The sequence below is a fragment of the Pseudomonas sp. TH34 genome, assembly GCF_016650865.1.
GTDB lineage: Bacteria > Pseudomonadota > Gammaproteobacteria > Pseudomonadales > Pseudomonadaceae > Aquipseudomonas > Aquipseudomonas yamanorum.
The window spans coordinates 1-56,009 of the sequence record NZ_JAEKFB010000035.1 but is presented as its reverse complement, the minus strand read 5'-3'; the positions used below and the strand labels follow the sequence as shown (position 1 = coordinate 56,009).

Annotated in this window: 50 protein-coding genes, 2 tRNA genes, 3 rRNA genes and 2 pseudogenes (1 of these 57 running past the window's edge); 26 read left to right on the top strand and 31 right to left on the bottom strand. The window is 60.4% G+C overall.

The features are described from left to right. Nucleotides 1-493, top strand: partial view of an alpha/beta hydrolase gene (locus JFU58_RS29645; RefSeq protein WP_201142978.1) — the 3' portion only. It extends 371 nt beyond the left edge of the window; only the last 493 of its 864 coding nucleotides appear in the window; its start codon lies off the left edge, out of view; the stop codon is at nt 491-493. Here JFU58_RS29645 and JFU58_RS29640 read toward each other — a convergent pair. The 3 genes from JFU58_RS29640 to JFU58_RS29630 form a co-directional block, all read right to left on the bottom strand. Further along, nucleotides 477-1,823 (bottom strand): MATE family efflux transporter, encoded by a 1,347-nt coding sequence (locus JFU58_RS29640; RefSeq protein ID WP_177025948.1) that lies wholly within the window; start codon nt 1,821-1,823, stop codon nt 477-479. The two genes, JFU58_RS29645 and JFU58_RS29640, sit on opposite strands and share 17 nt — an antisense overlap. A 164-nt stretch (nt 1,824-1,987) precedes the next feature. Further along, the gene (locus JFU58_RS29635; protein ID WP_201142977.1) at nt 1,988-2,290 is read right to left on the bottom strand and encodes a DUF6124 family protein; all 303 of its coding nucleotides are present in this window, start codon (nt 2,288-2,290) and stop codon (nt 1,988-1,990) included. Nucleotides 2,291-2,584: 294 nt separating this feature from the next. After that, nucleotides 2,585-2,875 carry a hypothetical protein gene (locus JFU58_RS29630; RefSeq protein WP_003212934.1) on the bottom strand — a complete coding sequence of 97 codons (291 nt, stop codon included), beginning with the start codon at nt 2,873-2,875 and terminating at the stop codon, nt 2,585-2,587. 162 nt (nt 2,876-3,037) lie between these two features. Between JFU58_RS29630 and JFU58_RS29625 the strand changes: the two genes are divergently transcribed. The 5 genes from JFU58_RS29625 (at nt 3,038) to JFU58_RS29605 (ending at nt 7,461) form a co-directional block, all read left to right on the top strand. Next, nucleotides 3,038-3,343: a MazG-like family protein gene (locus JFU58_RS29625; RefSeq protein WP_177025949.1), complete on the top strand. Its 306-nt coding sequence runs from the start codon at nt 3,038-3,040 to the stop codon at nt 3,341-3,343. Further along, nucleotides 3,340-4,089 carry a methyltransferase domain-containing protein gene (locus JFU58_RS29620; RefSeq protein ID WP_003212930.1) on the top strand — a complete coding sequence of 250 codons (750 nt, stop codon included), beginning with the start codon at nt 3,340-3,342 and terminating at the stop codon, nt 4,087-4,089. The genes JFU58_RS29625 and JFU58_RS29620 overlap by 4 nt, the downstream gene beginning before the upstream one ends. A gap of 24 nt (nt 4,090-4,113) precedes the next feature. Further along, a complete protein-coding gene (locus tag JFU58_RS29615) occupies nt 4,114-4,719 on the top strand; it encodes a DUF4136 domain-containing protein (RefSeq protein WP_063033315.1) in 606 nt (201 codons plus the stop codon). Nucleotides 4,720-4,764: 45 nt separating this feature from the next. Continuing rightward, nucleotides 4,765-5,322: a DUF4136 domain-containing protein gene (locus JFU58_RS29610; RefSeq protein ID WP_063033314.1), complete on the top strand. Its 558-nt coding sequence runs from the start codon at nt 4,765-4,767 to the stop codon at nt 5,320-5,322. A gap of 129 nt (nt 5,323-5,451) precedes the next feature. Next, the gene (locus tag JFU58_RS29605) at nt 5,452-7,461 is read left to right on the top strand and encodes a pilus assembly protein TadG-related protein (protein WP_172834533.1); all 2,010 of its coding nucleotides are present in this window, start codon (nt 5,452-5,454) and stop codon (nt 7,459-7,461) included. Here the strand turns inward: JFU58_RS29605 and JFU58_RS29600 are convergent. Continuing rightward, complete coding sequence (locus tag JFU58_RS29600; RefSeq protein WP_201142976.1) at nt 7,458-10,208, bottom strand: PAS domain-containing sensor histidine kinase; 2,751 nt, start codon at nt 10,206-10,208, stop codon at nt 7,458-7,460. The genes JFU58_RS29605 and JFU58_RS29600 overlap by 4 nt on opposite strands. Next, nucleotides 10,205-10,645 (bottom strand): TadE/TadG family type IV pilus assembly protein, encoded by a 441-nt coding sequence (locus tag JFU58_RS29595; RefSeq protein WP_201142975.1) that lies wholly within the window; start codon nt 10,643-10,645, stop codon nt 10,205-10,207. Before JFU58_RS29595 ends, JFU58_RS29600 begins: the two co-directional genes overlap by 4 nt. A 71-nt stretch (nt 10,646-10,716) precedes the next feature. On the opposite strand from JFU58_RS29595, the gene JFU58_RS29590 reads away from it, so the two are divergent. Together JFU58_RS29590 and JFU58_RS29585 are read left to right on the top strand one after the other, a co-directional pair. Then, nucleotides 10,717-11,202 (top strand): prepilin peptidase, encoded by a 486-nt coding sequence (locus JFU58_RS29590; protein WP_026078099.1) that lies wholly within the window; start codon nt 10,717-10,719, stop codon nt 11,200-11,202. 113 nt (nt 11,203-11,315) lie between these two features. Next, nucleotides 11,316-12,104, top strand: coding sequence for a response regulator transcription factor (locus JFU58_RS29585; RefSeq protein ID WP_063033310.1), 789 nt, complete (start codon nt 11,316-11,318; stop codon nt 12,102-12,104). Here the strand turns inward: JFU58_RS29585 and JFU58_RS29580 are convergent. Genes JFU58_RS29580 through cpaB form a run of 8 tightly spaced genes read right to left on the bottom strand, consistent with a single transcriptional unit; the run spans nt 12,101 to nt 19,547 of the window. After that, on the bottom strand, nt 12,101-12,379 hold the full coding sequence (locus JFU58_RS29580) for a DUF3613 domain-containing protein (RefSeq protein ID WP_063033309.1): 279 nt from the start codon (nt 12,377-12,379) through the stop codon (nt 12,101-12,103). The two genes, JFU58_RS29585 and JFU58_RS29580, sit on opposite strands and share 4 nt — an antisense overlap. 20 nt (nt 12,380-12,399) lie before the next feature. Further along, entirely contained in the window at nt 12,400-13,122 is a 723-nt protein-coding gene (locus JFU58_RS29575; RefSeq protein WP_063033308.1) for a tetratricopeptide repeat protein, read from the bottom strand. Between the two features lie 11 nt (nt 13,123-13,133). After that, nucleotides 13,134-14,018: a type II secretion system F family protein gene (locus JFU58_RS29570; protein WP_063033307.1), complete on the bottom strand. Its 885-nt coding sequence runs from the start codon at nt 14,016-14,018 to the stop codon at nt 13,134-13,136. Between the two features lies 1 nt (nt 14,019). Further along, nucleotides 14,020-14,904 (bottom strand): type II secretion system F family protein, encoded by an 885-nt coding sequence (locus tag JFU58_RS29565; RefSeq protein ID WP_063033306.1) that lies wholly within the window; start codon nt 14,902-14,904, stop codon nt 14,020-14,022. Between the two features lie 11 nt (nt 14,905-14,915). Next, complete coding sequence (locus tag JFU58_RS29560; protein ID WP_063033305.1) at nt 14,916-16,187, bottom strand: CpaF family protein; 1,272 nt, start codon at nt 16,185-16,187, stop codon at nt 14,916-14,918. Continuing rightward, nucleotides 16,184-17,374 (bottom strand): pilus assembly protein, encoded by a 1,191-nt coding sequence (locus JFU58_RS29555; protein WP_177025954.1) that lies wholly within the window; start codon nt 17,372-17,374, stop codon nt 16,184-16,186. Before JFU58_RS29555 ends, JFU58_RS29560 begins: the two co-directional genes overlap by 4 nt. Next, nucleotides 17,371-18,594 carry a type II and III secretion system protein family protein gene (locus JFU58_RS29550; protein WP_201142974.1) on the bottom strand — a complete coding sequence of 408 codons (1,224 nt, stop codon included), beginning with the start codon at nt 18,592-18,594 and terminating at the stop codon, nt 17,371-17,373. The genes JFU58_RS29555 and JFU58_RS29550 overlap by 4 nt, the downstream gene beginning before the upstream one ends. Before the next feature lie 20 nt (nt 18,595-18,614). Further along, nucleotides 18,615-19,547, bottom strand: coding sequence for a Flp pilus assembly protein CpaB (gene cpaB, locus JFU58_RS29545; RefSeq protein WP_063033302.1), 933 nt, complete (start codon nt 19,545-19,547; stop codon nt 18,615-18,617). A gap of 315 nt (nt 19,548-19,862) precedes the next feature. Here cpaB and JFU58_RS29540 point away from each other — a divergent pair, with 315 nt between their 5' ends. Together JFU58_RS29540 and JFU58_RS29535 are read left to right on the top strand one after the other, a co-directional pair. After that, the gene (locus tag JFU58_RS29540; RefSeq protein WP_063033301.1) at nt 19,863-20,054 is read left to right on the top strand and encodes a Flp family type IVb pilin; all 192 of its coding nucleotides are present in this window, start codon (nt 19,863-19,865) and stop codon (nt 20,052-20,054) included. Nucleotides 20,055-20,121: 67 nt separating this feature from the next. Further along, nucleotides 20,122-20,529 (top strand): response regulator, encoded by a 408-nt coding sequence (locus tag JFU58_RS29535; RefSeq protein WP_017478453.1) that lies wholly within the window; start codon nt 20,122-20,124, stop codon nt 20,527-20,529. Between the two features lie 99 nt (nt 20,530-20,628). Here JFU58_RS29535 and JFU58_RS29530 read toward each other — a convergent pair whose 3' ends face one another. The 4 genes from JFU58_RS29530 to JFU58_RS29510 all read right to left on the bottom strand — a co-directional run bounded on the left by JFU58_RS29530 (nt 20,629) and on the right by JFU58_RS29510 (nt 26,716). Beyond that, nucleotides 20,629-22,314: a ShlB/FhaC/HecB family hemolysin secretion/activation protein gene (locus JFU58_RS29530; protein ID WP_063033300.1), complete on the bottom strand. Its 1,686-nt coding sequence runs from the start codon at nt 22,312-22,314 to the stop codon at nt 20,629-20,631. Between the two features lie 175 nt (nt 22,315-22,489). Next, nucleotides 22,490-24,220, bottom strand: a complete 1,731-nt coding sequence (locus JFU58_RS29525; RefSeq protein ID WP_242488352.1) for a collagen-like triple helix repeat-containing protein — start codon at nt 24,218-24,220, stop codon at nt 22,490-22,492. Nucleotides 24,221-24,512: 292 nt separating this feature from the next. Next, on the bottom strand, nt 24,513-25,361 hold the full coding sequence (locus JFU58_RS29515) for a MaoC family dehydratase (RefSeq protein WP_063033297.1): 849 nt from the start codon (nt 25,359-25,361) through the stop codon (nt 24,513-24,515). A 2-nt stretch (nt 25,362-25,363) separates the two neighbouring features. After that, nucleotides 25,364-26,716: a 3-oxoacyl-ACP reductase gene (locus JFU58_RS29510; RefSeq protein WP_201142971.1), complete on the bottom strand. Its 1,353-nt coding sequence runs from the start codon at nt 26,714-26,716 to the stop codon at nt 25,364-25,366. Between the two features lie 114 nt (nt 26,717-26,830). Here JFU58_RS29510 and JFU58_RS29505 point away from each other — a divergent pair, with 114 nt between their 5' ends. Both JFU58_RS29505 and JFU58_RS29500 read left to right on the top strand, forming a co-directional pair. Next, nucleotides 26,831-28,108 carry an acetyl-CoA C-acetyltransferase gene (locus tag JFU58_RS29505; RefSeq protein ID WP_063033295.1) on the top strand — a complete coding sequence of 426 codons (1,278 nt, stop codon included), beginning with the start codon at nt 26,831-26,833 and terminating at the stop codon, nt 28,106-28,108. A gap of 151 nt (nt 28,109-28,259) precedes the next feature. Continuing rightward, nucleotides 28,260-29,159, top strand: coding sequence for a PA4780 family RIO1-like protein kinase (locus JFU58_RS29500; protein ID WP_017478460.1), 900 nt, complete (start codon nt 28,260-28,262; stop codon nt 29,157-29,159). Between the two features lie 143 nt (nt 29,160-29,302). On the opposite strand, the gene cueR is transcribed toward JFU58_RS29500, so the two are convergent. Next, the gene (gene cueR / locus JFU58_RS29495; RefSeq protein WP_093202183.1) at nt 29,303-29,704 is read right to left on the bottom strand and encodes a Cu(I)-responsive transcriptional regulator; all 402 of its coding nucleotides are present in this window, start codon (nt 29,702-29,704) and stop codon (nt 29,303-29,305) included. Then, complete coding sequence (locus JFU58_RS29490; RefSeq protein WP_093202179.1) at nt 29,701-31,902, bottom strand: heavy metal translocating P-type ATPase; 2,202 nt, start codon at nt 31,900-31,902, stop codon at nt 29,701-29,703. The genes cueR and JFU58_RS29490 overlap by 4 nt, the downstream gene beginning before the upstream one ends. 98 nt (nt 31,903-32,000) lie before the next feature. Between JFU58_RS29490 and JFU58_RS32385 the strand changes: the two are divergent. After that, nucleotides 32,001-32,093: pseudogene (locus JFU58_RS32385) on the top strand (outer membrane lipoprotein carrier protein LolA); the annotation flags it as partial. Nucleotides 32,094-32,099: 6 nt separating this feature from the next. On the opposite strand, the gene JFU58_RS29485 reads toward JFU58_RS32385, so the two are convergent. After that, nucleotides 32,100-32,480 carry a hypothetical protein gene (locus JFU58_RS29485; RefSeq protein WP_063033292.1) on the bottom strand — a complete coding sequence of 127 codons (381 nt, stop codon included), beginning with the start codon at nt 32,478-32,480 and terminating at the stop codon, nt 32,100-32,102. 147 nt (nt 32,481-32,627) lie between these two features. Here JFU58_RS29485 and JFU58_RS29480 point away from each other — a divergent pair, with 147 nt between their 5' ends. Together JFU58_RS29480 and JFU58_RS29475 are read left to right on the top strand one after the other, a co-directional pair. Further along, complete coding sequence (locus JFU58_RS29480; RefSeq protein WP_063033291.1) at nt 32,628-32,828, top strand: heavy-metal-associated domain-containing protein; 201 nt, start codon at nt 32,628-32,630, stop codon at nt 32,826-32,828. An 86-nt stretch (nt 32,829-32,914) separates the two neighbouring features. After that, nucleotides 32,915-34,108 carry a multidrug effflux MFS transporter gene (locus JFU58_RS29475; protein ID WP_063033290.1) on the top strand — a complete coding sequence of 398 codons (1,194 nt, stop codon included), beginning with the start codon at nt 32,915-32,917 and terminating at the stop codon, nt 34,106-34,108. 5 nt (nt 34,109-34,113) lie between these two features. Here JFU58_RS29475 and JFU58_RS29470 read toward each other — a convergent pair whose 3' ends face one another. The 3 genes from JFU58_RS29470 to JFU58_RS29460 form a co-directional block, all read right to left on the bottom strand. Continuing rightward, nucleotides 34,114-34,293, bottom strand: a complete 180-nt coding sequence (locus JFU58_RS29470; RefSeq protein ID WP_063033289.1) for a hypothetical protein — start codon at nt 34,291-34,293, stop codon at nt 34,114-34,116. A 145-nt stretch (nt 34,294-34,438) separates the two neighbouring features. Next, nucleotides 34,439-35,452 (bottom strand): zinc-binding alcohol dehydrogenase family protein, encoded by a 1,014-nt coding sequence (locus JFU58_RS29465; RefSeq protein ID WP_063033288.1) that lies wholly within the window; start codon nt 35,450-35,452, stop codon nt 34,439-34,441. 27 nt (nt 35,453-35,479) lie between these two features. Continuing rightward, on the bottom strand, nt 35,480-35,773 hold the full coding sequence (locus JFU58_RS29460; protein ID WP_063033287.1) for a putative quinol monooxygenase: 294 nt from the start codon (nt 35,771-35,773) through the stop codon (nt 35,480-35,482). A gap of 117 nt (nt 35,774-35,890) precedes the next feature. Here JFU58_RS29460 and JFU58_RS29455 point away from each other — a divergent pair, with 117 nt between their 5' ends. Then, on the top strand, nt 35,891-36,820 hold the full coding sequence (locus tag JFU58_RS29455) for a LysR family transcriptional regulator (protein ID WP_063033286.1): 930 nt from the start codon (nt 35,891-35,893) through the stop codon (nt 36,818-36,820). Between the two features lie 138 nt (nt 36,821-36,958). Continuing rightward, a pseudogene (locus JFU58_RS29450) lies at nt 36,959-37,650 on the top strand (ArsR/SmtB family transcription factor). Here the strand turns inward: JFU58_RS29450 and JFU58_RS29445 are convergent. Continuing rightward, nucleotides 37,647-38,600 (bottom strand): adenosine deaminase, encoded by a 954-nt coding sequence (locus JFU58_RS29445; protein ID WP_008430770.1) that lies wholly within the window; start codon nt 38,598-38,600, stop codon nt 37,647-37,649. The pseudogene JFU58_RS29450 and the gene JFU58_RS29445 overlap by 4 nt on opposite strands. 194 nt (nt 38,601-38,794) lie before the next feature. Between JFU58_RS29445 and JFU58_RS29440 the strand changes: the two genes are divergently transcribed. After that, nucleotides 38,795-39,883 (top strand): calcium:proton antiporter, encoded by a 1,089-nt coding sequence (locus JFU58_RS29440; RefSeq protein WP_063033284.1) that lies wholly within the window; start codon nt 38,795-38,797, stop codon nt 39,881-39,883. A gap of 155 nt (nt 39,884-40,038) precedes the next feature. Here the strand turns inward: JFU58_RS29440 and JFU58_RS29435 are convergent, their stop codons facing one another. From JFU58_RS29435 to JFU58_RS29425, 3 genes are all read right to left on the bottom strand, one after another. Next, nucleotides 40,039-41,397 carry an 8-oxoguanine deaminase gene (locus JFU58_RS29435; RefSeq protein ID WP_093202173.1) on the bottom strand — a complete coding sequence of 453 codons (1,359 nt, stop codon included), beginning with the start codon at nt 41,395-41,397 and terminating at the stop codon, nt 40,039-40,041. 146 nt (nt 41,398-41,543) lie between these two features. Beyond that, the gene (locus JFU58_RS29430) at nt 41,544-42,230 is read right to left on the bottom strand and encodes an SDR family oxidoreductase (RefSeq protein WP_063033282.1); all 687 of its coding nucleotides are present in this window, start codon (nt 42,228-42,230) and stop codon (nt 41,544-41,546) included. Between the two features lie 26 nt (nt 42,231-42,256). Next, the gene (locus JFU58_RS29425) at nt 42,257-42,607 is read right to left on the bottom strand and encodes a MerR family transcriptional regulator (RefSeq protein WP_003211171.1); all 351 of its coding nucleotides are present in this window, start codon (nt 42,605-42,607) and stop codon (nt 42,257-42,259) included. Nucleotides 42,608-42,690: 83 nt separating this feature from the next. Here JFU58_RS29425 and JFU58_RS29420 point away from each other — a divergent pair, with 83 nt between their 5' ends. Continuing rightward, entirely contained in the window at nt 42,691-43,083 is a 393-nt protein-coding gene (locus tag JFU58_RS29420; RefSeq protein WP_063033281.1) for a hypothetical protein, read from the top strand. 302 nt (nt 43,084-43,385) lie between these two features. On the opposite strand, the gene JFU58_RS29415 is transcribed toward JFU58_RS29420, so the two are convergent. From JFU58_RS29415 to JFU58_RS29400, 4 genes are all read right to left on the bottom strand, one after another. Next, nucleotides 43,386-43,967, bottom strand: a complete 582-nt coding sequence (locus tag JFU58_RS29415; RefSeq protein ID WP_017478475.1) for an IMPACT family protein — start codon at nt 43,965-43,967, stop codon at nt 43,386-43,388. Between the two features lie 12 nt (nt 43,968-43,979). Next, nucleotides 43,980-44,639: a TetR/AcrR family transcriptional regulator gene (locus JFU58_RS29410; RefSeq protein WP_201142970.1), complete on the bottom strand. Its 660-nt coding sequence runs from the start codon at nt 44,637-44,639 to the stop codon at nt 43,980-43,982. A gap of 87 nt (nt 44,640-44,726) precedes the next feature. Beyond that, nucleotides 44,727-46,121, bottom strand: a complete 1,395-nt coding sequence (locus JFU58_RS29405) for a uracil-xanthine permease family protein (RefSeq protein ID WP_201142969.1) — start codon at nt 46,119-46,121, stop codon at nt 44,727-44,729. Between the two features lie 86 nt (nt 46,122-46,207). Next, nucleotides 46,208-47,128, bottom strand: a complete 921-nt coding sequence (locus tag JFU58_RS29400; RefSeq protein WP_010174131.1) for a LysR family transcriptional regulator — start codon at nt 47,126-47,128, stop codon at nt 46,208-46,210. 126 nt (nt 47,129-47,254) lie between these two features. On the opposite strand from JFU58_RS29400, the gene JFU58_RS29395 reads away from it, so the two are divergent. The 7 genes from JFU58_RS29395 to rrf all read left to right on the top strand — a co-directional run bounded on the left by JFU58_RS29395 (nt 47,255) and on the right by rrf (nt 55,962). After that, entirely contained in the window at nt 47,255-48,604 is a 1,350-nt protein-coding gene (locus JFU58_RS29395; RefSeq protein ID WP_063033278.1) for an aspartate aminotransferase family protein, read from the top strand. Between the two features lie 39 nt (nt 48,605-48,643). Beyond that, entirely contained in the window at nt 48,644-50,137 is a 1,494-nt protein-coding gene (locus tag JFU58_RS29390; protein WP_201142968.1) for a CoA-acylating methylmalonate-semialdehyde dehydrogenase, read from the top strand. A 626-nt stretch (nt 50,138-50,763) separates the two neighbouring features. Next, nucleotides 50,764-52,300: ribosomal RNA gene (locus JFU58_RS29385) — 16S ribosomal RNA — on the top strand. An 82-nt stretch (nt 52,301-52,382) separates the two neighbouring features. Next, nucleotides 52,383-52,459: transfer RNA gene (locus tag JFU58_RS29380), tRNA-Ile, on the top strand. A 30-nt stretch (nt 52,460-52,489) separates the two neighbouring features. After that, nucleotides 52,490-52,565: transfer RNA gene (locus JFU58_RS29375), tRNA-Ala, on the top strand. Between the two features lie 234 nt (nt 52,566-52,799). Beyond that, nucleotides 52,800-55,693, top strand: a 23S ribosomal RNA gene (locus JFU58_RS29370). Nucleotides 55,694-55,846: 153 nt separating this feature from the next. Then, a 5S ribosomal RNA gene (gene rrf / locus JFU58_RS29365) occupies nt 55,847-55,962 on the top strand. Together the 16S, 23S and 5S rRNA genes with 2 tRNA genes alongside form the textbook arrangement of a ribosomal RNA operon. Nucleotides 55,963-56,009 lie beyond the last annotated feature (47 nt).

The window sequence follows — 56,009 nt, the reverse complement described above, 5'->3', positions numbered from 1 at the left end:
TCAGCACAGTGCCGAGTACGGCGGCGATCCCCGCAAGCTGTATGTGATGGGCCACAGTTCCGGTGCCTATAACGCGGCAATGCTGGCGCTGGACCCGCAGTGGCTGGCCGGGGTCGGCCTGTCGCCGTCAGTCTTCAAGGGATGGATCGGCCTCGCCGGGCCGTACGACTTCCTGCCGATTGAAAACCGCGAGGTGCGCCCGGTGTTCTTCTTCCCGGATTCGCCACCCGATTCCCAACCCATCAACCACGTCAGCCATGACGCGCCGCCGAGCCTGTTGATTGCTTCGGTGGACGACAACCTGGTCAACCCCAAGCGTAATACCGGCGGGTTGGCGAACAAGCTGCGGGCGGCGGGTGTGCCAGTGGAAGAGTTCTACTTCACCAAAACCAGCCACGCCACATTGGTGGCGTCCATGTCCCGGCCACTGCGCTGGCTGGCGCCCGTGTTGGACCGGGTCGCGGCGTTTATCAAGTTCACGCCGGGCCAGTGAGCCAGCGGTCCTGTTTGTTCAGGCGCCAGGCAATTGCCCACAGCGTGAGGCTGCGCAGGGCCATGAACAGCAGGAAGGTTATCCACAAACCGTGGTTGCCAAGGCCCTGCAAGGCCCAGGCGAAGGGCAGCACAATTACCACCGTCAGCAGCATGCCATTGCGCATTTCCCGGGCGCGGGTGGCGCCGATGAACAGGCCGTCCAGCAGGTAGCTCCACACGGCGATCAACGGCAGCACGGCGAGGTAGGGCAGGTAGATGTCGGCGGTTTCGCGCACGCTTGGGATGTCGGTTTGCATGGCGATAAACAGGTGGCCGAACACGGCGAACAGGATTGCGAAGCCGATACTAGCCAGCAACGACCAACCACAGGCCACCACCAGCGAGCGGCGCAAGGCCTGGCGGTCGTGGGCGCCGATGGCGTGGCCGCACAAGGCTTCCACGGCGTGGGCCAGTCCGTCCAGGGCGTGAGCCGTCAGCAACAGACCATTCAGCAGCAGCGCGTTCGCCGCCACCGTCGCATCACCCAATCTGGCGCCTTGCACGGTGATCATGAAAAACACTGATTGCAGGGCCAGGCTGCGAATGAAGATATCGCGGTTCACTGCCAGCAGCGGGCGCCAGCTTTGCCACAGCTTGAGCGCGGCCCAGGCGATATGGCCGGGGTAGGCGCGCAGGGCTTTTTGGGTGAGGGCCAGTCCGAGGAGGGCGCCGGTCCATTCGGCGATCACCGAGGCGCGGGCGGAGCCGACCACGCCCCAATCCAGACCCAGGACGAACCACAGGTTGAGGGCGATGTTCACCAGGTTGGTGGTCAGCAGAATCGCCAGCGGCGCGCGGGCGTTCTGGGTGCCGAGGAACCAGCCTACCAGCGCGTAGCTGGCCAGCGCTGCGGGCAGGCCGAAGAGGCGGGTGTGGAAGAATTCCCGGGTCAGCTGGTTCAGCTCGGGGGAGGGCTGCATCCAGTCCAGCACCAGGCCGCTTAACGGAATGCCGATGCTGCCGAGCAACATCGCCAGGCCCAGCGCCAGCAGCAGTCCTTGCAACAGAATCTGCCTCAGCGCCGCGCCGTCATCGCGCCCGGCAGCCTGGGCGGCAAAACCGGTGGAGCCCATGCGCAGGAAGCCCATGGCCCAGGCGAGGAAGGTGTACAGGCTGGCCCCGACGGCCACGGCACCGAGTTGATGGGCGTGGGGCAGGTGGCCGATGACCATGCTGTCCACCAGCGCTACCAGTGGTACGGAGATGTTCGACAAAATCATCGGCGCGGCGAGGGCCCACACGCGGCGGTGGGTGGGGCGGTCGCGCCAGTCGGTTAGCAGGGAAGTCATGCGGGCTCCTTTGGGGAGCGGTAGTGTAACTGTCCATTAGCTGCGCCGCAGGGCCAATGTGGGAGCGGGCTTGCTCGCGAAAGCGGTGTGTCAGTCGCCGGATGTATTGGCTGATCCACCGCTTTCGCGAGCAAGCCCGCTCCCACAGTTTTGACCGCGTAGTGTCAGGTTTTGCGCGGGTGCAGGCATTCGATGGAGCGGTCGACAGTGGTCTTGGCAATTTCCAGCAAGTGCCAAACCGCCAGGATCTTCGCTCGCTGTGGACTCTCCAGCAGCTCGCCGCAATCAAGCGCAGTCGCCGAGGCGCTGCTCAGCAGGCTGGCGGTGTAGAGCAGGGAATCTTCGAAGCTCAGGTCTTCGTTGATGGTGTGGAAACCCTGCGAGGGCAGGTAGTGTTCGAGGGCGCGATTGAAGGCGGCGCGGTCGTTGAGGAGGTCGCAGGGTGGATCGGGGACGAGCTTATGCATGGTGTAACTCCACTAGTAGGTAAGGAGCTGACACCCGCGCGACTAAACGAGGGTGGCGGCTGTACGCAGGTTAGTCGACCGGCTAGTGGAACCCGGCGCACCCGAAGGTGCCCTGCGCACAGCCGCCATGAAGCATGGCGACAACTTGCGCTCACTAATTCCGGGCGACTAAACCCGATCACTGATAGGCAGTGAAGGAGCGAAGACTAGCCACCGGTCCGGGCAGGCACAAGGCTGAAAGATTGTCTCGGAAACGTCCCTCAAATTAAAGGGATTTGCCTTGCTGGCCCTTTATTAATGCACCACCCAACTGAGCACCCAGAGCCCGAGCATCAACCAGATAATCCCCATGATGATTGAAGCCCGCATAAACGCGCGCACCGCCGAGTACAGCAGCATCAAGCCGATAATCAGCATGAGGATGCTGATGATCGAGGTGTCCATCCCTAAGGATCTGGACAGCCCGTCGACAAAGTCGCCGCCCGCGTGGGACAGGGTGTTGAACAGCCCGCTGAACAACTCGACGATAAAGTGGATGATCTGGCCGATCTTGAGACCCAGCCATCCGAAAAAATCTGTTTGCATGTGTGTGTCCTGATAAGACGGTGGGCGTAGCTGCCGAACCTGAGCCTTTGTTCGTTATTGGCCCAAGCTAGTTCCCTTCTAGCATAGAGGTTTACGGGCCGCAGGGATTCACTTGCCTTCGCGCGGCTTGCGCCCGAAGCTATACACCTTCAGGAGCCCCCCATGAATCTCGACCACCTCACCGAACGCCTGCACCGCATCCGCGATACCAACGACTGGAAGCAGTTCCACAGCCCCAAGAACCTGGCGATGGCCGCCAGCGTTGAAATGGCCGAGCTGGTGGAGATATTCCAGTGGCTGAGCGAAGACCAGTCGCGCCAGTTGCCCGCCGACAAACTCGCCCACGCCGGCCAGGAAGTGGGCGACATTGTGCTGTACCTGCTGCTGTTGTGCAGCGAATTGGGGTTGGACATGAATCAGGTGGTACAGGCCAAACTGGCCGACAGCGAACGGCGGTTTGCCAAATGAGTGACCGTCATTTCGACCAGCTTGCCACCCGTTTCGCCGAGAAGATCTATGGCGGTGCCAAGGGCGCGATTCGCCTGGCGGTGCTCCAGGCCGACCTGATTGAAGCGCTGCCGGATCGTCCGCTGCGGGTACTGGATATCGGTGCCGGCCTGGGCCATATGTCACTGTGGCTGGCCGAACGCGGCCACGACGTGACCCTGGCCGAACCCGCTGAGCCGATGCTCGAAGGCGCCCGCCAGCGTTTTGCCGAAGCCGGGCAGACCGCCACCTTCATTCAGGCACCCTGGCAAGACCTGCTCGGCCAGCTCACCGAACCCTACGACCTGGTGCTGTGCCACGCCGTGCTGGAATGGCTGGCCGAACCCCACGCGATCCTGCCGGTGCTGCACCAGTTGACGGCGCCCGGTGGCTGGCTGTCCCTGGCGTTCTACAATCGCGATGCGTTGATTTACCGCAACCTGCTCAAAGGCCACTTCCGCAAAATGCGCAAGAACGACATGGCCGGCGAAAAGCAGAGCCTCACGCCGCAGCAACCCCTGGACCCACGGGAGTTGGCGACGCAACTAGAGGGCCTGTGGCAGGTCGAAACCCAAAGTGGCGTGCGGGTGTTCCACGACTATATGCCGGTGGAATTCCAGGCCCGCGCCGAGTTGCTGGATTTGTTGGAGATGGAGCTCGCACATCGTCGTCACCCAAGCTTTGCCGGACTTGGGCGTTATTTGCACTGGATCTGCCGTCCGGTTTAAGCGGCCCAGTCTGCGGAGGTCGAAATGAAGCGCTGTCTTGGACTGATCCTGCTGGGCCTGGGCCTGGCGGGTTGCCAAAGCCCCAACCCGTATGTGGCGGCATCCGCCCCGATGCCGCCGGCCCCTGCCCAGGCGGCCAACACCTTTGATGCCAGCGCCTACCCTGCGCCGGTGCGCGACTATGGCGCCTATCGCAGTTGGGCCTGGCTCAACAACCAACTGCCGGCGGGTTCGGCCTGGGCCGATTCGGCGCAGATCGCCGAGGCCGTCAGCGGCGCCCTCGACCAGCGCGGCCTGCGCCCTTTGCATGACAACCGCGCCCCCGACCTGCTGGTGAGCGCCGATGTGCGCCTGGAAAAGCGCCTGCGCCAGGTTCAGGACGACTATGGCTACGGTTACGGCGGCTATAACCGCTACGGCAACGGCTACGGCATGTACAACAGCGTGCCGGTGGTACGCACCTATGAAGTGACAGTGGCGGTGGCGCGCATCAGCTTGTTCGACGCGCGTACCCGCCAGCCGGTCTGGAGCACCAGCGCCGAAACCACGAGCCAGGGCAGCCTCAGCGAACGCGCCGATTCCCTGCGTGAGGCGATGCAAAAGGCAATGACTGCCTACCCACCCAGTTAGCAGCTATTCTCATCTCAGGCCCGGATCGTCTTTTGGAGAACAACCATGCTTCGTCGTATTGCTGCACTTGCTGTTGTTGTGTTGCTGGGCGGTTGCCAGACCAGCCAGGTCAACCATGATTTCGACGCCAGCCGGGACTTTGGCGCGTACCGCAGTTGGAGTTGGAAAGAACCCGCGCTGCAATACCGCCCGGATGACCCGCGGATCAAGAGTGACCTCACCGAACAGCGCATCCGCCAGGCCGTGGGCGAGCAACTCGACCAGCGTGGCCTGCGCCCTGCGGCGCCGGGTACCAAGGCTGACCTGAATGTGCAGACCTACCTGATCGTCGAAGACCGCCAGCAACAAGTCACCACCAACTACGGCGGCGCCTGGGGTGGCCCGTGGAATGGTTATTGGGGCGCGCCGATGTATAACGAAACCCGCAACATTACCTACAAGGTCGCCACCATCCAGATCGACTTGCTCGACGGCAAGGACGGCAAACTGGTGTGGCGTGGCAGCGATGAGCAAATCCTCGCCAGCTCGCCCGAGCCACGGGACCGTAGTGCCGCTATTCGTGCCACGGTGACCAAGGTGCTGTCCAACTACCCGCCTCATTAATTGCTTGATCAGCCCTCCGCCAGTCGCCGATCTATGGCGACTGGCCTGCAGCCCCCGCCGCTCTTGACTACACTCCCAGGCAACACAGGAGAGTAAGCGCTCGGCAATCTGCCGGCAAAGGAGTGCTCGATGTCTCTTCGACTTCGTTCCGGTCGCCTGCCCGGGTATGCAAGGCAGCGTGGTGCGATTGGCTTGATTGCGGCCGTGACCCTGGGCATCGCCTTGGTATTCCTGTTGCTGGTTATCGATAGCAGTCGCCTGTACCTGGAAAAGCGCAAGTTGCAGTCCGTGGCCGATACGGCAGCCCTGGAGGCTGCCAATCGTGGCGGGCAATGCGCACCGAGCACCACGGCCAACGATTACGCCACGCAGAACGCCACGCGCAATGGCTTCACGATTGTCGCCAACACCCGGGCACTGGCGGTCACCTGCGGCACGTTGGTGACCAATGCCAGCAATCAGCGGGTCTTCAGCGCCAACGCCACTAAAAACGATGCGATTCAGGTGGTAGCCTCCGAGACCGTGGCGACCAGCGTCGCCGGCGGCATATGGAACATGGTCAACGGTACTGCGGTGACCGCGCAGACGACGGTGAATGCAGTGGCGGTCGCCGCACTGGGGCCGCCGCTGGCGTCATTGACCATTCGCAGCACGGCGTTGGTCGTGGATACGAACAACGCGCCCCTGCTTAACGCGCTGACCGGCGGATTGTTGGGCGGCGCCGTGAATCTCTCGGTGGCGGGCTGGAACGGCCTGATCAACACCAATATTTCTTTGCTGAGTTACCTGAACCAACTGAAGCTCGACCTGGGGCTGACGGCCGGTGGTTATACACAGGTACTGGGCAACACCATCGCGGTTGGCCAACTGATTCAGTCGGCAATCAATGTGCTGGACCCCACGCATACATTGTCGGCCACTGCGACCATTGCCAGCCTGCAGGCCCTGAAAGTCGCAGCGGGTGCGACCACGGTGGTGCTGGGCAATGTGCTGTCGGTGGAGAGTGGTGCCAGCGTCGCCGCCCTGGCGGTCAACATGCGGGTGTTCGACCTGATTCAGGGGTTCGTGCAATTGGCCAACAAGCAAAACGGCCTGGTGGCCAGTTTCCCTATCAACTTGCCGGGGGTGGCGCAAATCACTGCCAGCGTCCAGGTGTTGCAGCCGCCACAGCTGTCGGCCATCGGTAACCCGGCGCTTGCCACGGCGGCCGGGCAGAATCCCATGACGGGCCCAAACCGGATTTACGTACAAACGGCTCAGTTACGCACGAAGCTGTCGGTTAACCTGCCGATACTCAACACCGTCTCCACGCTGACTAACGCGGTGACCGGGTTGGTGAGCCCGCTGCTGGGTACGTTGGACGCGCTGCTCAGCCTGAACCTGGTCGGGGTGATCAATTCGTTGACCTGTGCGATCTCGTGTACTTCGCCGGTGTTGCAAGTGCTGCCGCCGCCGGTGGGTATCGATATCGAGCTGGATGCGGCGAGTGCCGCCAGTTGGGTCACCGGTTACAGCTGCGCCAGCCCGACCACTAAAACCCTGACCACGGCCACCAACACATCACTGGTCAATCTGCGGATGGGCCAGATTGCCAGCAGCAGCGTTTTCGGGACTGGCCCTACACCCCCTACGGTGGTGGTGACGCCGTTGAAGATCGTCGATATCGGTACGAAGACCTGCACATTAATTGTGTTCTGCAATCCGGTGGTGATGGGCGTAGGCGGAGGGTTGGGGTTATCGGCCAATATTTCGGCAGGCGGTACCTACAACATTCCCTACACCTACCAATCGCCGAATTTGCCGGAGATTTCCCAGCCACCGTATTACTCCAGCTACAGCACCACCAATATCGTCAGCGGCCTGACCGATCCGGTGAACGGCGTGACGGCCGGGCTTAACCTGAATATGTACGGGCCTACCCCCGGCAACGCGAACCTGCTGGGCAACCTGATCGGCGGCCTTGGATCGGTTTTAAGCGGCGTGACCACGGCGTTGCTCAACGTGTTGAATGCCACGCTGATACCCTTGATCAATTCGTTGGTGAATACCTTGTTGCTGGGGCTGGGAGTCGACCTTAACCAGGTCGGCGTGGGCGCCAACCTCAGTTGCCACTCGGGTAATGCGTATCTGGTGATCTAAACCTCGCTCACCACCGGCAACTCCACACAAAACTTCGCCCCATGTTCACTGTTGGCGACGCTCAACCGGCCGCCCATGTTCTCGACAATGCCATAGCTCACTGATAACCCCAGGCCGGTGCCCACGCCAATCGGCTTGGTGGTGAAGAACGGTTCGAAAATCCGCTCCAGCAGCCGTGGGTCAATCCCGCCGCCGTTGTCCTCGACCCAGATGCGCACGTGACGGCTGTCGTGTTCGATCTGCACCGAGATCCACGGCCGCAGGTCGCGGTCGTGTTCGCGCTTGCTCAGCAGAGCATCGCGGGCGTTGACCATCAGGTTGATCAGCACCTGCTCCAACTGGTCGACGTAGCCTTTGACCTGCACCGCAATGTCCGTCTGCGTCACCCGCAGTTCTATGCCTTTGCCACGCAGGCCTTCAGTGAGCAGCGACAAGGTGCCTTCCACCGCCTGCGCCGGGTTGAAGGGCTGTTGTTCGACTTCAGAGCGGCGGCCGAACACGCGCATATGATCCACCACGCGGGCGGCTCGCTGGACCTGGGAGTCGATGCGCTGGAGTTTTTCCGTCAGGTAGTCGATCTGTGCATCACCGTTGCTCAAGCGCTTGAGCACGTTGACGATGGCCATGCGCATCACATTCAGCGGCTGGTTGATCTCGTGGGCCAGGCCGGTGGCCATTTCGCCGAGGGTGGCCATTTTGGCGCTTTGGGTCAGTTGCTGCTGGGAGCGGCGCACTTCGGTGTTGTCGCGGCCCACGGCCTGCACTTCCTGCAACTGGCCCTGTTCGTCGAATACGCCCCGGTCCGACCACACCCACCAGGCATGTGTGCGCCCCGGCAATTGCAGGCTGATTTCGGCGGTGCTCACGGGGAACTCCGGGGTCAACTGCCGGATGCGCTGCACAAATGCCTCGCGTTGTTCTTCGGACAACCACTGGCTGAGGTTCATGCCCGGCAGTTGTTCAGGCAGGCACTCCATGTAGTTGGCCAGGGGGGTATTACCGAAGGTCAGGGTCAGGTCCGGGCGGTAACGGCAGATCATCGCAGGGGAGTCTTCCACCAGGATTCGATAGCGTTCCTCGCTTTCCTTGACCCGTTGCGCCGCCAGGGTCGTCTCGGTCACATCCAGCCACAGGCCCACGGCTTCCACGGGCAACCCGAGATCGTCGCGTAGCAGTCGGGCTTCATCCAGCAGCCAGTGGTAATCGCCCTGTTTGTCGAGCACTCGGTAGCGACTGCGCACGTTGCCTTCGCGCAGCAGTCGGCGGGTACGGTCGAAGTAGAGGTCGCGGTCTTCGGGGTGGATCCATTGGTTCAGCGTCGCCGGGGTGAAGTCGGCCAGGGTGCGGCCCAGCAGCGGCAGCAGGCTGTCGCTGAAGAACACCGGTTGCAGCGTGCCTTCGACGTAGCGCTGCACGTAGATCACGGCCGGGGAGCTGGCGATCAGGTTGTCCAGGCGTGCGTGGGCGGCGGCGGCCTGTTGAGCCTGGTTTTTTATATCGCTGATGTCGAGCATGAAGCCCACCAGGCGGCGGTGCCCGCCCGAGCCCAGCGCTTGCCCCTGTACGCGGTACCAGATGGGGTTTTGCGTCGGGTCGGTAGGTTGCAGGCGAACGCTGGTGGATAGCGGCTTGCCCAGGGTCTTGAGGTCTTGCAGGCGGCTGGCGAGCTCTTCCCGGTCGGCAGGGTGAATCAGCTTGAGCCACATCGGCAACGAGAGCCGTGTGGTGGACTCGCCGTGGTTGAGGGTGTGCAGCAACTGCGGGGCGAGTTCAATGTCCTCACTGTGGGGGGGCAGTTCCCACCAGCCGGTGCCGAGCAGTCCCTGCAGGGCGTCGAGGCGCTCCAGTTGCTGCTGATGGTGCTGTTCGCGCAGGCGGCCGAGCAACGGTGCGGCGAGGGCGGCGGTCAGTTGCAGCCAGTCACGGTCGCTGGTGTGTTCCTGGCGGCTATAAAGGCCGCACAGCAACCATGCACCCACGCCATGACCATCGTGATAGGGCACCAGAAAACCATCGGTATTGCCAAACAGCCCTTGCAGGCGCGGGTGGTCGCTGTGGCCTCGGTTTACCCCCAGGCTCACCGGCGCTGTACCGCCCAGGCTGTCGAGGCTGGCGCCCAGGGCTTGCCCGTTGCTCCAAAGTGCCGGAGCGTCGTGGGATGTGTAACAGCCCTGGATACACCACTCCTGGCCCTGCTCGTCCAGCAAGGCAATCGCAGTGCAGGGGACGTGCCAGTGCTGGGAGATGGTCTGGAGAGTGTCTTGCAGCACCTCGGGCAGGCGCGTCAGGCTGCAGACCCGTAGTTGCTCGCTGATCTGGTCGTTTACGCGCTGATTGTGTTCGCGTCGCTGAGTCAGTTGGCGATGGGCAATCAGGTCGCCAATGTCCAGCAATTGAAGGAGCCAAGCCTTGCCCTCGGGTTGAACCCAGCCGCGGGTATGCAGGGTTTGCCCGGCAAGCCCTTTGAACTCCAGGTCCAGGCTTTGCCCCTGCCAGTCGCCGGGCGTGCCTTCAATCACCAGGCTGCTCATCGGCGTGAGGTATTCGAGCAGCAAGGCAGGCTGGTGCGGTTGCGCGGCGGGCTGTTCCAGCCGATGGCGCAGCGGGCCCTGGATGTCCAGCACGCGGCCTTGGGCGTCCAGGTAGAACAACAGGGCGGCGGTGGTGGGCAGTGCTGCCGGCGCGTCCGCATCCAGGTGGTTGCCACGGCCGAGCAGGCGGCCGAACAATTTATCCCCTGAGGTCAAAACTGCATGCTCGATTGGGCCGAAAGCGTGGGAGGCAGGGCGGGGACGGTCCCAAAGCCTGGCAGTACCAGAAACGGCAACACGTTCTGAAGGCTGGACGTTGGATAGTTGATTTGCACCGTCAGCAGCGAGCTCGCGCTATAGGTTGCCGTGACATACGTGGGCAGGAACTTGAACGACGAGGGGATCCAGGACAATTGTGCCTGCGCCGCGGCGACGGCCTGATTGGGCAGTGCCGTTATGTAGTTAGGCGTGGAGGGGTCCAGCGCGACGCTACGCCTTACGCCTTCAGCGGCGGCTTGGGTAAAGGACTGCATCAACAGTAACGGCAGGCTGTAGCTGACCAGACCATAAAACACGGCAAAAAAAATCATGAAGACCATCGCGAACTCCAGCGCGGCGGCACCTTTTTGCTTTCTAGGGAGGCCTTTTTTCATGACTCGTCTACCCTGACTACCACTACCTGATATCAGCATAGAATCAATCAGCAAAAAGGGATTTTTTTTACGTGATTCAAAGCCTCGTCCTATTCGTTTGGCTGGCGCTGTGCGCTGTGCAAGATATCCGTCTACGTCAGATCTCCAACCGCTTGACCCTCGGCGCAGGCTTGCTGGCGCTGGTTTACCTGCTCTGGAGCGGTACCACCTGGCTCGGCGCGCCTGCCGCCGAGGGTGGCGGGGCATTTGCCCTGGCGCTGTTGTTTACCCTGCCGGGTTACGCGCTGGGCCGTCTGGGGGCCGGTGACGTGAAGTTGATCGCAGCATTGGGGCTGGCGACCAACTACCTCTACGTATTGGGCACTTTCATCGGCGCAGGCCTCGCCAGCGCGGCTTGGCTGCTGCTGGCCCCCAGGCTGTGGCCGCTGATGAATCAAGGGCTTAAGAACACCTTGCAGTACCTGCATCCGGAACGCTCGGCCAGACAGCCGTTCGTGCCGTTTTTATGGGTCGGGTTTTGCCTGGCCTGGCTTTGGATCCCATTAGTCGCCACGTAGGCTATCGCTATGTACATAGTAGGAAAGTACGTCTACGTTTATGGGTATGTTGTATAGGAAAGTGGTCGGAATGGATCGGTCGGTCTTTGGCTTGCCCAGGCATGGAGTAGCGCGTGAACAAGCTTACCTCTGAAGTGAAAGTGCTCGTTGTCGATGATCAGCCCCTGATCGTGGAAGAGCTTTGCGAATTTCTTGAAAGCAACGGTTACCGTTGCGTCCCTTGTGCCTCCAGCCAGCAAGCCATCGAGCGTTTTCGCGACGATGCCGAGATCGGCCTGGTGCTGTGCGATCTGCATATGCCGGACATGGATGGCATCGAACTGGTCCAGGCCCTGCAACGTCTGGCCGGCAAGCAACGGGTGTTTGAGGCCATCATGTTGACGGGGCGTGCGGACAAGCAAGACGTGATCAAGGCCCTGCGTGCCGGGATTGCCGATTACTACCAGAAGCCAATCAATCTGGGCGAATTGCTTGAAGGGTTGCAACGCCAGGTTGTGGCGCTGCAAGACCGGCAGAAAAACCTCGACCTGGGGCATCTGAACCAGAAGCTGCAGTTTCTCTCGGCGTCCATCGACGATCTTTATCATGACCTCGACAAGGTGCGCAGCAGCCCGCAGTCGACCCTGTCGAATGAAGCCGATGGCGAAGTCAGCGACACTGACCGCGTTGAAATACCGGCGATCTTCAATCAGTTGTCCCCACGCCAGTTGGATGTCGCCAGGCTGGTAGGCAAGGGCCAGACCAACTATCAGATTGCCTGTGAGCTGGGCATCACCGAAAACACGGTGAAACTCTACGTGTCCCAGGTGCTGCGCCTGACCCATATGCACAACCGCACCCAGTTGGCGCTGGCGCTATCGCCGAATAACTCACCGGCACGCCAGCGCGTGACTGCCCACTAGTTACTGCTGCCGCCGCCTGGGGTGTTGCCGCCCTGTTTCTGGTCGTAATACTCAGGAATAGGGTGTTTGTAACTCTCCAGCAGGCGTTGCATGGTCAGGTCACGTTCAGCGGGCGTGGCCTTTTGCAGGTGGGTGGATGCTTGTTCGCCGCTGACTTGCAGTTGCAGCCAGCCTTCGGTCTGTTTTTGCTGTGGCGAGGAAGGTCCTGGTTCAATAGCCAGCGCCGTCAGCGGCAGGCTGGCGAACAGCAGAGTGGCGAGCCGTGTGAGTTTCATCCTGTGTACTCCCTTCAAACCTATTTGACCGGCGCTTGCAGTGCGTCGCTTACGGTTGCGACCTGGTCTTTGGGTGGTGTCGCCGGTGAGGCCGGTGCCTTGAGTTGCTGCGCCCGGGCTTGGGCTTGCGTCACTTGTTCCGGGCTCAGGCCCATGCGGCTGGCCACTTGTGCGGCTTGTTCCCAATTGTCCTGATAGATCATCAGCGTCACCAGATTGATGGCCGCCAATTGATCACTCTGCTTGAGCTCCATGGCTGTGAGGAATTCGAAGCGTGCGTCTTCCAGGCGCCTTTGATTGAGGTACACAACACCCAGGTCGTTACGGATTTTCTCGTCGGTGGGCGACATCCTGGCCGCGCGTTGCAAGTGCGCCATGGCTTGGCCGTTGTCCCCCCTGGCAGCTGCCAGCTGCCCAAGGCCGTGCTCGCCTTCGGCGGCCATGCAGGTGCCGAGCAGGCTGCGGTACAGCGGTTCGGCTTCGCTGCGGCCCAGCAGGCGGTACACCTTGGCCTGGCGCTGGCGTACCTGGGGCAGGTTGTCCGGCAGGTTTTGCAGGTTGGCCAGGCTGGCGTGAAGCTTGCCCTCGTTGGCCATGTCGTCGGCCAGGTTCAGTGACAACTCCTGATTGGAGTTGGGCTTTGCACAACTGCCTTGCGCGCTGAAGCCCGCCCACGGCAGTTGCCCGTTGCTGGCACAACCGCCTAACAACAACAGGCTGCAGGCGATCATCAATGTCTTCATTGCATGTCCTCTCAAGGCGCGAAGGCTTTGGCGATGGCGATAAAGCCAGGGCCGGCCAGTACGATCAGTAACGCAGGAAACAGGAACAGCATCATCACCACGGACATCTTGGCGGACATCTTGGAGATGTATTCCTGCAAGCGGGTCAGGCGCCGGTCATCCAGCAGTTGCTTGAGCGACTGCAGGGACTTCATCGCACCACCGCCCTGATGCAGCAGTTGCTGGAGGATCAGGCACGTGTCGCTGAGCTCATCGACGGCCAGCATCTCGCTGGCCTTGTTCAACTCCTCGCCCAACTCCAGCCCGGAATCGACGCGTGCCAGCACCAGGCGCAGTTCGGCGGTCAGCACCGGCAACAGTTTCTGCGCGTCGTAGGCCATGACCCTGAGCGCCTGCTCTACGGCCATGCCTGACTCAAACAGAATGCGCACCAGGGGAATGAAGGTTGCCACTTCCCGGGCGATTTTGTCCTGGCGCCTTTTGGCGAGTGAAACCAGGATTCGCTTGGGCAGCAGGTAGCCGATGATCAGGGCCAGCAGGGGGATCACCCACCCATGCTCGGTGCCGGGAAAAAACAGCTCCAGTGCCAGCGCGGTCAGGCCCATCAGAAGTATCGGCGAAGCGATCTGGCAGGCGGCGAACATCGAACGCTGGCTGGCCTTTCTCCAGCCCATGCGGTTGAGCAGGGTTTGGGTTTCGTTATCGAGGCTGACGGTGCGCTGGCCGATCCGGGTGCTGCCCAGTTGGTGCAACCACTCACTCATTTTGTCGTTACGGCTTGGCTCGCCTTGCAGCCTTTGGGTGACCAGGCGTTGCTGACGACGACTGCTCAAGATGTTGGTCACCAGCAGCAATAACGCGGCAAGAAACAATACGGCACTGATCACTATCGCCATCTCAGATACTCCGCAACATGCGCCACAGCGCCACGCAGCCGATGACTTGCAAGGCGAACGCACCGAGCATCAGGCGTTGGCCGCTGTGGTCATCCCACATGGCCATCAGGTACACCGGATTAACGATCAGGAAGTAGCCCGCAACACTCACCGGCAGCACTGCGAGCACCAATGCGGTCACCCGGGTTTCACCCGTCATGGCGCGTAATTGCCGTGCGCCCTGGTCGCGCTCGCGAATCATCTTGATCAGGTTTTCCAGCAGCTCGCTGGCGTTGCCTCCGTAGCGGTGGTTAACCTTGAGGCCCAGGGCAAACAGGCGCAGTTCATCCTGTTCATAAAATTCGGCATAGTCATGAGCGGCCTCTGGCAGGCTGACACCCAGTTGCACATTGCGCTTGATGCGGCCCATGGATTTTTTCAACGGGTCGTCACTGGCATCGATGCCGCTCAGGATGGCGTCCGCCAGGGTGCGTCCGGATTTGAGGCTGCGCACTGCGTGGTCGAGCAACTGCGGCAGTTGCTCGACCATTCGGCGCAGCCGGCGCTGGTAGCGTACGGCGATGTACAGGCGCAGTGCCAAGGGCGGTGCCGCCACCATGACAAACAGGCCTATCCACTCGCCTACCAGCCACCCCAGCAGGGCACCGAAGGCCCAAAGGCTCAGCCACAGGCCCAGGCGTTCGGTCGGCCTGCCAAGGCCTGCACGGATAAAGGTGCGTTCCAGGCGGGTGGCTACTGTGTTGTCTTTCAGGGACTGGGGTTGCCCTTCGGCCAAGCGCTCCAACACCCTGTCGGTCTGGGCCTTGCGCAAACCGTTGCGCATCAGGCCTATCCCCAGCACCAGAAGGGCCACGGCGAGCAGGCTAAGCAGAATCGGACCGATCATGGGATGGCCTCCTAACCCGGCAGGTGACTTTCTTGGCGCAACTTGTCACCGGCCGGGTTGACGGCTTCCCGCAGGAAGCCGAAGCCGGTGCGCTTGTCGTGGCGGAACAGGGTATTGGTGACATACACGTCCTCGCGTATGCCCACCACTTCCACCACTTCGCTGACACAGCGGCGGCCATCGGGCAGGCGCGTCAGCTGGATCACGACATCCAGGGCCGCGCAAATCATTTGCCGCAGGGTTTTTTCCGCCACCACCCGCCCTGTGAGACCCACCAGGGTTTCCAGTCGCAGCAACGCGTCCTGGGCATTGTTGGCGTGGACGGTACTCATTGATCCGTCGTGGCCGGTGTTCATGGCGGTCAACACATCGATGACTTCCACGCCCCGGATCTCTCCGAGGATGATCCGGTCGGGCCGCATCCGCAGGGCGTTGCGGATCAAGTCACTGGCTTTCACCTCACCATGGCCCTCAGCGTTGGGCGGCCGGGTTTCCAGGCGCACGACGTGGGGATGGCCCAGCTGCAACTCGGCCACGTCTTCGATGGTGACCAGGCGCTCGCGAGGGTTGATCAACTGGCTGAGAATGTTCAGCAGTGTGGTTTTACCGGTGCCGGTACCACCGCTGATCAGGATGTTGCAGCGCTTGCCGACGGCGTCCTGGAAGAATTCGAAAATCCCTTGGTCGATGGTTTGCATGGCTACCAGGTCGCTGCTCTTCAGCATGTCTTTGCGAAACTTTCGAATCGACAGGCAGGGGCCGTCCAGGGCAATCGGCGGGATGATCGCATTGACCCGGCTGCCATCGGGCAGGCGCGCATCCACCATCGGCGACGACTCATCCAGCCGGCGTCCCAGGGGCGCTAGGATGCGCTGCATGACCCGCTCCACATGGTGGTCGTCAATGAAGCGCAAATCACTTTGTTGCAGCAGGCCATCGCGCTCGACGAACACCCGGTGCGGGCCGTTGACCAGGATCTCAGTGACCGTCGGGTCCCGCAGCAGTACTTCCAGCGGGCCGAAACCGGTCAGTTCATCGACGATCTCTTCGGCCAGGCGTTCCATCTCGTAGCGGGAAATCGCCAGGTGCATACGTGTGATGTATTCGGCGACCTTGTCGATCACGAACTGCGCCAGGGATTGGCGTGAGCTCTCCAGGAGGTTTTTTCCCGACTCTTCGATGGCATCGATGATGTAGCGATGCAGCACCAGTTTCAGGCCGTCGTGATCGGTGTTGCCGGCGCTACCGCGCGGGGTAACGCCAAACAGCTTCTCGCCGTTCATTTGGTCCTCAGAAGGCGGTTAAGCCAGTTGGTGGAGGGTTTTTCCAGGCCTTCGGAGCGTTTTGCCAGGCGCTCGCCCAAGGCACGCAGCGCTTGCGTCAGGCTTTCCCGCGGGGCCAGTGAGAATAAGGTTTGCGCCTGGTTTTTGGCACTCAGGCGAACTTCCGGGCTCAGGGGCAATACGGCGATCACTTCCAGCCCGAAGCTTTTGCCCAGCGCCTCCGAGTCGGGGGCGGCACCTTTGAGGTAGCGGTCGACCAGCAGCCGGGCATGGTCCAGCTTCATGCCTTTTTCTCGCCACAGGTTGAGTACCGCCAGGTTACGGCGGCAGTCCGGTACGCTTTGGTCGGTACACCACAATAGTTTGTCGCAATGGCTTACAAAGGTGCGCAAGGCTTCGCTGTCGGGTTGGCCGGTCAGGTTCACCACGATGTGCTGGAAGTGCTGGCGCAGGGCACTGAGCAACATGTACAGCTCGGCTGCACTGGTGCGGTCCAGCGGCTCATCGTTATTGTGATAGGCGAGAATGCGCAGGCCGGCTTCGGCCGAGGTGAAGGCGCTGTTGATCAGGGTGGAGTCCAGGCGTCGCAAGTGGCGCAGGGCGTCGCCGAAATGGAAAGAGCTTTCGAGCCCCAGCAGCGCCAGGCTGTCAGCGAGAGGCAGGCCCAGGTCGAGCAACAACGTTTGCTGCCCGCTTTTTTGCACCACCAACGCCAGGTGGCTGGCGATCAGCGCACCGTCGGCATTGCCTTGGGTGCCGTAGAGTACGGTCAGCCCGCCCAAGTGGGCATTCGGGGTAACGGCCGGCAAGCGTTTGCTCAGGCGCCGAACCAGGCCGGCAACCTCACTGGCGCGCGAGCCGTAGGCGACGAAATCCCGCGCACCGGCACGCATCGCGTTCAGCACAAGCTGGTTGTCCATGCCATCGCCCAAGGCCACGATGGCAAGCAGAGGCTTGGCCTCCAGGGCGCCTTCGATCAGGGCGCACTGGGTGGTCACGTGTTCACGGTCCAGGCCAATAAACACCAGGTTGGCAAACGTCACGTCCACCAGTGCCAGCAGTTCGTCGAGGCTGCCGGCGCCGGCGCTGACCACCTGTCCCAAGGGCGCAAGCGCCCCCTGAAGCCATTCCAGATCCGTGGTGTTGCGGGTAATTGCCAAAAAGGTCTGGCTCAGGCTTTCGCTCATTCGGACAGTCCACTGCGGCGGTCGAAATTACCGTTTTCGAGGAAATACAGGCGGTACCAGTTCGGGTCGTAATTGCGCAGTTTTTCACCCGGCAATGAGGGCAGCTTGGCGTTGGCGGCCAGCGGCTGTACCAGGTGCGGGGTGACGATCATAAGCAGCTCTTTTTCCTGGCGGCTGACGTTGGAGTCGCGAAAGAACGCACCGAGGATCGGGATGTCCCCCAGGCCGGGGAATTTGCTGACGCTTGAGGTGTTGTTGGTGCTGATCAGGCCGCTGATCACGAAGCTTTCGCCGTCGGCCAGGGAGATGCTGGTGTCGGTGCGCCGGACCGTCAGTGCTGGCACCGAGATACCCTGGATAGTGACTGCGTTGCTGTAGTCCAGCTCACTGACCTCTGGCGCGACCTTCAGGGAAATTCGCCCATGGTCGATGACGGTCGGGGTCAGGGTCAGGCGGATGCCGAACTCCTTGTATTCGATGGAGATGGTGTTGCTGCCGCTGCTGGGCACCGGGATCGGCACTTCACCACCGGCGAGGAAGGTCGCACTTTGCCCGCTGAGCGCCACCAGGCTCGGACGGGCCAGGGTGTAGGCGAACCCGCTGCTTTCAAGGGCGTTGATCATGGCCGAGACACGGCCGCCGCCGAAGCCGATGTTGAAGGTGTCATTGTTCACCGGCAGCCCGCGAAATCCCGTGGCCGCCGCGTTGGCGATATTGTTGGGAGCGCCGAACAAAAAGTTGCCGCCCCGGCCAAAGATCGAGGTACTGGCTTCCTTGAGTTTGGTGCGGCTCACTTCCACAAAGCGGATGTCGGTTTGCACCTGGCTGGGCAACGTCGGGTCATCGGACGGCGACAGGGCCAGGCTGGTCAGGGCGGACGTGGCCTTGCCCTGGACGAACACCATGCTCTGGCGCGGGCTGCTGGAACAGGCCGTCCAGACCATCAGGCTGGTGGTGCCGGAGGCGACGCCAGTGAGCAGGAACGCCTGGTTGCCATTGACCTGCACGTCGGCCACTTTTGGATCGCCAATGGCCAGCCGCGTAATCGGTACCGGCGATTGGATCGCCTGTTGAGCGCCTTCACCCACCTCCAGTACCGCCGGCAGTTGGCCCAGGCCTGTGCAGTTGCCGGACGCCGCCAGCGCCACCTCGACAGGCAGGCTCAAGGCGAAGAGACCCCAGAGTACTCGTGAAAAAAAACACACGGAACGACTGCTCATTCAAGGCATCCTTAGCTCTTTCAGGGCGTTTGTTGAGTCACCTGGTTGCCGCGTATTACCTCGACCCCCGAGCGTTTTGGAGCGCCATTGGCTGGGCCGATGCTGTTGAGGGGCACCGGGCTGAAGGACAGTTGGTTGAACTGATAGAGATCGCGCTTGGTGTTTTCCAGGTTGATCGCGGACTCCGTTTCACCGGCCCAGTACTGGCTCAGCAATTGTTCGTCGGCGCTGCGTACGGCCAGGCGCAATACGCCGGATTGGGCGGCGAGCATCAGCCGGCTCATGAGCTGCTCCGGTACGGCGAGGACGACCGTACGTGCGCTGGCACGACTCTGTTGTGCCTTGAGTTTTTCATCCGCGGTGGTCGGTGGTACAGAGCCTGGCTGGCCATCGTTGGTCAGCCCCAATTGGTCGCCCACACTCAGCAGACGCAAGGCGGGCACGATGACTTGTGCAGACTGCTGCGGGTTGCCGCCTTCCTGACGCAGGAAGAGCAGGACGTCCACATAGTCGCCCGGGGTCAGTTGCCCGCCGGCACCGATCACTTCATCCACCGCTACGGCGAGGGCGCGCTCGTTGGGACGGATCATCCGCGCCAGGGTGCCGCCGGGGTTGAAGCTTTCCTCCGTCAGCCAGGTACCGGCCGACAGCGGCCGCCAAGGAACTTTGCCCACGGCCTGGTCGAGGCGGGTCAGGCTGCCGGCAGGTACGGTGCGCAGTCTTTCCAGGACCAGGTCGGCGGCGGTGAGCTCAACAAAAGGTGCAACGTCATGGGCCAGGACCACCACCGGTTGGCGTGTCTGGTCTTCGGTGACGGGCTGCACCACTTCAGGTGATTGGGCCACGGGCGGGGGGACAGGGGCAGGGCGGCTGAGAACCAGGCCCCAGTAGCCTGCAATCAGTGCACCTACCAATAGCAGCCCGGCGAGGATCAAGCTAATCCGACTGTTCATGAAGGCTCTCCCTTTCCTGCTGCATCCACTGCGCTTTCCTACTAATGCCTGCGTATTCGGATCGCTTCGAGCTTCTAACTATTTCGCTATTTGAAGGTAGTTCAGCTAGGACAAAACGCCATTACCGGGCGAAAAATATCTCCAGAACCTCTGCAAAAGTTGGATTTTTGGCGTCAGCCCGCCGACTAATACTTTGTGATTAATCAGTTCTTACAGTTGTTGGTATGGGGTTTGTTGACAATGCTCTAGTGGCACACCGAAATCATTTTTGTGATGCCGCGATACCAGCGCCGTTGGCGCAAAGGAGAAGTCATTATGTTCCTTGATCTTATTCGCATGGGTTTCATCAAAGTCCAGGTTTTTTTCTATTCGAAAGAGGGCGCGTCGGGTATCGAGTATGCTCTGGTAGCGGCGATGGTTGCGGTGGCGCTGGCTGCTTTTATTACACCCATCCGGACGGCGATAACCGGCGTCTTTACTGCGATACAGGCTGCCATTCACACCTGACCCCTGGTCCTCGCGCAAGCACGTGCAGGTTCCGCTGAATGATCTATTGCGTATCAGGCATTTTCCCATGAACGCCTCTTTGTCTCCCCGGCAACAAATCCTTTTGGTGGATGACGAAGAGGACGCCCTTATTGAACTGGCGGAGTCGCTGGAGAATGAGGGCTTTGTCTGTTTTACCGCCACCTCGGTCACCTTCGCTTTGCAGGAGCTGACCCTGCACCCCGATATCGCCCTGGTGATCACCGACCTGCGCATGCCCGAGGAGAGTGGTATTTCCTTGATCAAGCGCCTGCGCGAACACACCGCTCGCCAGCACCTGCCGGTGATCGTCATGTCTGGCCATGCCGAGATGGATGATGTCAGCGACATGCTGCGCTTGCAGGTGCTGGACCTGTTTCGCAAGCCGATCTATCTGGTGCGCCTGATCGACACCCTCAACAACCTCTTCCCCATCCCGAAAATCAGACTGATGTAGGAGCGAGCTTGCTCGCGAAAAACGTCAACGATAACGCGGGCAGTCTGGTTCCCCGCGTTGTCTGGACGCTCTTCGCGAGCAAGCTCGCTCCTCCAGGGGTCAGAGTTGGTAGCTGAAACTCAGCGTATACCGCGGCCGCCGATTGAAGCTGTCCAGGGCGATGTCCGACATCGGCTTGGCCGCTTCCAGCGCAATGTTGTAGTACTTGTTATCCCCGAAGCGCAGGCCCACCGCCGCCGATGACATGTTGTTGCCCTTGACCGGCAGCTCGTTGAACCAGGTCTTGGCCTTGTCCAGCACCACATACGGCTGCAGGATTTTTACCCACTCGCCACTGCGGTTGAAGCTGTAGTTGACCTCATACGCCACGCCCCAACCCTTGTCGCCCGAGCCCTGGTCATCCGGATAACCACGCCCGAAATTCTGCCCGCCGAATGTCGCGCGTTCGCTGTCGGGCAGGGTGTCGTTGCTCCAGTAGAAGGCACCCGATGCCACGCCTTGCCAGTGGTCGAAGAACTTGTTGCTTTGCACCCCCGACAGACGCAGGCGGAAGAATTCCAGGTCCGGCTGCGTGCCTTCGATATCGCTGTGGGTGCGTGCCCCCAGGCCGTTGATTCCCTGGTAGAGCCCGGCGCTGAGAATCCGCAGCTGGCGGTCGTCGGACTTGCGCCAGTCGCCCTCGAACGCGAGGGCTCGCAGGTCGGTTTCCACGTCGAAGCGCAGCGGGTAACCCACGAGTTGATAGCGGGTGGTTTGGTCCACCGCGTAAAGGCGCGTGCCAAGGGTCAATGACTCCGTGGGGGAGGCAATCAAGGGGTGAGACAGGCCGATGGAGTAGCGGTCAATCGCTTGGTGCGGCTTGAGCTCAAAGCCACCGTCCAGTTGTACGTTGCTGTTGGGGTCGGCGCGGTAGCGTTCAGCGTTGAGTACCAACTGGCTGCCTTCGGCATTGATGAACTGGCTGTAGCCCAGGCGGTAGTAATGCTCATCATCCTTGCCCGGCGGGAACAGGCCACTGAGGCTCAATTGCTCGCCCATCGAGGTCTGGGAGTTACTGGTGGCGGCCAGCAGCGCCTGCGTGCCGCTACGGTTGTCTTCGTCCAGGCTCATGCTGGTGGTGAACGGTTTGCGGCTGGCCTGGATCTGCATGTGCGTGCCGCCATCGGTGGTGCCGGGTGGCGGCACTTGTGCCTGCAACGTCACACCCGGGATACGCCCCATCAGCGTGGTGTAGCGCTCGAAGGTCTTGCGGGTCAGCGGGCGTTCACCCAGCAGCTTGGCCGCCAGCTTGTCGACGTAGGCCGAGACTGAGCCGATGTCGCCCTGCACGTTGTAATCCTTGATGTAGCCCTCCACCAGCACCACGTGCACCAGGCCATTTTCGAAGCGCTGGTCGGGCAGGTAGGCGTAAGACAACAGGTAGCCGTCCTGCTGGTAGCGGCGGGTGATGCCGCGGGTGGCTTCGATCAGTTGGGCGAGGGTGGTTTCGTGGCCAATCAGCGGCTCGAAAACCTGGGCCACGTCCTTGAGTGGATAGATCGTGCCGCCGTCGATTTGCAGCTTGCGGATGGTCACTTTGGTGTCCATCAACAGCGGCTGGTTCTGGGTGGCGGCCGGCTCGGGCAACTGGGTCTGCGGCGTGACCGGGCGATAGGCGTCGGCGGGGAGGTTGGGCACCGGCAGGTTGCGAATGGTGTCGTTGCTGTTGAGGAAGCTGGGCAGGGTCTCGGCGTGGACACTGGCAGCAATCAGGGTGAGTAGAAACAAAGGCGTCAAGGCGCGCATAGGACACTCCATGGTCAAACTGCAGCAGCGTTTCGCGGATTCCCGCCGGGCTCTGGGGCGCGGTTCGGGAGGGCCTTTCACTGGCCAATAAAAAAGACGAGAGACTCATTGGAATCTCTCGTCTCAACCAAGCGTAGGCGCTGGAGGGGAGGCCGTCTAATGGCCAGGTGCAATTCTATTTTTTGCCGGTCAGCCCGCCGAGCAAGCCGCCCAGGCCTCCACCGGTGTTTGTGTTTGCAGTGCCTCCGGCGGATGCGCTGGCACCCACGTTCAAGCCGCCGAGCAGGCCGCCACCGCTACTGCTGGTACCTCCGGTGACCAAGCCGCCCACCGAGCCGACAGTATTACCCACTGCATTCAGGGTACCGCCTACGGCGTTGGTGATCGGGTTGGCATTGGCTGCCGTCAGGTTGGTGCCCAGACCGCTGACTGCGCCGCCGACTTGGGTCACCAGGCCGTTCACCGGTGCACCGATACCCGTGCTGGTGCCGATGTTTTGGGTCAGCCCGGCAACGCCCGTCGTCACTGGGTTCAGTGCGGCGCCGACATTGGTCGCCAGACCCGCGACCGGAGCCGTGGCGCCGGTGTTGGCTACGCCATTGCCGCCAATCAGGGTGCCGAGGGACGCGACGGTGTTGCCCACGGCACCACCGGTTACGCCCGCAGCACTGACAGTGCCATTGGTGTTGCCGATGTTCAGCCCGTTGCCGACGTTGGCGACGAGGCCACCGACCAGCTCAGGCAGACCCGATTGCGGGGCCGTGGTTGCCGGATTGACGTAGCCACTCGACTTATCAAGGGTGGTGCCGACGCCAGTCAACACGCCACCGACGAGTGTCCCGACAGGGTTGCCTGCACCGCCGGCACCGGCCACCTGGCCACCCAGGCCGGTGACAGTGGCGCCCACTTTGTCGATCAAGCCACCGACCGGATTGCCCAGGCCTGTCTTATTGCCCAGATTGCCCGTGGTGTTTTCCACCAGAGAGACGACGGGTACCAGTACGCTTTTACCGACCGTATTGGTCAAGCCGCCCAGTGGCCCGGTGGTGCTGGCCGTGCTCAAGGTGTCGCCAAGCATGGTCACGGTTTGGCCGACTTTATCGACCAGGCCACCTGCCGCGCCGCCTACACCGCCGGTCAAACCTCCGACCACGGGAATGCCACCCAACGTAGTGCCCAGGGACTTGCCGGTGTTGGACACGCCGGTACCCAGGTCGGCCACGCCATCAGCCACACCGGCAACGGTGGTGCCCAAGGCGTTGCTATTGGTGCCCAGGGTGCCCAGGCCGTTAGTCAGGCCGCTGCCGATGCTGTTGACGGCAGTGCCCGTAGCGGTGACTAACCCGCCAGCGGTAGTGCCGACAATTGGCACCGTGGTCAGGGTCGTACCCAGATCGCCCACCGCGGTGCCGACATTACCGACAACACCGCCTACAGCGCCCACTACCTGGCCGGTGACCAGAGGAGTGGTGGAACCTGTACCGCCACCGGTGCCACCGCCAGTACCACCACCGGTGCCACCGCCAGTACCACCACCTGTGCCACCGCCAGTACCACCACCTGTGCCACCGCCAGTACCTCCGCCGGTGCCGCCACCTGTGCCGCCACCAGTACCTCCGCCAGTGCCACCACCTGTGCCGCCACCGGTACCTCCGCCGGTGCCACCACCAGTACCTCCATCTGTGCCGCCACCGGTACCACCGCCAGTGCCTCCGTCAGTGCCACCGCCGGTACCGCCGCCAGTGCCGCCACCCGTTCCTCCGCCACTACCACTGCCAGCATCCGGAGATGACGCCGCGACGCTACTGTGATGACCACCACCACCGCTGCTGCAGCCTCCGAGGCTAACTGCCAGAATCAGGGCCAGCGCGGTACTTGCTTTCCACAACACGACTTGAGTTTTCATGATTGAGTTCCTTGCACCAGGTACAGCCTTTGCTGTTATCGAAGTTCGCTGTTTCTAGGGGCAGCGATACATTCGTCCGTTGTGGCTATAACAGACCCGGGTGCGTTATCTCGCAATGCTCAACTTGGTATTAACAATTTATATACAGATAGAGTTAGTCTGCTTAGCGACTAATACCAAGGATGTAGTGGGGGAGGGTTTAGAAGCTGCGAGGTGTTTAAAATCATAGGGTTAATAAAGATAGCGGGCTATCGATAGCCCGCTATAACTTAGGATGTATATATACAATTTATCAGGAGATTGGCCGCCAACGCCCCGTCATGTGTTCAATATCCCCGGCGCCCTTTAGTTGTAACTCGCCACTGGAGCCGGCGGCACTTGTCAGTAAGGTTACTTCACTGGGTAAGCGCACCGGCTTTTTAAACTCGACGTCTATTTCGATATTGGCCGCAGGCAAATGCTCGCTCAGTGCGGCCAGTGTGCGTGCCTTGTTCCATAACCCATGGGCGATGGCCTGGGGGAAGCCAAACAACCTGGCAGTGAGGGCACTCAAGTGAATCGGGTTGTAGTCGCCGGACACCCGGGCGTAGCGGCGGCCGATGTCGGCGGGGGCTTTCCAGCGGGTCAGCTCGCTGACGCTGGTAGGGGCTTGCAGGGTGTGGTCCGCCGCAGCGCCATCGAGCTTCACCCCGCGACAGAGCATTCGGCTTTCGGCTTCCCACAGCAGCCCCAGTGAATCCTCGACCGTGGTCACGATATCGAAGGTCGCGCCCTTGGCATGGGGCTGCAAGTTCTGCGTGTAGACACCGACGGTCAGGTCACTCACACCTCCCATTGGGCGCAGGATGCGGATCCGGTTGCTTAGGTGGATCAACCCCAGCAGCGGGAATGGAAACGCCTTGTCGGTGAGCAATTGCATCTGCAGGCCGAACGCCAGGATATGGGGATAAGTGGCCGGCAGTACCGAGCTCTCGGCAAACCCGCAGACCTTGCGATAGGCGTCCACATCCTTGGGGTTAACGCTGACCCGGCAGCGCAGCCCTTGTTGCGGCAACGTGGTACCGGTGATCTTGCGCTTGAGCGCCGCACGCCAATACAGCGGCGGCAGAAACGGGGTGCTGCCTAATGTGTGCCACTCCATGCTTACGCTCCCAATAGACTTTGCCCACACACCCTCAACGCTTGCCCGCTGACCGCGCCCGATCCAGGTTGGCCGAGCCAGGCCACCGCTTCGGCAACGTCTTGGGGCAAGCCGCCCTGGCCCAGGGAACTCATGCGCCGCCCGGCCTCACGCAAGGCGAAGGGAATATGTGCGGTCATCTGGGTTTCGATGAAGCCTGGGGCCACGGCGTTGATGCTGATCCCGCGTTCCCCCAGCAACGGCGCCCACGCCTGTGCCAGGCCGATCAGCCCCGCCTTGCTCGCGGCGTAGTTGGTTTGCCCGCGGTTGCCGGCGATTCCGCTGATGGACGCCAGCAGCACCACGCGGCCGTTGTCGTGCAGGGTGCCGCTGTCCAGCAGCGCCTTGGTCAGCACTTGCGGCGCGTTGAGGTTGACTGCCAATACCGCGTCCCAGTATTCGGGCGTCATGTTGGCCAGGGTTTTATCGCGAGTGATGCCGGCGTTGTGCACCACGATGTCGAGGCCGTCCGGCAGGTGTTCGATCAACTGGGTGGCGGCGTCTTCGGCACAGATATCCAGGGCGACGCTGCGGGCGCCCAGGCGCGCGGCCAGGGCATCGAGGTCGGCCTTGGCTTGGGGCACGTCCAGCACAATCACCTCGGCGCCGTCACGAGCCAGGGTTTCGGCAATCGAGGCACCGATGCCTCGGGCCGCCCCGGTCACCAGTGCCTTGCGCCCGGCCAGTGGTCGGGTCCAATCCTCGACCTGGGTCGGGCAGGCATTCAAACGAATCACTTGGCCGGAGATGTAGGCGCTTTTGGGTGACAGGAAGAACCGCAACGCACCTTCCAGCTGGTCTTCGGCGCCTTCGCCCACATACAGCAACTGCAGGACTCCGCCGCTGCGCAGCTCTTTCGCCAACGAGCGGCTGAAGCCTTCAAGGGCGCGCTGGGCGCTGGCGGCGAACGGGTCGCTGAGGCGTTCCGGAGCGCGGCCAAGGATCACCAGATGCGCGCTGTGATCGAGGTTCTTCATCAACGGCTGAAAGAATTCCCGCAGCTGCTTGAGTTGATCGGTGTGCTGCAACTGGCTGGCGTCGAACACCACGGCCTTGAGCTTGGGCCCGTGGCCGGGAATCCAGGTGGTTGCCGTCGACGATTCGGTGCCGTAGCTATAGATAGCGTCGGTCAGCTTATTGGCGAATGGCAGGATTTTTGTTGCCAGCGGGCCGCCGCCGATCAGCAGCGCACCCTCCACCGGGCGCAGGCGTCCGGCCTGCCAACGTTCCAGGCGCACCGGTGACGGCAGGCCAATGGCGGCGACCAGGCGATGGCCGAGGCTGGAGTTGGCGAAGTCGATATAACGGTCAGACATGGAACGCTCTCCGAGTGCTGGGGTTCAAACGGTGGACCATCAATAGGTGAAAGTCGTTCGATTGAGCCTAGGCTAGGCTCAGAGATTCACCCCATAACCTCAAGGGAGCTTTCCATGACTCAATTGCGCCGTGTAGCGATCATTGGCGGTAACCGCATCCCCTTCGCCCGCTCCAATGGCCCTTACGCCACGGCGAGCAACCAGGCGATGTTGACCGCCGCCCTGGAAGGCCTGATCGAACGCTACAACCTGCACGGCCTGCGCATTGGCGAGGTGGCCGCCGGGGCGGTGCTCAAGCATTCCCGGGACTTCAACCTGACCCGCGAGTGTGTACTGGGCTCGCGGCTGTCACCACAAACCCCGGCCTACGATATCCAGCAGGCTTGCGGCACGGGGCTGGAAGCCGCGTTGCTGGTGGCGAACAAGATTGCCCTGGGGCAGATCGAAAGCGGGATTGCTGGCGGCGTCGACACCACGTCTGATGCGCCGATCGGGGTGAATGAGGGGTTGCGCAAAATCTTGCTGCAGGCCAATCGCAGCAAATCCATGGCGGATAAATTAAAAGTCCTGTTACAACTTCGCCCCCATCACCTTAAGCCGGAACTGCCGCGCAACGGCGAACCGCGCACCGGGTTGTCCATGGGCCAGCACTGTGAATTGATGGCGCAGACCTGGCAGATCCCCCGCGCCGAGCAGGATCAGCTGGCGTTGGAAAGCCACCACAAAATGGCCGCGTCTTACGCTGAGGGCTGGCAAAACGATTTGCTCACGCCCTTTCTTGGCCTGACCCGCGACAACAACCTGCGCCCTGACCTGACCCTGGAAAAACTCGCCAGCCTCAAGCCGGCCTTCGAGCGCAGCGAAAAGGGCACCCTTACCGCCGGTAATTCGACGCCGTTGACCGATGGCGCCTCGTTGGTGCTGCTGGGCAGTGAAGCCTGGGCCAAGGAGCGCGGCTTGCCGATCCTCGCCTACCTGCGCGATGGCGAAGCGGCGGCGGTAGATTTCGTCAACGGTGCCGAAGGCCTGCTGATGGCGCCGGTGTACGCCGTGCCGCGCTTGCTGGCCCGCAATGGCCTGACGCTGCAGGACTTCGATTATTACGAGATCCACGAAGCTTTCGCTGCCCAAGTGTTGTGCACGCTTAAGGCCTGGGAAGATCCGGAATACTGCAAGACCCGCCTGGGGCTGGACGCACCGCTGGGCTCCATCGACCGCAGCCGCTTGAACGTCAAAGGCAGCTCATTGGCCGCCGGTCATCCGTTTGCCGCCACTGGCGGGCGGATCGTCGCCAACCTGGCCAAGCTGTTGGACGCGGCTGGCAAGGGCCGGGGCCTGATCTCGATCTGCGCCGCCGGAGGCCAGGGCGTCACCGCGATTATTGAGCGCTGATCTCGGCTATGATTCGGCCGCCGGTCAATTTGGCATATTGGATGCATTCTTAAGCGGTCAAAGGTCGGTACCCTCTCCCCGCGGCGAGAGGATTGCCGTATAACGAGTGCCATACGCGTGTTTGGTAATAAAGGACCCACAATAAAAGCTGATGAAGACTCCTAAACGCATTGAACCCCTGATCGAGGACGGTCTGGTCGACGAGGTGCTGCGCCCACTCATGAGTGGTAAAGAAGCAGCTGTTTACGTGGTGCGCTGCGGCAACGAGTTACGTTGCGCCAAGGTCTACAAGGAGGCGAATAAACGAAGTTTTCGTCAGGCGTCCGAATACCAGGAAGGCCGTAAGGTCCGCAACAGCCGCCAGGCCCGGGCCATGGCCAAGGGCTCCAAGTTCGGCAAAAAAGAAACCGAAGACGCCTGGCAGAACGCCGAAGTAGCAGCGCTGTTTCGTCTGGCCGGTGCGGGCGTTCGCGTGCCCAAGCCGTACGACTTCCTTGAAGGCGTGCTGCTGATGGAGTTGGTGGCCGATGAATACGGCGACGCGGCGCCACGGCTGAACGACGTGACGCTGGAGCCGGACCAGGCCCGCGAATACCACGCCTTCCTGATTACCCAGATCGTGCTGATGTTGTGTACCGGCCTGGTGCACGGTGACCTTTCCGAGTTCAACGTGCTGCTGACGCCGACGGGCCCGGTGATCATCGATCTGCCCCAGGCGGTGGATGCGGCGGGCAACAACCACGCGTTCACCATGCTGGAACGGGATGTGGGCAACATGGCTTCCTACTTCGGGCGCTTTGCCCCGGAGTTGAAGAAGACCAAGTACGCCAAGGAGATGTGGGCGCTGTACGAAGCCGGCACTCTGCACCCGGCCAGTGTCTTGACCGGCGAGTTCGACGAGCCGGAAGAGCTGGCTGACGTGGGCGGTGTTATCCGCGAGATCGAAGCGGCGCGGCTCGATGAAGAGCGTCGCCAGGCGATCCGTGCGGCCGATGATGCTCCACCGAGCAAAGCGTCGGAAGAGCCACCGCCGCCGCCTTGGATGCAGTGATCCAATAACCGGGAAGGATCCCGGTCCATGTGGGAGCTGGCTTGCCTGCGATAGCATCACCTCGGTTTGGCTGACAGACCGAGGTGACTGCATCGCAGGCAAGCCAGCTCCCACATTTGTTTTGTGCAGTCAGTAAAGTCTCGTCAGGCGCAACAACTGCCCGACGCCAACTCCTTGAGAATCGGGCAATCCGGCCGATGATCACCCTGGCAGTGTTCCACCAGGTCCTGCAACGTATCGCGCAACTGCCCCAACTCGCGGATCTTCTGGTTCAGCTCATCGATGTGCTGGCGGGCCAGCGCCTTCACGTCGGCACTCGCGCGCCCTCGGTCTTGCCAGAGGGTCAGTAGCTTGCCGACCTCCTGAAGGGAGAACCCCAGGTCCCGCGATCGCTTGATAAACGCCAGGGTGTGCAAATCATCGGCGCTATAAATGCGGTAGCCGCTGTCGGTGCGATGGGCGGCTTTCAACAAACCGATGGACTCGTAGTAACGAATCATCTTGGCACTCAGGCCGCTTTGGCGTGCTGCTTGGCCAATGTTCATGGACGTTCGTCCTCCAGATCCTTGGGTTTCCAGGTTTTCAACAGCAGCGCATTACTCACCACGCTGACACTGGACAGGGCCATGGCCGCGCCGGCCATCACCGGGTTGAGCAGGCCGAACGCGGCCAGCGGAATGCCGATCAAGTTATACACAAAGGCCCAGAACAGATTCTGTCGAATTTTCGCATAGGTCTTGCGACTGATTTCCAGGGCGGCGGGCACCAGTCGTGGGTCGCCGCGCATCAGGGTGATCCCGGCGGCGTGCATGGCCACGTCGGTACCGCCGCCCATGGCGATGCCGATGTCGGCCGCGGCCAGGGCCGGTGCGTCGTTGATGCCATCGCCGACCATCGCGACGACGCCGGTCTTTTTCAGCTCGGCGACCGTGGCGGCCTTGTCGGCGGGCAGTACTTCGGCGTGCACGTCATCGATGCCCAGGGCGTCGGCGACCACGCGGGCGCTGCCACGGTTATCGCCGGTCAGCAGGTGGCTGCTGATATGCCGCGCCTTGAGTGCTTGTATCGCTTGCAGGGCGCCCGGTTTAAGCGTGTCACCGAAGGCGAACAAACCCAGTACGCGAGGCTGCGGGCCTTGCTCGATCAGCCAGGACAAAGTGCGGCCTTCGGCCTCCCAGGCGCTGGCCGAGTCGGCGAGATCACCGGTGCTCAAGCCGGTTTCTTCCAGCAGGCGACGGTTGCCCAGCGCCAGTTGCCGACCGTCGAGAGTGCCTGCGATGCCGCGCCCGGTCAGGGACTGGCTGGCGCTGACATCAGCCACGTTCAAGCCCTGTTCGGCGCAGGCATCCAGCACTGCCTTGGCCAGCGGGTGTTCACTGCCGCGTTGCAGCGCGCCGGCCTGTTGCAGCAGGACCGCTTCATTGCCATCGACGGCGGCCAAGTGCGCAATTTTCGGGGTGCCGGAGGTCAGGGTGCCGGTCTTGTCGAACACCACGGAGCTGACTTCATGGGCGCGTTCCAGGGCTTCGGCGTCCTTGATCAGAATGCCATGGCGGGCGGCGACGCCGGTGCCGGCCATGATGGCGGTGGGTGTAGCGAGGCCAAGGGCGCAAGGGCAAGCGATCACCAACACGGTCACGGCATTGATCAGCGCAACTTCCAACGGCGCGCCATACAGCCACCAGCCGGTCAGCGTGGCCACGGCCAGCACCAGCACCACCGGCACGAACACCTGGCTGACTTTATCCACCAGCTTCTGGATCGGAGCCTTGGCGGCCTGGGCGTCTTCCACCAGGCGGATGATCCTTGCCAATACGCTCTCTGCACCAAGAGCCAGGGTGCGCACCAGCAGCCGGCCTTCGCCGTTGATGGCGCCGCCGGTGACGGCATCGCCCGGCTGCTTCGGCACCGGCAGACTTTCACCGCTGATCAGCGCTTCGTCGGCGTGGCTTTGGCCTTCGACTACTTCGCCGTCCACCGGGAAGCGTTCGCCGGGTTTGACCAGCACCAGGTCATTCAGCTTGAGGGCGGTGATGGCAACGTCCTGCTCGCGGCCATCGATCACTTGAATCGCCCGCTCCGGGCGCAAGGCTTCCAGGGCGCGGATGGCACTGGCGGTCTGGCGCTTGGCGCGGCTCTCCAGGTATTTGCCCAGCAGGACCAGGGCGATCACCACGGCCGAGGCTTCGAAATACAGATGGGGCATCGTGCCGGCGGACGCTGTGAGCCATTCATAGATACTCAGGCCGTAACCGGCGCTGGTGCCGATGGCTACCAACAGGTCCATATTGCCGGCCCCAGCGCGTACGGCTTTCCAGGCGGCGATATAGAAGCGTGCGCCGAAGATGAACTGCACCGGGGTGGCCAGGGCAAATTGAACCCAGGCCGGGAGCATCCAGTGCAGGCCGAACGGTTGCACCAGCATCGGCAGCACCAACGGCGCGGCGAGCAGGATCGCCAGCAGCAGCGACCAACGCTCATGGCTCAGGCGTTGTTCCTGGCTGGCCTGGGTGGCGGTTTCGCTTTGGGGCAGGGTGGCGGTGTAGCCGGCCTTGTCGACGGCGGCGATCAGCACGCTGGGGTCCATTTGGCCGAGCACTTCAATGTGGGCGCGTTCGTTGGCCAGGTTGACGCTGACGCTTTGCACCCCGGGCACTTTGCCCAGTGCCCGTTCAACCCGCCCGGCACAGCTGGCGCAGGTCATGCCGCTGATCGGCAGGTCGAAGGTGGTGGATCCGTTCATGGGCAGTACTCCAGGAGAGATTGCCCATAGGATCAACCTTGACCTGTGGGGAAGGTCAAGGCACTTTTTACTGTAGGAGCGAGGGGGACGCCTAGTGCTTGCTCGCGAAGGTCGTGAACGATAACGCGCCTATCCTGAATGAACGCGGCGCTCTCAGGTTTTTCGCGAGCAAGCTCGCTCCTACAGGTTTTCGGGGCTTAATACTCCAGTGCTGCCGGCTTCAGGTACATGCCGTCCGGACCTTGCGCGATACGCAACTTGCGCACGTCGCCCGCCTTTAATGTGATGTTTTGCGCAGGTGGCGCGAGCATGCCCGGCAAGCACCCCTGGGATTGCCCCGGCAACAACTTCAGGCGCAACGACACATTCCCGGCCGGCAAGTTGAACGAGGTGGCCTGCTCCTGGAACAGCCGCCCGGCCAACTGGTCCTGGATGTACAAGCCAATCTCGCAGTTGGTGGGCACTTCCAGGCGCTCCCGGGAAATAATCAGCACCGCATAATCTTCATCTGCGCTGACCGGTGGCACAGCAGCAAACAAGCCCATCAGGCTGACAAGGCCAAAAAACGACCAGCGCATGGTGAATTCTCCGAGGTTTACATCGTGGATAGGTGCAGCTTGGCCGAGGGCGCGAATGAATGCCAGCCCGGCCGATGTTTTCAGAACTTGACCTTGCCATCGTGGCAAGGTCAAAACTGCGGGCAACCTCATCAAAGGAGTCATGTCATGCAAGTATTCAGCGTTGAAGGAATGACCTGCGGCCACTGCGTTCGCTCGGTCACCCAGGCGGTGCAGGATAAGGACCCGGCGGCCAGCGTGCGCGTCGACCTCGCGGCAAAGGAAGTCGGCGTGGAAAGCAGCCTGCTGTCGCCGGCGGAGGTGATCAACCTGATCAGCGAGGAAGGCTACAGCGTCAAGCTCGCCTGACTTTCTGATAGTTAGCGAGCTAACTTAATGTTCAAGGCACCCATGCCCGGCTAGACTGTCGGGCTGCCGACTCACCTGGGTGCCTGATGAACCTTCGTATAATTCTGATTTTGGGGGCCTTGAGCGCGTTTGCGCCGTTGGCCATCGACTTCTACCTGCCGGGTTTTCCGGCCATGGCCGTGGCATTCGGTACCGACGAAAAACACATTCAGCTGACCTTGGCCGTGTACTTCACGGGCCTGGCAATCGGCCAGTTGATCTATGGGCCGCTGGCGGACCGCTTTGGCCGACGCGGGCCGCTGCTCAGCGGTGTCACCCTGTTTACCCTGGCGTCGTTCGCGTGTGCGTACGCGCCTTCCCTGGAGTGGCTGATCGGCGCGCGTTTCGTCCAGGCCTTGGGCGGTTGCGCAGGCATGGTGATCTCCCGGGCGGTGGTCAGCGATAAATGCGACGCGGTGGGCTCGGCCAAGGTGTTTTCCCAATTGATGCTGGTCACCGGGCTGGCCCCGATCCTCGCGCCGTTGGCGGGCGGGGTGATGGTCGGTATCTGGGGCTGGCAGTCGATATTCCTGGCGCTGACGGCATTCAGCGTGATGGCGGCCATCGCGGTAGCGGTCGGGCTGCCGGAAAGTTTCCCGGCCCATCAACCGCGCCAGCCGCTTTCGGGCGCGTTGCGCCAGTACGGTCGGTTGCTGTCGGACCGGGTGTACCTGGGCTATGCCTTGACCGGTGGCATCTCGATTGCCGGCATGTTTGCCTACATCGCGGGCTCGCCTTTCGTCTTTATCAAACTCTATGGCGTGCCCGCCGAGCACTATGGCTGGGTATTCGGCTCCAACGCCGCCGGCTTTATCCTGGTGGCACAGGTCAATGCGCGTCTGCTGGCCTCGCGCGGCCCGGCGTTTCTGCTGTCGCGCACGGTGTGGGTCTACCTGGCGGCGGGCCTGTCGTTGCTGGCCATTACCGCTTTGCGCACTGACGCCTTGTGGCCACTGCTGGTACCGCTGTTTATCTGCATCGCCAGCCTGGGCTGCATTCTGCCGAATACGTCGGCCTGCGCTATGAGCGGGCAGGGCGCACGGGCGGGCAGCGCGTCGGCGTTGCTCGGGTGCATTCAGTTCGGTGTGGCAGCAGGCGCTGCATCGTTGGTCGGCGTGTTGCACGACGGCACGGCGATGCCGATGGCAATGGTCATCAGCTTGTGTGGCGTGCTTGCGGTGACGTTCGCGATGCTGACCCGGCGCCTGCAGCGCCAACGGGCACTGCAAGCGGCGGACTGAGCGGGTCAGCCAGCAGAACGCTGCTGGCTTTCGGGGAATCGGTGAGGGGCCTGGATACGGGTTTGCAGGGTGTCGGCAAACGCGCGGGCTTCGGCCTCACTGCGGAAGGTAAAGGCGTTGTGGTCGAGACGGACCTGCCATTTGTTGCCTTCGGATCTTGCTAGCGCTTTTATCAGGATCTTCATTGCTGACTTCCTCACGTAAATTGCGTGGCAAAGGCGGCCAATATAAACCCGAATACGCTCACAAATATGACAAGGATCAAGTCTCTGACTAGCGGTGTCGTCCATTACTCACATGAATAACAGACGACACTGACAGAACCTTTCGTTAGAACCCTTCCAGCACGATCTTGCCCTTGGCCTTGCCGCTTTCCAGCAGTTCGTGGGCGCGGCGCAGGTTGGCCGCGTTGATCACGCCAAAGTGCTCGCCCACCGTGGTTTTCAGGGTGCCGGCGTCGATCAGTTCGGCGACGCGATTGAGCAGGTTGTGCTGCTCGATCATGTCACTGGTCTCGAACATCGAGCGGGTGTACATGAACTCCCAATGCAGCGACAGGCTCTTGCGCTTGAGCTTGCTGACGTCCAGCACCTTGGGATCATCGATCAGCGCCAGTTTGCCCTGGGGAATCAGCGCTTCCACCAGTTGGTCCAGGTGCTGGTCGGTCTGGGTCAGGCTGGCGACGTAGTTCACCTGCGGATGGCCGGCGTTTTTCAGCTCTTCGCTCAGCGGTTTGCTGTGGTCGATCACCAGGTCGGCGCCCAGGTCCTTGGCCCACGTTTGGGTTTCAGGGCGGGAGGCGGTGCCGATGACTGTCAGGCCGGTGAGCTGTTTCGCCAATTGGGTCAGGATCGATCCCACGCCACCGGACGCACCGACGATCAGCAGGCTTTGGCCTTCATCGGTCTTGCCTTCACGCACTTGCAGGCGTTCGAACAGCAACTCCCAGGCGGTGATGGCGGTCAGCGGCAGGGCGGCCGCGTCGGCGAAACCCAGGGTTTTCGGCATGTGGCCGACGATGCGCTCATCCACGGTGTGCAGTTCGCTGTTGCCGCCGGGACGTACCAGGGAGCCGGCGTAGAACACCTTGTCACCGACCTTGAACAGGCTCACTTCACTGCCCACGGCCTTGACCACACCGGCCACGTCCCAGCCCAGCACTTTGGCGGCACCGTTTTCCGGGGCGACGTTCTGGCGCACCTTGGTGTCCACCGGGTTCACCGAGATGGCTTTGACTTCCACCAGCAGGTCGCGAGGGCCGGCGACCGGTTCTGGCAGTTCGATGTCTTGCAGGGATTTTGGATCGTTGATGGGCAATGCAGCGTAGTAGGCAATGGCTTTCATGAGGGTTTCCAAAAAGGGGTCGGTTGATCAGGCAAGAAACTTCAGGCGCTTGAGTTCGAAATGCTCGAGCACGTCGGCAGCCTTGGCGCGGAAATTCTGGATATGGGCGCTCTGGTCGTGGTCGGCCAGCGCGGCGTCGTCACTCCAGCGTTCGAGCATGTAGAAGGTCTCGGGGTGTTGCAGGTCCTGATGCAGGTCGTACTGCTGGCAGCCGGCTTCGGTGCGGGTCGGCTCCAGCAGCTCGCGCAGCAGGGTTTCCAGGGTAGCCTGTTGGCCGGGTTTGGCGATCAGCGTGGCGATGACGTTAAAGGCAGCGGACATATTCGACTCCAGACACGTGATGAACGGGATGGACAGATAATTGGCTATTTCTCTCGAAGATAAAACCCGCTAAAAGAGCAGTCTCTTTCAATGTTTTTTTGATAATGGGCGGTCGACGTGCTGCGTTTTGATGACTTGCAGTTGTTTGTGCGTGCGGCAGACCTGGGCAGCCTTTCGGCGGCGGCGCGGGTCATGGACATGTCGGCGGCGGTGGCCAGCGCGGCGTTGAAGCGTATCGAGCAGCAACTGGGCGCGCGGTTGCTGGCGCGCTCCACCCGCAGCCTGCGCCTGACCGCCGAGGGTGAGGGCTTTCTGGAGTACGCCCGGGCCGCCTTGAGCAGCCTGGATGAAGGCCGGCGCTTATTGGCCAGTGGCCAGGACCAGGTCAGCGGGGTGCTGCAACTGTCGGCGCCGTCGGACTTTGGTCGTAACCAGCTGCTTCCCTGGCTGGATGAGTTTCAGCGTGAATACCCCGACTTGAGCGTACGCCTGCTGTTGGGCGACCGGATTGCCGACCTGTTCCGCCAGCCGGTGGACATCGCCTTGCGCTACGGTGAACCCGAAGACTCCAGCCTGATCGCGCTGCCCATCGCCCCGGACAACTACCGCGTGCTCTGCGCCGCCCCCAGCTATCTGGCGCGGCATGGCGAACCGCGCCATCTGGAGCAGCTCACCCAACACAATTGCCTGCTGTATATGCTCGGCAGCCGGGTGCATGACCATTGGGGTTTCAACGATGGCAAGCGCGACGTCAGCCTGACGGTGACCGGTGACCGATTCAGTGACGACGCCGATGTGGTGCGGCGCTGGGCGGTGGCTGGGGTGGGTATCGCCTACAAGTCCTGGCTGGATGTGAGCTCTGATGTGCTGGCCGGGCGCCTGCGCCTGATCCTGCCGGAGCTGCGGGGCGAGCGCACGCCGCTCAACCTGTTGTGCGCCCATCGAGCGCAGCTGAGCAAGCCGATCAATCTTCTGCGGGAAATGCTCGTTGCTCGTTGTGCGACATTGACTGCGCAGTTGCCGGAGCGGTCGGCCTCTACACCCTGACTCCGGGAATATCGGGAAATTTCCTTCAGCCTCTGTCCTTGGTTGCGCTGTAAGACGGCACGGAACCGGGCGTTTTCACGCTTATACTTTTCTGCGAACTGCAGCAGACGAATGATTCAACAGGGAGTGAATGAGCACATGGAACAGGCACCTTGCATCAGTCAGATTGCCACTTTGCTGGCCGACCCGAAACGTACCGCAATGGTCTGGGCGTTGATGGATGGCTCGGCCAAACCCTCCGATGAATTGGCTCTACTGGCGGGGCTGTCGCCGGCCTCGGCCAATGCTCACCTGACGCGATTGACGGCCGGCGGCCTGCTGCGCGTCGAAGCCCGTAGCGGCAAACGCTTTTTCGTGTGGCCGCTGCCGACGTAGGGGCTGCCGTGGATGCCTTGGCCTGTACCACCATGGCCAGAATCACCCGCAGCACGCCCGCTCATTCCCAGTCCCTGATTGCGCCTGCGGCATTACGGCGGGCCAGGCTTTGCCAGGGGCATCTCGGTGGCGAGCTGGCGGCGGGGTTGTATCAACGGATGATGACGGCAGGGTGGATCGAGCGTGCGGAGCAGCGCACGGAAGTGACGCCCCTTGGCGCACGCAAACTCGCAGCGCTGGGGATTTTTACCCAGGCACTGGCTCAGCCGATCGTGTGCGATTGTTTTGATTGGAGCGAACAGCAGCCGCACCTGGGCGGTGCGTTGGGGGTCGCGCTGTTGCAGCTGTGTTTGCAGTCGAACTGGGTCAGTGTGATCAATGAGTCCCGGGCGCTGCAGGTCAGTGAAGCCGGGCAACTGGAAATTGCCCGGCTCGCCAGACCGGTCGGTGATTAAGGCTTGACCAACCGTGCATCCAGGCTGTTTTGCGCCAGACGTTTGGCCTGGTCCTGGGTCATGCCCAGGGAGGTGTACAGCGCATGGAAGTTCTCGGTGACATAACCGCCGAAGTACGCCGGGTCATCCGAGTTCACCGTGACCTTCACCCCACGCTCGAGCATGTCGAGGATGTTGTGTTGCGACATGTCGTCGAACACGCACAGCTTGGTGTTGGACAACGGGCACACCGTCAGCGGGATCTGCTCGTCGATGATCCGCTGCATCAGGCGTTCGTCTTCAATGGCGCGTACACCATGGTCGATACGCTGGATTTTCAGCAGGTCGATGGCTTCCCAGATGTACTCCGGCGGGCCTTCTTCGCCGGCGTGGGCGACGGTCAGGAAACCTTCGTGACGGGCACGATCGAACACGCGCTGGAACTTGCTCGGCGGGTGACCCATTTCCGAACTGTCCAGACCCACGGCAACAAACGCATCACGGAACGGCAGCGCCTGGTCGAGGGTTTTCTCGGCCTCTTCTTCGCTCAAGTGGCGCAGGAAGCTCAAGATCAAACCACTGGTGATGCCCAGTTGTTGCTCGCCGTCTTTCAACGCGGCAGCGATGCCATTGAGCACCACTTCGAAGGGCACGCCACGGTCGGTGTGGGTCTGTGGGTCGAAGAACGGTTCGGTGTGGATCACGTTCTGCGCCTTGCAGCGCAGCAGGTAGGCCCAGGTCAGGTCGTAGAAGTCCTGGGAGGTGCGCAGTACATCGGCGCCCTTGTAGTACAGGTCGAGGAACTCTTGCAGGTTGTTGAAGGCGTAGGCCTTGCGCAGGGTTTCGACGTCGTTCCACGGCAGCGCGATCTTGTTGCGTTCGGCCAGGGCAAACAGCAGCTCAGGCTCCAGCGAGCCTTCCAGGTGCAGGTGCAATTCAGCCTTGGGCAGGGCGTTGAGCCAATCGTACATTTATAAATTCTCATCAGGTGCAATGGCGGCATTCTACAGGCGCACGCCGAAATAATCGGCAAAACCTGACCAAGCGGTGAGCATCCGCGATCGTCGTGCAAGCGATGCGTGAACTAAGGTGTAACGAAACGTTAGCGGCGCGGTGCAGTCTGTACCCCATCAATGACGGATTCGCCGCGTTTAAAAGGCCTGCAATGCTCACATCTATCAAGCAAGAAAAATTCATGCTGCTGGCGCTGATTGCCGCCATCGCCGCTTACCCGCTGGAGCACTGGATGCTGGGCAGCGGGCAGATGGTGGCGCTGCTCAGCGGCATCGCGCTGATTGGCTTTATCGTCGTGGCCTCGATGCGCGTGGCCCATCACGCCGAGCAACTGGCGGAAAAGGTCGGCGACCCCTACGGCACCATGATCCTGACCCTCGCCGCGGTGCTGGTGGAAGTGGTGATCCTGGCGATCATGATGAGCAACGAGCCGTCGCCGACCCTGGTGCGTGACACCATTTATTCGGCGGTGATGCTCGATATCAACGGCATCCTTGGCCTGGCTGCACTGATGGGCGGGATCAAGCATGGCGAACAGTCCTACAACGACGATTCGGCACGCACCTACAGCGTGATGATCCTAACCGCCATGGGCGTGTCGATGGTGGTGCCGGAATTTATTCCCGAGGCCGACTGGAAAATCTACTCGGCCTTCACCATTGGCGCGATGGTGGTGCTCTACACGTTGTTTCTGCGGATGCAGGTGGGGCCCCACAGTTATTTCTTCAGCTACAGCTACCCGGAAAAGCGCCGCAAGAAACAGCCGGAAGAAGAGTCGCCGCCGATCAACCTGGCGTTCTCCATCGGAACCCTGGTGTTTGGCGTGATCGTGATTGGCGCGTTGGCCGAGGTGATGTCCAAGACCCTCGACCTGGGCCTGGAAGGAACGGGTGCCCCACCGGTGATCACGGCGATCATCGTGGCCGCGATTTCCGCCGCCCCGGAGATTCTGACTGCGTTGCGCGCGGCGCTGGCCAACCGCATGCAGTCGGTGGTGAACATCGCGCTGGGTGCGTCGCTGTCGACGGTGATCCTGACGGTGCCGGTGATGGAAGCCATGGCCTTGTACACCGGCCAACCGTTTCAGATGGCAATGACGCCGGTGCAGACGGTGATGGTGTTTATTACGCTGATCGTCAGCGCGATCAACCTCAACGATGGCGAAACCAACGCCATCGAAGGGATGACCCATTTTGTGTTGTTTGCGACGTTTATCATGCTGTCGCTGTTGGGGTTGTAACCGATCCTGAACACACCGCAGAAATAATTGTGGAAACCGGGCTTGTGTGGGAGCGGGCTTGCTCGCGAATACGGAGTGTCAGTCGCCAGATATGTTGACTGACCCAACGCTTTCGCGAGCAAGCCCGCTCCCACATTTGGAAAGTGTTTCTTCAGTTAAGTCCGGTTGATCAGTTCCCGCGCCGCCTGGCTGTGATCGGCAATCAAACCTTTCAAATCAAGGCCCTCGACCTGCCCGTCGATCACCCGCCATTTACCGCCAACCATCACCCGGTCCGCCCGGTCGGCGCCGCACAGCAGCAGGGCCGAGATCGGGTCGTGGCTGCCGGAAAAGCGCAGCTCATCCAGTTTGAACAACGCCAGGTCGGCCTGTTTGCCTACGGCCAGTTCGCCGATGTCGCTGCGACCAAGTAACTGCGCCGAGCCTTTTGTAGCCCAGCCCAATACCAGCTCCGGGGTGATCTTTTCCGCGCCGTAACGCAGGCGCTGGATGTACAGGGCCTGGCGCGTTTCGAGGATCATGTTCGATGCATCGTTGGATGCCGAACCGTCCACGCCCAGGCCAATGGGCGCGCCGGCGGCGAGCAGGTCGAGGGTCGGGCATATTCCGGAAGCCAGGCGCATGTTCGAGCTCGGGCAATGGCAGATCCCGGTACCGGCAGCACCGAGGCGCGCGATTTCTTCCGGGTTGAAGTGAATGCCATGGGCCAGCCACGTGCGCGGGCCGAGCCAGCCGACGCTGTCGAGGTAGTCCACGGTGCGCAAGCCGAAACGCTGCAGGCAGAAGTCTTCTTCGTCGAGGGTTTCTGCCAGGTGGGTGTGCAGGCGCACGTCGAGGTTGTTGGCCAGTTCGGCGCTGGCTTCCATGATTTCCGGGGTGACGGAAAACGGGGAGCAGGGCGCCAGGGCGATCTGGATTTGTGCGCCGTCGCCGCGCTCGTGGTACTGACGGATCAGGCGGCGGCTGTCTTCAAGGATCACCTCGCCCTGCTGCACGGTTTGTTGCGGTGGCAGCCCGCCGTCGGCTTCGCCCAGGCTCATGGAACCGCGAGTCAGCATGGCGCGCATACCCAGTTCGCGCACGCTGTCGACTTGCACGTCGATCGCCTGTTCGAGGCCGTCCGGGAACAGGTAGTGGTGGTCTGCCGCGGTGGTGCAGCCTGAGAGCAGCAATTCAGCCAGGGCCACTTTGCTCGCCAGGGCGAGTTTTTCCGGGGTGAGTCGGGCCCAGACCGGGTACAGGGTTTTCAACCAGGGGAATAGCGGCTGGTTAACTACCGGTGCCCAGGCGCGGGTCAGGGTTTGATAGAAATGATGGTGAGTGTTGATCAGCCCCGGAAGGACGACATGCTCGCGGGCATCGAAGACTTGTCCGCAGGGCATGGCAGGCTCTTGGCCGAGGCCAAGGACTTCGACGATCACACCGTCCTGCAGCACCAGGCCGCCACGGGCGTCGAGGCCATTGGCGGTGAAAATCGCGAGGGGGGTTTTTAACCAGATACGGGTCGCAGGCATTGGCCGGCTCCTCTGAATGATGGGTTCAGGTTTGCCAGCTCAGTGTTGCCCTGTCTGCTGATCCAGGGTCGCCGGGAAGGGCGAGGTGCGCAGTTTACGTGTGGATCGTTATCGACGGCAATCGGCCGATAACGATCCCGGGTTGTTTACCAGGCGATGGTGTCGCCTTTGTAGTCCACAAAGTGATGGCCGCCTTTGCCGCTGTAGGCATTCACTTGGTCGATCAGGCCGCGCACGCTGGTGGGCACGTCGATGTGTGCGTTTTCGCCGCCCATGTCGGTTTTCACCCAGCCCGGGTGCAACGACAGTACGGTCAGTTTCTGGTCGCCCAACTGGGTGACGAAACTGTTGGTCATGGAGTTGAGGGCGGCCTTGCTGGCTTTGTAGAGCGCCAGGTCCGAGCCGTCGGGGATGGTCACGCTGCCGAGGATCGAACTCATAAAGGCCAACACGCCAGTATCGGGGCGGATCTGCCCGACGAAACGCTGGGCCAGGTTGATTGGCGCCACGGCGTTGGTGAAGAACAGTTGGCCGACTTCAGCCAGGGTGGCGTGGCCCGGTTCCTGATTGGCCGGGCCTTTGACGCCGGCGTTGACGAACAGCAGGTCGAAGGTTTTTGCCTTGAGGCGCTGGCTCAGGGCGATCACGGCCTGTTGGTCATCCATGTCGAGCTTTTCGATCTGGACCGGGCCCAGGGCCTTCAAGGCATCGGCCTTTTGCGGATCGCGCACGGTGGCGGTGACGTCCCAGCCGTCCGCCAGCAGTTGCTTGGCCAGGCCAAGGCCCAGGCCCCTGGAGGCGCCGATAATCAGTGCGGTTTTTGAAGTGGACATGAATGGCTTCCTTTGACGGTGGAGGTTCACGGGTTCAGTGGACAACGCTGGCCGAGCCTTTGCTGCAACTCCTGGCGCAGTTGGTCGAGTTCGGCGATGCGGGTTTCGATCAGGTTAAGCTTGTCTTGCAGCAGTTGGGTCACGGCGCTGTCGGGGTCTGGAGCTTGCCATAGTGCGCCGACGCTGTTGCCGATTTCACCCAGGCTGAAGCCCAGGCGCTGGGCGGTCTTGATGTAAAGCACCAACTGCACCATGTCGGCGGGATAGTCACGGTAACCGTTGGCACTGCGTTGCGCGGCAATCAATCCGCGTTGTTCGTAGAAGCGCAGGGTGTCGCGGCTGACCTGGCTGGCCTGGGCTAATTCGCCGATACGCATGCAGAGGGCTCGAAGGGGCTTGACCCTGGAGCATACTCCAGGCTTTAGCGTGCTGGCTTCTTGAATTGAAGGAGCTTGCTGCTATGTGGACTGCACACCAATACCGTCAACTGGTTCGGGCCAGCGGCTGGTACGACTTGATCGTCACCGCGGCGCTGGTCACCCCCTGGACCTTTGTTCTGCTGCACAACGCCTTGGTGGCGTTGAATCTGCCCGGCGAACTGCCACCGTTCGCGCCAGTGCATATGTTGATGGCCAACCTGATGGGCTCGATTGTGTGCGTGTGGTCAGTGCTGCGAATCCGCGATCCCCAAGCGATATTTGGCCGCTATGACGCGGCCGGCCGGGTGTTATTTGCCACTTGGCAGATTTACGCGCTGGCCCACGGCGCAAGTTTAGTGCTGGTGATTGTCGTGGTGTTTGAAGTGCTGTGGGCGGTAGCGCAGTTGATGCCGGTGCGCCGTCCGGCAAGTTGATCAAAAAATGCTCAGTTACGCCGGGGCGTTGCGGGCTCTACCGCCGGCTCACTCTTGCACGGGTTATCCACAGGTTGCTCCACAGTAATTGTGCGCAAGCGTGTTCGGTGGATATAAGCGCTGCGGCCCTTTGTTCTAAAGGACATAACCCGCCTAACTGACTGTTTTTGAGCCGGATTAATACTTTAGTGTGGCGGGCTGAGCAAAAACTGAACAACCGCCTGAAAGCCTTGTGACAGAAGGGTTACAGGCGAGTGTGCTCAGGTTATCCACAGGCAGGTGCACGGCAGATGTGGGCAGTTTCAGCGCTCTAGCAGAATGCGCCCGCGGCTCAGGTCGGCGAGCTGAGTTTGCAAGGTGTCGATATGCGCTTCGCCGAGGGCCAGTTGCAGGTCGACGCCATTGGCGGTGAAGGTTTCTTCCATCACCAGCCCGCCCAGTTCGGCCACCCGTAGCTTCACCAACTGCAGCTCGGCAAAACCACAGGAGCAACTCAGTGGCACACGTTTGATCAGCTCGACGCGTTCGGCCGCTTGCAGGCACTTGTTGGCGCCGCCGCCATAGGCCCGGGCCAGGCCGCCGGTGCCCAGTTGGATGCCGCCGTACCAGCGGATCACCAGCACTACGACCTGGTCGCAGTCCTGCGCTTCGATCGCGGCCAGGATCGGGCGCCCGGCCGTGCCGCCGGGCTCGCCGTCATCGTTACTGCGGTATTGATCCCCCAGTTTCCAGGCCCAGCAGTTGTGCGTGGCATTCAGGTCGCTGTGCTGGTCGATGAAGGCCTGGGCGTCCTGGGGGCTGCTGATGGGGGCGGCGAGGGTAATGAAGCGGCTTTTGCGAATTTCTTCGCGAAACTCGCAAAAGCCGGTAAGCGTGAAAGGCATGGGTAACTTCGTTTAGAGGGCCGGCTTGATGCCACAGCCGTTGAGAATGATGTGGATAAGGTTGGTGCCAGCGTCTTCCATGTCCTGCTTGGTCAGCTTGGTGCGACCGGTCACGCGGCAGATTTGCGTGGCAAAGTCGGCGTAATGCTGGGTGCTGCCCCACAGCAGGAAGATCAGGTGCACGGGGTCGATGGGGTCCATCTTGCCTGCGTCGATCCAGGCCTGGAACACCGCCGCACGGCCGCTGAACCAGGCGCGGTAGTCCTGGCTGAAATATTCGGTCAGGCATTCACCGCCACTGATGATCTCCATCGCAAAGATCCGCGAGGCTTGTGGCTGGCGGCGGGAGAATTCCATCTTGGTGCGGATGTAGCGGGTCAGCGCTGCGGCCGGGTCGTCCTCGGCCGTCAGGGTGTTGAAGGTGCTGTCCCAGAGTTCGAGGATGTTACTGAGCACGGCAATGTACAGGCCCAGCTTGTTGGTGAAGTAGTAGTGCAAGTTGGCTTTCGGCAACCCGGCACTCGCCGCGATGGTGTTCATGCTGGTGCCTTTGTAGCCATGACGGGCGAACTCGTCTTCGGCAGCCTGCAAAATCGCTTGTTCGTTCTTTTGCCGAATGCGGCTTGCAGGTTTTCCGGCGTGGTTGCTGTGGGCAGGAACTTCGAGGCTCATGGAGGTTTCCGTGCAGATCGATGAATACGACGTGTGCACAGATAACCCACCCTCAAGCCCCAGACAAGTCCCGATACGATAAAACCGTCAAAGCGGCTCCAGAGTGTCGCTTTCCAGGGCCCGGTTTGCGGCATCTGCGGTGGCTTTGGGTTCAGGCAGTAACAAGCACAACGCAATGGCGGTCAGGCCGCCGCTGGTGATGGCGGAGTCGAACAGGTTCTGCACCAGCGTTGGCATCAGGTGCAGCAGGTTCGGTTGGGCCGCGATCCCCAGGCCGACGCCAAACGAGGTGGCGATGATCAGCATGCTGCGCCGGTCCAGCGGGGCCTGGGCGAGGATGCGCACGCCGGCGGCGGCGACACTGCCGAACATCACCAGGGTTGCCCCACCCAGCACCGGCTTGGGGATTTGTTGCAGCACCGCGCCGATCAGCGGAAACAGCCCGAGGCAAAACAGCACCACGCCGATGTACAGGCCGACGTAACGGCTGGCGACGCCGGTCAGTTGGATCACGCCGTTGTTCTGGGCAAAGGTGGTGTTGGGGAAGGCGCTGAAGGTGGCGGCGATCATGCAGCTGATGCCGTCCCCCAGCACGCCGCCCTTGAGCCGGCTTATATAGGAAGGGCCGCTGATGGGTTGGCGGGCGATCATGCAATTGGCGGTGAGGTCGCCGACGGTTTCGATGGTGCTGATCAGATAAATCAGTGCCACCGGCAGGAAAGCGCTCCAGTCGAAGTTGAAACCGAAGTGAAACGGTGTGGGCAGGCTGATCAATGGCAAGTCAGGCAGCGCTTGGGGCACCAGTTTTCCGCTGAACCAGGCGGCGAGGCTGCCCAATGCCAGGCCGATGATAATGGCACTGAGGCGTACCCATGGGGTGTTCGAGCGGTTGAGCAGGATGATGGTCATTACCACGAACACACCGAGTGCCAGGTTGGTCGGGGCGCCGAAGTCCGGGGCGTTGAAGCCGCCACCCAAGTCGGTGATACCGACCTTGATCAGGCTGATGCCAATCAGGGTGATGACGATGCCGGTGACCAGGGGTGTGATCACTCTTCTCAGTTGGCCGATAAACCGGCTCAACACCACCTGCACGGCTGCACCGAAGAAGCACACGCCAAAGATCATCGCCAGGATGTCTTCCGGGCTGCCGCCGCGTTGCTTGACCAGAAAACCTGCCGACAACACCGCACCGAGAAACGCGAAGCTGGTGCCTTGCAGGCAGATCATCCCGGCGCCAATGCCAAACGGCCTACGCGCCTGAATGAAGGTACCTACACCGGAAACCATCAATGCCATGCTGATCAGGTAGGGCAGGTGAGCGGTCAGGCCGAGGGTGGAGCCGATGATCAGTGGGGGAGTGATGATGCCGACAAACGCGGCCAGTACATGCTGCAACGCAGCAAGCAATGCAGGCAAAGGTTTGGGCCGATCGTTGAGGCCGTAGATCAGGTCACTTGGGTTTTCGGATTCTGGCGACATGGTGGGGAGCTCATGGCTGATGGTTCGAGATCCCCTTGTCTTGCAAAAAGCTGTCCAGCTGCTCAGGTTTTTCTGCGAGGCCCGTGTTAGCGCGTTGCGGCCAGACTTTCGAGGAAGCTTTCCAGCACCAAATGAGGGCGACGGCCCTTGCGCGTGACCGAAGCGAGGCTCAAATCGTAAAAGCGTGTAGCTGGTTTCAGCGCGCGCAGTCGGCCTTGTTGTACCCACAGACTGGCGTAGTGGTCGGGCAGGTAGCCGATGTAGCGGCCGGTCAGGATCAGGAAGGCCATGCCTTCGCGGTCCGAGGCGCTGGCGGTGCAGTTGAGTGCCTGGTAGTGCGCCTGGATATCGGCGGGCAGGCGGAAGGTCGGGGCGATGGCGTCCTGGCTGTTGATGCGTTCGTCGTCCAGTTGCTTGTCGTCGGCGTAAAACAGCGGGTGGCCGACTGCGCAGTAGAGCAGCGAGCGTTCGCTGTACAGCGGCTGGTATTCAAGCCCCGACAGGGCGCTGGCCTGGGGGACTACGCCGACGTGCAGGCGACCGTCGAGCACACCTTGTTCGACTTCATTGGGGGCGATCATGCGGATCTGGATCTGTACGTCCGGGCCGCGCTCCTTCAATTGCGCCAAGGCGTGGGTGATGCGCATGTGGGGCAGGGTGACCAGATTGTCGGTCAGGCCGATGATCAGCTCGCCGCGCAAGTGCTGGTGCAGGCCGTTGACCTCGGTGCGGAAACTTTCCAGGGCGCTGAGCAGCTGCAACGCCGACTGGTACACCTCGCGCCCTTCCTCGGTCAGGGAAAACCCCGCCCGCCCGCGTTGGCACAGGCGTAGGCCGAGGCGTTGCTCAAGATCACTCATTTGCTGGCTGATGGCCGAGCGACCAATCCCCAGGACGGTTTCCGCCGCCGAGAAGCCGCCGCATTCCACCACGCTGCGAAAGATGCGCAACAGGCGGATATCGAAGTCGCTGACTTGGGCCAGTGGGTCGGGTCGACGGCTGCTCATAGTTTAGTGAAGGCCTGACTGAAGGTTAGAAGAGTTGGATTTCACCGACTTTATCCCCGTGGCAATTTAGCTGCAACAACGCTTTTCAAATCCCTACGCTGCCTTTCGCCTTGCGAGGTTTTGCTCATGAACATGCCCGAAAACGCTCCGTCCACCCTGGCCAGCCAACTGAAGCTGGACGCGCACTGGATGCCGTACACCGCCAACCGCAACTTCCATCGTGACCCGCGTCTGATCGTGGCGGCCGAGGGCAGCTGGTTGACCGATGACAAGGGGCGCAAGGTGTATGACTCGTTGTCGGGTCTTTGGACCTGCGGCGCCGGGCACACCCGCAAGGAAATCCAGGAAGCGGTCTCCAAGCAACTGGGTACGTTGGACTACTCGCCGGGCTTCCAATACGGTCATCCATTGTCGTTCCAACTGGCAGAAAAGATTACCGACCTGACCCCGGGTAACCTGAACCACGTGTTCTTCACCGACTCCGGCTCCGAGTGTGCCGATACCGCCGTGAAGATGGTGCGTGCGTACTGGCGCCTGAAAGGCCAGGCGACCAAGACCAAGATGATCGGCCGTGCCCGTGGTTACCACGGTGTGAACATCGCCGGTACCAGCCTGGGCGGCGTCAACGGCAACCGTAAGATCTTTGGTCAGGCGATGATGGATGTTGACCATCTGCCTCACACCCTGTTGGCGAGCAATGCGTTCTCCCGTGGCATGCCGGAGCTGGGCGGTATTGCCTTGGCGGATGAGCTGCTCAAGCTGATCGAGTTGCACGATGCGTCGAACATCGCCGCAGTGTTTGTTGAACCGATGGCAGGCTCTGCTGGCGTGCTGGTTCCGCCACAGGGTTACCTGAAGCGTCTGCGTGAGATCTGCGATCAACACAACATCCTGCTGGTCTTCGACGAGGTGATCACCGGCTTCGGTCGTACCGGTTCGATGTTTGGTGCTGACAGCTTCGGTGTGACCCCGGACCTGATGTGCATTGCCAAGCAAGTCACCAACGGTGCGATTCCGATGGGCGCGGTGATTGCCAGCACTGAGATTTATCAGACGTTCATGAACCAGGCGACGCCTGAGTACGCGGTGGAATTCCCACACGGTTACACCTACTCGGCTCACCCGGTGGCCTGCGCGGCCGGCCTGGCGGCACTCGACCTTCTGCAGAAGGAAAACCTGGTGCAGAGCGTGGCCGAAGTCGCACCGCATTTCGAGAATGCGCTGCACGGCCTGAAGGGCAGCAAGAACGTGATCGACATTCGTAACTACGGCCTGGCCGGTGCGATCCAGATTGCGCCGCGTGACGGTGATGCGATTGTGCGTCCGTTCGAAGCCGGCATGGCTTTGTGGAAAGCCGGCTTCTACGTGCGCTTTGGCGGCGATACCTTGCAGTTCGGGCCAACCTTCAACAGCAAGCCGCAGGACCTGGATCGCTTGTTCGATGCGGTCGGCGAAGTGCTGAACAAGATCGACTGATTTCTCCTTCTATATAGAACAACTTTTCAGGAGCCCTGCATGAGCCTCATCCAGCATTTGATCAACGGCCAATTGGTGACCGAGAACGGTCGCACGGCTGACGTGTATAACCCGTCGACTGGCCAGGTGATTCACCAGGTGCCGTTGGCCAGCCGCGAAACCATTCAAAGCGCCATCGACTCGGCCAGGGCGGCCTTCCCGGCCTGGCGCAACACGCCACCGGCCAAGCGTGCCCAGGTGATGTTCCGTTTCAAGCAATTGCTGGAACAGAACGAAGCGCGGATCTCCCAACTGATCAGCGAAGAGCACGGCAAGACCCTGGAAGATGCGGCGGGTGAGCTGAAGCGTGGGATCGAGAACGTGGAGTACGCGTGCTCGGCGCCGGAAATCCTCAAGGGTGAGTACAGCCGTAACGTTGGCCCGAACATTGACGCATGGTCTGACTTCCAGCCGTTGGGTGTGGTGGCGGGTATTACGCCGTTCAACTTCCCTGCAATGGTGCCGCTGTGGATGTATCCACTGGCGATCGTCTGCGGCAACTGCTTCATCCTCAAGCCGTCGGAACGTGATCCAAGCTCGACGCTGCTGATTGCACAACTGTTGCAGGAAGCCGGTTTGCCTAAAGGTGTGCTGAGCGTGGTGCACGGCGACAAGGGCGCGGTGGATGCGCTGATCGAAGCGCCGGAAGTCAAAGCGTTGAGCTTTGTGGGTTCGACGCCGATCGCCGAGTACATCTATTCGGAAGCTACCAAGCGTGGCAAGCGTGTACAGGCGCTGGGCGGGGCGAAGAACCATGCGGTGCTGATGCCGGATGCAGACCTGGATAATGCAGTCAGCGCCTTGATGGGCGCGGCGTATGGTTCGTGCGGTGAGCGTTGCATGGCAATCTCTGTTGCCGTGTGTGTTGGCGACCAGGTAGCGGATGCGTTGATTGCCAAGTTGGTGCCGCAGGTCAAGGCGCTGAAGATTGGTGCGGGCACTTCCTGTGGCTTGGACATGGGGCCGCTGGTGACTGGCCAGGCGCGGGATAAAGTCAGTGGCTATATAGAAGACGGCGTTTCTTCGGGCGCTGAGTTGGTGGTCGACGGGCGTGGGTTGAGTGTTGCGGGCCATGAAGAAGGTTTCTTCCTGGGCGGTAGCTTGTTCGATCGCGTGACCCCAGAGATGCGTATCTATAAAGAAGAGATCTTCGGGCCGGTGCTGTGCGTGGTTCGGGTGAGCAGTCTGGAAGCGGCTATGCAACTGATCAACGATCACGAGTATGGCAATGGTACCTGCATCTTCACCCGTGACGGTGAAGCGGCGCGGTTGTTCTGTGACGAGATTGAAGTGGGCATGGTTGGCGTCAACGTGCCGTTGCCGGTGCCGGTGGCGTATCACAGCTTTGGTGGCTGGAAGCGTTCGCTGTTTGGCGACTTGCATGCCTATGGGCCGGATGGGGTGCGTTTCTACACCCGTCGCAAGGCGATTACCCAGCGCTGGCCGCAACGGGCCAGCCATGAGGCGTCGCAGTTTGCCTTTCCCAGCTTGTAAGTTCGGTCAGTAGAAGGCCGGCCCCTTGGGGCCGGCCTTTGCTTTTCAGGGCTTTTTTGACCGATATGACAGTATTGTGAAAAAAGGTGTTGACGGCAGATTCTGGAAGTCTATAATTCGCCCCACTTCCGGCGCAGTCGAAACGGAAAACTCCTTGGTAAACAAAGAGTTATGTAGGTTTCGACAGCGAGCTGCTTCAGATCATCGAAGCCCAGAAGGAGTTGATAGAGTCGTGTAGTTTGGCTCTGTTGACGGTTCGATCTTCTCGGTCGAAAGCGGAGAAAAAGAGGTGTTGACAGCAGCGTGTAACGCTGTAGAATTCGCCTCCCGCTAACGAGAGATCGGAAGCGCAAGTGGTTGAAGTTACAAAGGAAACTTTGAAAACTTCTTAAAAAAACCGCTTGACAGCAACAGAGGCTGCTGTAGAATGCGCGCCTCGGTTGAGACGAAAGATCTTAACCAACCGCTCTTTAACAACTGAATCAAGCAATTCGTGTGGGTGCTTGTGGAGTCAGACTGATAGTCAACAAGATTATCAGCATCACAAGTTACTCCGCGAGAAATCAAAGATGTAACCAACGATTGCTGAGCCAAGTTTAGGGTTTCTTAAAAACCCAAAGATGTTTGAACTGAAGAGTTTGATCATGGCTCAGATTGAACGCTGGCGGCAGGCCTAACACATGCAAGTCGAGCGGTAGAGAGAAGCTTGCTTCTCTTGAGAGCGGCGGACGGGTGAGTAATGCCTAGGAATCTGCCTGGTAGTGGGGGATAACGTTCGGAAACGGACGCTAATACCGCATACGTCCTACGGGAGAAAGCAGGGGACCTTCGGGCCTTGCGCTATCAGATGAGCCTAGGTCGGATTAGCTAGTTGGTGGGGTAATGGCTCACCAAGGCGACGATCCGTAACTGGTCTGAGAGGATGATCAGTCACACTGGAACTGAGACACGGTCCAGACTCCTACGGGAGGCAGCAGTGGGGAATATTGGACAATGGGCGAAAGCCTGATCCAGCCATGCCGCGTGTGTGAAGAAGGTCTTCGGATTGTAAAGCACTTTAAGTTGGGAGGAAGGGCAGTAAATTAATACTTTGCTGTTTTGACGTTACCGACAGAATAAGCACCGGCTAACTCTGTGCCAGCAGCCGCGGTAATACAGAGGGTGCAAGCGTTAATCGGAATTACTGGGCGTAAAGCGCGCGTAGGTGGTTCGTTAAGTTGGATGTGAAATCCCCGGGCTCAACCTGGGAACTGCATTCAAAACTGACGAGCTAGAGTATGGTAGAGGGTGGTGGAATTTCCTGTGTAGCGGTGAAATGCGTAGATATAGGAAGGAACACCAGTGGCGAAGGCGACCACCTGGACTGATACTGACACTGAGGTGCGAAAGCGTGGGGAGCAAACAGGATTAGATACCCTGGTAGTCCACGCCGTAAACGATGTCAACTAGCCGTTGGGAGCCTTGAGCTCTTAGTGGCGCAGCTAACGCATTAAGTTGACCGCCTGGGGAGTACGGCCGCAAGGTTAAAACTCAAATGAATTGACGGGGGCCCGCACAAGCGGTGGAGCATGTGGTTTAATTCGAAGCAACGCGAAGAACCTTACCAGGCCTTGACATCCAATGAACTTTCTAGAGATAGATTGGTGCCTTCGGGAACATTGAGACAGGTGCTGCATGGCTGTCGTCAGCTCGTGTCGTGAGATGTTGGGTTAAGTCCCGTAACGAGCGCAACCCTTGTCCTTAGTTACCAGCACGTCATGGTGGGCACTCTAAGGAGACTGCCGGTGACAAACCGGAGGAAGGTGGGGATGACGTCAAGTCATCATGGCCCTTACGGCCTGGGCTACACACGTGCTACAATGGTCGGTACAGAGGGTTGCCAAGCCGCGAGGTGGAGCTAATCCCAGAAAACCGATCGTAGTCCGGATCGCAGTCTGCAACTCGACTGCGTGAAGTCGGAATCGCTAGTAATCGCGAATCAGAATGTCGCGGTGAATACGTTCCCGGGCCTTGTACACACCGCCCGTCACACCATGGGAGTGGGTTGCACCAGAAGTAGCTAGTCTAACCTTCGGGAGGACGGTTACCACGGTGTGATTCATGACTGGGGTGAAGTCGTAACAAGGTAGCCGTAGGGGAACCTGCGGCTGGATCACCTCCTTAATCGACGACATCAGCTGCTCCATAAGTTCCCACACGAATTGCTTGATTCATTGAAGAAGACGATAAGAAGCAGCCCGAAATTGGGTCTGTAGCTCAGTTGGTTAGAGCGCACCCCTGATAAGGGTGAGGTCGGCAGTTCGAATCTGCCCAGACCCACCAATTTTGTGTGGGAAACGCCTGTAGAAATACGGGGCCATAGCTCAGCTGGGAGAGCGCCTGCCTTGCACGCAGGAGGTCAACGGTTCGATCCCGTTTGGCTCCACCACTACTGCTTCTACGTTATGAAAGCTTAGAAATGAGCATTCCATCGTTGTGATGGTGAATGTTGATTTCTAGTCTTTGATTAGATCGTTCTTTAAAAATTTGGGTATGTGATAGAAAGATAGACTGAACGTTACTTTCACTGGTAACGGATCAGGCTAAGGTAAAATTTGTGAGTAATTGCGAATTTTCGGCGAATGTCGTCTTCACAGTATAACCAGATTGCTTGGGGTTATATGGTCAAGTGAAGAAGCGCATACGGTGGATGCCTTGGCAGTCAGAGGCGATGAAAGACGTGGTAGCCTGCGAAAAGCTTCGGGGAGTCGGCAAACAGACTTTGATCCGGAGATGTCTGAATGGGGGAACCCAGCCATCATAAGATGGTTACCTTACACTGAATACATAGGTGTATGGAGCGAACCAGGGGAACTGAAACATCTAAGTACCCTGAGGAAAAGAAATCAACCGAGATTCCCTTAGTAGTGGCGAGCGAACGGGGACTAGCCCTTAAGTGGCTTTGAGATTAGCGGAACGCTCTGGAAAGTGCGGCCATAGTGGGTGATAGCCCTGTACGCGAAAATCTCTTAGTCATGAAATCGAGTAGGACGGAGCACGAGAAACTTTGTCTGAATATGGGGGGACCATCCTCCAAGGCTAAATACTACTGACTGACCGATAGTGAACTAGTACCGTGAGGGAAAGGCGAAAAGAACCCCGGAGAGGGGAGTGAAATAGATCCTGAAACCGTATGCGTACAAGCAGTGGGAGCAGACTTTGTTCTGTGACTGCGTACCTTTTGTATAATGGGTCAGCGACTTATTTTCAGTGGCGAGCTTAACCGAATAGGGGAGGCGTAGCGAAAGCGAGTCTTAATAGGGCGTCTAGTCGCTGGGAATAGACCCGAAACCGGGCGATCTATCCATGGGCAGGTTGAAGGTTGGGTAACACTAACTGGAGGACCGAACCGACTACCGTTGAAAAGTTAGCGGATGACCTGTGGATCGGAGTGAAAGGCTAATCAAGCTCGGAGATAGCTGGTTCTCCTCGAAAGCTATTTAGGTAGCGCCTCATGTATCACTGTAGGGGGTAGAGCACTGTTTCGGCTAGGGGGTCATCCCGACTTACCAAACCGATGCAAACTCCGAATACCTACAAGTGCCGAGCATGGGAGACACACGGCGGGTGCTAACGTCCGTCGTGAAAAGGGAAACAACCCAGACCGTCAGCTAAGGTCCCAAAGTTATGGTTAAGTGGGAAACGATGTGGGAAGGCTTAGACAGCTAGGAGGTTGGCTTAGAAGCAGCCACCCTTTAAAGAAAGCGTAATAGCTCACTAGTCGAGTCGGCCTGCGCGGAAGATGTAACGGGGCTCAAACCATACACCGAAGCTACGGGTATCATCTTCGGATGATGCGGTAGAGGAGCGTTCTGTAAGCCTGTGAAGGTGAGTTGAGAAGCTTGCTGGAGGTATCAGAAGTGCGAATGCTGACATGAGTAACGATAATGGGTGTGAAAAACACCCACGCCGAAAGACCAAGGTTTCCTGCGCAACGTTAATCGACGCAGGGTTAGTCGGTCCCTAAGGCGAGGCTGAAAAGCGTAGTCGATGGAAAACAGGTTAATATTCCTGTACTTCTGGTTATTGCGATGGAGGGACGGAGAAGGCTAGGCCAGCTTGGCGTTGGTTGTCCAAGTTTAAGGTGGTAGGCTGGAATCTTAGGTAAATCCGGGATTCTAAGGCCGAGAGCTGATGACGAGTTATCTTTTAGATGACGAAGTGGTTGATGCCATGCTTCCAAGAAAAGCTTCTAAGCTTCAGGTAACCAGGAACCGTACCCCAAACCGACACAGGTGGTTGGGTAGAGAATACCAAGGCGCTTGAGAGAACTCGGGTGAAGGAACTAGGCAAAATGGCACCGTAACTTCGGGAGAAGGTGCGCCGGTGAGGGTGAAGGACTTGCTCCGTAAGCTCATGCCGGTCGAAGATACCAGGCCGCTGCGACTGTTTATTAAAAACACAGCACTCTGCAAACACGAAAGTGGACGTATAGGGTGTGACGCCTGCCCGGTGCCGGAAGGTTAATTGATGGGGTTAGCTAACGCGAAGCTCTTGATCGAAGCCCCGGTAAACGGCGGCCGTAACTATAACGGTCCTAAGGTAGCGAAATTCCTTGTCGGGTAAGTTCCGACCTGCACGAATGGCGTAACGATGGCGGCGCTGTCTCCACCCGAGACTCAGTGAAATTGAAATCGCTGTGAAGATGCAGTGTATCCGCGGCTAGACGGAAAGACCCCGTGAACCTTTACTATAGCTTTGCACTGGACTTTGAATTTGCTTGTGTAGGATAGGTGGGAGGCTTTGAAGCGTGGACGCCAGTTCGCGTGGAGCCAACCTTGAAATACCACCCTGGCAACTTTGAGGTTCTAACTCAGGTCCGTTATCCGGATCGAGGACAGTGTATGGTGGGTAGTTTGACTGGGGCGGTCTCCTCCTAAAGAGTAACGGAGGAGTACGAAGGTGCGCTCAGACCGGTCGGAAATCGGTCGTAGAGTATAAAGGCAAAAGCGCGCTTGACTGCGAGACAGACACGTCGAGCAGGTACGAAAGTAGGTCTTAGTGATCCGGTGGTTCTGTATGGAAGGGCCATCGCTCAACGGATAAAAGGTACTCCGGGGATAACAGGCTGATACCGCCCAAGAGTTCATATCGACGGCGGTGTTTGGCACCTCGATGTCGGCTCATCACATCCTGGGGCTGAAGCCGGTCCCAAGGGTATGGCTGTTCGCCATTTAAAGTGGTACGCGAGCTGGGTTTAGAACGTCGTGAGACAGTTCGGTCCCTATCTGCCGTGGACGTTTGAGATTTGAGAGGGGCTGCTCCTAGTACGAGAGGACCGGAGTGGACGAACCTCTGGTGTTCCGGTTGTCACGCCAGTGGCATTGCCGGGTAGCTATGTTCGGAATAGATAACCGCTGAAAGCATCTAAGCGGGAAACTAGCCTCAAGATGAGATCTCACTGGAACCTTGAGTTCCCTGAAGGGCCGTCGAAGACTACGACGTTGATAGGTTGGGTGTGTAAGCGCTGTGAGGCGTTGAGCTAACCAATACTAATTGCCCGTGAGGCTTGACCATATAACACCCAAGCAATTTGAGTCGAAGAGACCAGATTGCGGTGTGTGAAGACGAAACGAACCGAAAGTTCGAGAAACTCACAAAACACCGAAGCTATCACATACCCAATTTGCTGAAGCGAGGCCAACTGGTCACGACTCAGTACCCGAATTTCTTGACGACCATAGAGCATTGGAACCACCTGATCCCATCCCGAACTCAGCAGTGAAACGATGCATCGCCGATGGTAGTGTGGGGTTTCCCCATGTGAGAGTAGGTCATCGTCAAGATTAAATTCTGAAACCCCTGATTGCTAACGCAATCAGGGGTTTTGTTT

Bases quoted from the DNA above. Each gene is read 5' to 3' on its own strand.
- JFU58_RS29620 (WP_003212930.1), top strand. From the start codon at position 3,340: ATGAGTGACCGTCATTTCGACCAGCTTGCCACCCGTTTCGCCGAGAAG.
- JFU58_RS29485 (WP_063033292.1), bottom strand. From the start codon at position 32,480: ATGCGCTGGTCGTTTTTTGGCCTTGTCAGCCTGATGGGCTTGTTTGCT.
- JFU58_RS29575 (WP_063033308.1), bottom strand. From the start codon at position 13,122: ATGAAGACATTGATGATCGCCTGCAGCCTGTTGTTGTTAGGCGGTTGT.
- JFU58_RS29460 (WP_063033287.1), bottom strand. From the start codon at position 35,773: ATGTCCGCTGCCTTTAACGTCATCGCCACGCTGATCGCCAAACCCGGC.
- JFU58_RS29390 (WP_201142968.1), top strand. From the start codon at position 48,644: ATGAGCCTCATCCAGCATTTGATCAACGGCCAATTGGTGACCGAGAAC.
- JFU58_RS29415 (WP_017478475.1), bottom strand. From the start codon at position 43,967: ATGCCTTTCACGCTTACCGGCTTTTGCGAGTTTCGCGAAGAAATTCGC.
- JFU58_RS29605 (WP_172834533.1), top strand. From the start codon at position 5,452: ATGTCTCTTCGACTTCGTTCCGGTCGCCTGCCCGGGTATGCAAGGCAG.
- JFU58_RS29515 (WP_063033297.1), bottom strand. From the start codon at position 25,361: ATGGAGTGGCACACATTAGGCAGCACCCCGTTTCTGCCGCCGCTGTAT.
- JFU58_RS29435 (WP_093202173.1), bottom strand. From the start codon at position 41,397: ATGCCTGCGACCCGTATCTGGTTAAAAACCCCCCTCGCGATTTTCACC.
- JFU58_RS29595 (WP_201142975.1), bottom strand. From the start codon at position 10,645: ATGAAAAAAGGCCTCCCTAGAAAGCAAAAAGGTGCCGCCGCGCTGGAG.
- JFU58_RS29420 (WP_063033281.1), top strand. From the start codon at position 42,691: ATGTGGACTGCACACCAATACCGTCAACTGGTTCGGGCCAGCGGCTGG.
- JFU58_RS29635 (WP_201142977.1), bottom strand. From the start codon at position 2,290: ATGCATAAGCTCGTCCCCGATCCACCCTGCGACCTCCTCAACGACCGC.
- JFU58_RS29440 (WP_063033284.1), top strand. From the start codon at position 38,795: ATGCTCACATCTATCAAGCAAGAAAAATTCATGCTGCTGGCGCTGATT.
- JFU58_RS29400 (WP_010174131.1), bottom strand. From the start codon at position 47,128: ATGAGCAGCCGTCGACCCGACCCACTGGCCCAAGTCAGCGACTTCGAT.
- JFU58_RS29425 (WP_003211171.1), bottom strand. From the start codon at position 42,607: ATGCGTATCGGCGAATTAGCCCAGGCCAGCCAGGTCAGCCGCGACACC.
- JFU58_RS29505 (WP_063033295.1), top strand. From the start codon at position 26,831: ATGACTCAATTGCGCCGTGTAGCGATCATTGGCGGTAACCGCATCCCC.
- JFU58_RS29540 (WP_063033301.1), top strand. From the start codon at position 19,863: ATGTTCCTTGATCTTATTCGCATGGGTTTCATCAAAGTCCAGGTTTTT.
- JFU58_RS29490 (WP_093202179.1), bottom strand. From the start codon at position 31,902: ATGAACGGATCCACCACCTTCGACCTGCCGATCAGCGGCATGACCTGC.
- JFU58_RS29405 (WP_201142969.1), bottom strand. From the start codon at position 46,121: ATGTCGCCAGAATCCGAAAACCCAAGTGACCTGATCTACGGCCTCAAC.
- JFU58_RS29580 (WP_063033309.1), bottom strand. From the start codon at position 12,379: ATGAAACTCACACGGCTCGCCACTCTGCTGTTCGCCAGCCTGCCGCTG.
- JFU58_RS29615 (WP_063033315.1), top strand. From the start codon at position 4,114: ATGAAGCGCTGTCTTGGACTGATCCTGCTGGGCCTGGGCCTGGCGGGT.
- JFU58_RS29475 (WP_063033290.1), top strand. From the start codon at position 32,915: ATGAACCTTCGTATAATTCTGATTTTGGGGGCCTTGAGCGCGTTTGCG.
- cueR (WP_093202183.1), bottom strand. From the start codon at position 29,704: ATGAACATTGGCCAAGCAGCACGCCAAAGCGGCCTGAGTGCCAAGATG.
- cpaB (WP_063033302.1), bottom strand. From the start codon at position 19,547: ATGAACAGTCGGATTAGCTTGATCCTCGCCGGGCTGCTATTGGTAGGT.
- JFU58_RS29480 (WP_063033291.1), top strand. From the start codon at position 32,628: ATGCAAGTATTCAGCGTTGAAGGAATGACCTGCGGCCACTGCGTTCGC.
- JFU58_RS29510 (WP_201142971.1), bottom strand. From the start codon at position 26,716: ATGTCTGACCGTTATATCGACTTCGCCAACTCCAGCCTCGGCCATCGC.
- JFU58_RS29410 (WP_201142970.1), bottom strand. From the start codon at position 44,639: ATGAGCCTCGAAGTTCCTGCCCACAGCAACCACGCCGGAAAACCTGCA.
- JFU58_RS29445 (WP_008430770.1), bottom strand. From the start codon at position 38,600: ATGTACGATTGGCTCAACGCCCTGCCCAAGGCTGAATTGCACCTGCAC.
- JFU58_RS29500 (WP_017478460.1), top strand. From the start codon at position 28,260: ATGAAGACTCCTAAACGCATTGAACCCCTGATCGAGGACGGTCTGGTC.
- JFU58_RS29465 (WP_063033288.1), bottom strand. From the start codon at position 35,452: ATGAAAGCCATTGCCTACTACGCTGCATTGCCCATCAACGATCCAAAA.
- JFU58_RS29430 (WP_063033282.1), bottom strand. From the start codon at position 42,230: ATGTCCACTTCAAAAACCGCACTGATTATCGGCGCCTCCAGGGGCCTG.
- JFU58_RS29560 (WP_063033305.1), bottom strand. From the start codon at position 16,187: ATGAACGGCGAGAAGCTGTTTGGCGTTACCCCGCGCGGTAGCGCCGGC.
- JFU58_RS29565 (WP_063033306.1), bottom strand. From the start codon at position 14,904: ATGATCGGTCCGATTCTGCTTAGCCTGCTCGCCGTGGCCCTTCTGGTG.
- JFU58_RS29630 (WP_003212934.1), bottom strand. From the start codon at position 2,875: ATGCAAACAGATTTTTTCGGATGGCTGGGTCTCAAGATCGGCCAGATC.
- JFU58_RS29555 (WP_177025954.1), bottom strand. From the start codon at position 17,374: ATGAGCGAAAGCCTGAGCCAGACCTTTTTGGCAATTACCCGCAACACC.
- JFU58_RS29395 (WP_063033278.1), top strand. From the start codon at position 47,255: ATGAACATGCCCGAAAACGCTCCGTCCACCCTGGCCAGCCAACTGAAG.
- JFU58_RS29470 (WP_063033289.1), bottom strand. From the start codon at position 34,293: ATGAAGATCCTGATAAAAGCGCTAGCAAGATCCGAAGGCAACAAATGG.
- JFU58_RS29550 (WP_201142974.1), bottom strand. From the start codon at position 18,594: ATGAGCAGTCGTTCCGTGTGTTTTTTTTCACGAGTACTCTGGGGTCTC.
- JFU58_RS29625 (WP_177025949.1), top strand. From the start codon at position 3,038: ATGAATCTCGACCACCTCACCGAACGCCTGCACCGCATCCGCGATACC.
- JFU58_RS29640 (WP_177025948.1), bottom strand. From the start codon at position 1,823: ATGACTTCCCTGCTAACCGACTGGCGCGACCGCCCCACCCACCGCCGC.
- JFU58_RS29525 (WP_242488352.1), bottom strand. From the start codon at position 24,220: ATGAAAACTCAAGTCGTGTTGTGGAAAGCAAGTACCGCGCTGGCCCTG.
- JFU58_RS29610 (WP_063033314.1), top strand. From the start codon at position 4,765: ATGCTTCGTCGTATTGCTGCACTTGCTGTTGTTGTGTTGCTGGGCGGT.
- JFU58_RS29570 (WP_063033307.1), bottom strand. From the start codon at position 14,018: ATGGCGATAGTGATCAGTGCCGTATTGTTTCTTGCCGCGTTATTGCTG.
- JFU58_RS29535 (WP_017478453.1), top strand. From the start codon at position 20,122: ATGAACGCCTCTTTGTCTCCCCGGCAACAAATCCTTTTGGTGGATGAC.
- JFU58_RS29530 (WP_063033300.1), bottom strand. From the start codon at position 22,314: ATGCGCGCCTTGACGCCTTTGTTTCTACTCACCCTGATTGCTGCCAGT.